At 39.9% G+C, this 57,243-nt stretch carries 62 protein-coding genes, 1 tRNA gene, 1 other RNA gene and 4 pseudogenes (1 of these 68 only partly in view); 17 read left to right on the top strand and 51 right to left on the bottom strand.

Translation table 11 applies throughout. From position 1 onward, the window contains the following. The 26 genes and pseudogenes from SST111_RS07495 to SST111_RS07365 all read right to left on the bottom strand — a co-directional run. A protein-coding gene (locus SST111_RS07495; protein ID WP_099810522.1) for a transglutaminase domain-containing protein crosses the window boundary here: on the bottom strand, positions 1–841 show its 5' portion. Its footprint begins 389 nt before the window's first position; 841 of the gene's 1,230 nt are visible here — the first part of the coding sequence; its start codon is at positions 839–841; the stop codon falls past the left edge of the window. A gap of 100 nt (positions 842–941) precedes the next feature. Then, complete coding sequence (locus tag SST111_RS07490) at positions 942–2,321, bottom strand: sensor histidine kinase (RefSeq protein ID WP_099810521.1); 1,380 nt, start codon at positions 2,319–2,321, stop codon at positions 942–944. Then, on the bottom strand, positions 2,314–2,985 hold the full coding sequence (locus SST111_RS07485; RefSeq protein ID WP_029186691.1) for a response regulator transcription factor: 672 nt from the start codon (positions 2,983–2,985) through the stop codon (positions 2,314–2,316). The genes SST111_RS07490 and SST111_RS07485 overlap by 8 nt, the downstream gene beginning before the upstream one ends. 191 nt (positions 2,986–3,176) lie before the next feature. Beyond that, positions 3,177–3,650 carry a hypothetical protein gene (locus tag SST111_RS07480; RefSeq protein WP_099810520.1) on the bottom strand — a complete coding sequence of 158 codons (474 nt, stop codon included), beginning with the start codon at positions 3,648–3,650 and terminating at the stop codon, positions 3,177–3,179. A 165-nt stretch (positions 3,651–3,815) separates the two neighbouring features. Continuing rightward, on the bottom strand, positions 3,816–4,472 hold the full coding sequence (gene phoU, locus SST111_RS07475) for a phosphate signaling complex protein PhoU (protein WP_099810519.1): 657 nt from the start codon (positions 4,470–4,472) through the stop codon (positions 3,816–3,818). Positions 4,473–4,498: 26 nt separating this feature from the next. Next, entirely contained in the window at positions 4,499–5,257 is a 759-nt protein-coding gene (pstB, locus tag SST111_RS07470) for a phosphate ABC transporter ATP-binding protein PstB (RefSeq protein ID WP_099810518.1), read from the bottom strand. Between the two features lie 11 nt (positions 5,258–5,268). After that, on the bottom strand, positions 5,269–6,072 hold the full coding sequence (gene pstB, locus SST111_RS07465) for a phosphate ABC transporter ATP-binding protein PstB (protein WP_029173634.1): 804 nt from the start codon (positions 6,070–6,072) through the stop codon (positions 5,269–5,271). A gap of 24 nt (positions 6,073–6,096) precedes the next feature. Beyond that, positions 6,097–6,984: a phosphate ABC transporter permease PstA gene (pstA, locus tag SST111_RS07460; RefSeq protein ID WP_044688965.1), complete on the bottom strand. Its 888-nt coding sequence runs from the start codon at positions 6,982–6,984 to the stop codon at positions 6,097–6,099. Next, positions 6,974–7,891, bottom strand: a complete 918-nt coding sequence (gene pstC, locus SST111_RS07455; RefSeq protein ID WP_099810517.1) for a phosphate ABC transporter permease subunit PstC — start codon at positions 7,889–7,891, stop codon at positions 6,974–6,976. Before pstC ends, pstA begins: the two co-directional genes overlap by 11 nt. Before the next feature lie 2 nt (positions 7,892–7,893). After that, positions 7,894–8,763, bottom strand: a complete 870-nt coding sequence (locus SST111_RS07450; protein ID WP_099810516.1) for a phosphate ABC transporter substrate-binding protein PstS family protein — start codon at positions 8,761–8,763, stop codon at positions 7,894–7,896. A gap of 137 nt (positions 8,764–8,900) precedes the next feature. Beyond that, complete coding sequence (locus SST111_RS07445; RefSeq protein WP_099810515.1) at positions 8,901–10,202, bottom strand: RsmF rRNA methyltransferase first C-terminal domain-containing protein; 1,302 nt, start codon at positions 10,200–10,202, stop codon at positions 8,901–8,903. After that, a complete protein-coding gene (locus SST111_RS07440) occupies positions 10,202–10,960 on the bottom strand; it encodes an inositol monophosphatase family protein (RefSeq protein WP_029174705.1) in 759 nt (252 codons plus the stop codon). Before SST111_RS07440 ends, SST111_RS07445 begins: the two co-directional genes overlap by 1 nt. Continuing rightward, a complete protein-coding gene (locus SST111_RS07435; RefSeq protein WP_024379624.1) occupies positions 10,950–11,228 on the bottom strand; it encodes a UPF0223 family protein in 279 nt (92 codons plus the stop codon). The genes SST111_RS07440 and SST111_RS07435 overlap by 11 nt, the downstream gene beginning before the upstream one ends. Before the next feature lie 14 nt (positions 11,229–11,242). After that, positions 11,243–11,644, bottom strand: coding sequence for a Spx/MgsR family RNA polymerase-binding regulatory protein (locus tag SST111_RS07430; protein WP_009909989.1), 402 nt, complete (start codon positions 11,642–11,644; stop codon positions 11,243–11,245). A 73-nt stretch (positions 11,645–11,717) separates the two neighbouring features. Then, entirely contained in the window at positions 11,718–12,455 is a 738-nt protein-coding gene (locus tag SST111_RS07425) for a potassium channel family protein (protein ID WP_099810514.1), read from the bottom strand. Continuing rightward, positions 12,448–13,371 carry a bifunctional riboflavin kinase/FAD synthetase gene (locus SST111_RS07420; protein ID WP_099810513.1) on the bottom strand — a complete coding sequence of 308 codons (924 nt, stop codon included), beginning with the start codon at positions 13,369–13,371 and terminating at the stop codon, positions 12,448–12,450. The genes SST111_RS07425 and SST111_RS07420 overlap by 8 nt, the downstream gene beginning before the upstream one ends. A 34-nt stretch (positions 13,372–13,405) precedes the next feature. Continuing rightward, positions 13,406–14,281 carry a tRNA pseudouridine(55) synthase TruB gene (gene truB, locus SST111_RS07415; RefSeq protein ID WP_180274040.1) on the bottom strand — a complete coding sequence of 292 codons (876 nt, stop codon included), beginning with the start codon at positions 14,279–14,281 and terminating at the stop codon, positions 13,406–13,408. A 52-nt stretch (positions 14,282–14,333) separates the two neighbouring features. After that, positions 14,334–14,765 carry a hypothetical protein gene (locus tag SST111_RS12435; protein WP_257211820.1) on the bottom strand — a complete coding sequence of 144 codons (432 nt, stop codon included), beginning with the start codon at positions 14,763–14,765 and terminating at the stop codon, positions 14,334–14,336. 33 nt (positions 14,766–14,798) lie between these two features. After that, the gene (locus SST111_RS07400) at positions 14,799–16,124 is read right to left on the bottom strand and encodes a DUF438 domain-containing protein (RefSeq protein ID WP_099810511.1); all 1,326 of its coding nucleotides are present in this window, start codon (positions 16,122–16,124) and stop codon (positions 14,799–14,801) included. Further along, positions 16,124–16,354: a DUF1858 domain-containing protein gene (locus tag SST111_RS07395; protein WP_099810510.1), complete on the bottom strand. Its 231-nt coding sequence runs from the start codon at positions 16,352–16,354 to the stop codon at positions 16,124–16,126. The genes SST111_RS07400 and SST111_RS07395 overlap by 1 nt, the downstream gene beginning before the upstream one ends. Further along, a complete protein-coding gene (locus tag SST111_RS07390) occupies positions 16,354–16,962 on the bottom strand; it encodes an alpha/beta fold hydrolase (protein ID WP_099810509.1) in 609 nt (202 codons plus the stop codon). Before SST111_RS07390 ends, SST111_RS07395 begins: the two co-directional genes overlap by 1 nt. Then, a pseudogene (locus SST111_RS07385) lies at positions 16,959–17,168 on the bottom strand (aminoglycoside adenylyltransferase domain-containing protein); the annotation flags it as partial. The gene SST111_RS07390 and the pseudogene SST111_RS07385, both read right to left, overlap by 4 nt. 12 nt (positions 17,169–17,180) lie before the next feature. Continuing rightward, complete coding sequence (locus tag SST111_RS07380) at positions 17,181–17,732, bottom strand: nucleotidyltransferase domain-containing protein (RefSeq protein ID WP_099810507.1); 552 nt, start codon at positions 17,730–17,732, stop codon at positions 17,181–17,183. Beyond that, positions 17,719–18,978: a DUF2130 domain-containing protein gene (locus SST111_RS07375; protein ID WP_099810506.1), complete on the bottom strand. Its 1,260-nt coding sequence runs from the start codon at positions 18,976–18,978 to the stop codon at positions 17,719–17,721. Before SST111_RS07375 ends, SST111_RS07380 begins: the two co-directional genes overlap by 14 nt. Positions 18,979–18,984: 6 nt before the next feature. Then, positions 18,985–19,242, bottom strand: a pseudogene (locus tag SST111_RS12580) (hypothetical protein). 17 nt (positions 19,243–19,259) lie between these two features. Beyond that, a complete protein-coding gene (locus tag SST111_RS07365) occupies positions 19,260–19,730 on the bottom strand; it encodes an SRPBCC domain-containing protein (protein ID WP_099810505.1) in 471 nt (156 codons plus the stop codon). 405 nt (positions 19,731–20,135) lie between these two features. Here SST111_RS07365 and SST111_RS07360 point away from each other — a divergent pair, with 405 nt between their 5' ends. The 3 genes from SST111_RS07360 (at position 20,136) to SST111_RS07350 (ending at position 22,699) form a co-directional block, all read left to right on the top strand. Continuing rightward, on the top strand, positions 20,136–20,951 hold the full coding sequence (locus tag SST111_RS07360; RefSeq protein WP_099810504.1) for a Cof-type HAD-IIB family hydrolase: 816 nt from the start codon (positions 20,136–20,138) through the stop codon (positions 20,949–20,951). A gap of 9 nt (positions 20,952–20,960) precedes the next feature. Further along, positions 20,961–22,181, top strand: a complete 1,221-nt coding sequence (gene pepT / locus SST111_RS07355; RefSeq protein WP_099810503.1) for a peptidase T — start codon at positions 20,961–20,963, stop codon at positions 22,179–22,181. A gap of 119 nt (positions 22,182–22,300) precedes the next feature. Beyond that, the gene (locus SST111_RS07350; protein WP_002940890.1) at positions 22,301–22,699 is read left to right on the top strand and encodes a DUF5684 domain-containing protein; all 399 of its coding nucleotides are present in this window, start codon (positions 22,301–22,303) and stop codon (positions 22,697–22,699) included. Between the two features lie 35 nt (positions 22,700–22,734). Here the strand turns inward: SST111_RS07350 and SST111_RS07345 are convergent, their stop codons facing one another. Further along, complete coding sequence (locus SST111_RS07345) at positions 22,735–23,649, bottom strand: AEC family transporter (protein WP_024388988.1); 915 nt, start codon at positions 23,647–23,649, stop codon at positions 22,735–22,737. 130 nt (positions 23,650–23,779) lie between these two features. On the opposite strand from SST111_RS07345, the gene SST111_RS07340 reads away from it, so the two are divergent. The 4 genes from SST111_RS07340 to SST111_RS07325 are packed head-to-tail and all read left to right on the top strand — an operon-like array spanning position 23,780 to position 26,637. Beyond that, the gene (locus SST111_RS07340; protein ID WP_002937690.1) at positions 23,780–24,097 is read left to right on the top strand and encodes a PadR family transcriptional regulator; all 318 of its coding nucleotides are present in this window, start codon (positions 23,780–23,782) and stop codon (positions 24,095–24,097) included. Next, on the top strand, positions 24,094–25,206 hold the full coding sequence (locus tag SST111_RS07335; RefSeq protein ID WP_099810502.1) for a DUF4097 family beta strand repeat-containing protein: 1,113 nt from the start codon (positions 24,094–24,096) through the stop codon (positions 25,204–25,206). Before SST111_RS07340 ends, SST111_RS07335 begins: the two co-directional genes overlap by 4 nt. 11 nt (positions 25,207–25,217) lie before the next feature. Beyond that, positions 25,218–25,796, top strand: a complete 579-nt coding sequence (locus SST111_RS07330; protein WP_099810501.1) for a DUF1700 domain-containing protein — start codon at positions 25,218–25,220, stop codon at positions 25,794–25,796. Then, a complete protein-coding gene (locus SST111_RS07325; RefSeq protein ID WP_099810500.1) occupies positions 25,783–26,637 on the top strand; it encodes a DUF4097 family beta strand repeat-containing protein in 855 nt (284 codons plus the stop codon). Before SST111_RS07330 ends, SST111_RS07325 begins: the two co-directional genes overlap by 14 nt. Before the next feature lie 35 nt (positions 26,638–26,672). Here SST111_RS07325 and SST111_RS07320 read toward each other — a convergent pair whose 3' ends face one another. Together SST111_RS07320 and SST111_RS07315 are read right to left on the bottom strand one after the other, a co-directional pair. After that, positions 26,673–27,032 (bottom strand): DUF1304 domain-containing protein, encoded by a 360-nt coding sequence (locus SST111_RS07320; RefSeq protein WP_002940920.1) that lies wholly within the window; start codon positions 27,030–27,032, stop codon positions 26,673–26,675. Between the two features lie 11 nt (positions 27,033–27,043). Beyond that, on the bottom strand, positions 27,044–27,481 hold the full coding sequence (locus SST111_RS07315; protein WP_099810499.1) for a MarR family winged helix-turn-helix transcriptional regulator: 438 nt from the start codon (positions 27,479–27,481) through the stop codon (positions 27,044–27,046). 162 nt (positions 27,482–27,643) lie between these two features. Here SST111_RS07315 and SST111_RS07310 point away from each other — a divergent pair, with 162 nt between their 5' ends. The 3 genes from SST111_RS07310 to SST111_RS07300 are packed head-to-tail and all read left to right on the top strand — an operon-like array spanning position 27,644 to position 30,105. Next, positions 27,644–28,402 carry a threonine/serine exporter family protein gene (locus SST111_RS07310; RefSeq protein ID WP_029175378.1) on the top strand — a complete coding sequence of 253 codons (759 nt, stop codon included), beginning with the start codon at positions 27,644–27,646 and terminating at the stop codon, positions 28,400–28,402. Between the two features lie 3 nt (positions 28,403–28,405). Further along, positions 28,406–28,858: a threonine/serine exporter family protein gene (locus SST111_RS07305; protein ID WP_024375655.1), complete on the top strand. Its 453-nt coding sequence runs from the start codon at positions 28,406–28,408 to the stop codon at positions 28,856–28,858. A 56-nt stretch (positions 28,859–28,914) separates the two neighbouring features. After that, complete coding sequence (locus SST111_RS07300) at positions 28,915–30,105, top strand: cation diffusion facilitator family transporter (RefSeq protein WP_044767933.1); 1,191 nt, start codon at positions 28,915–28,917, stop codon at positions 30,103–30,105. Between the two features lie 78 nt (positions 30,106–30,183). On the opposite strand, the gene SST111_RS12210 is transcribed toward SST111_RS07300, so the two are convergent. The 9 genes from SST111_RS12210 to SST111_RS07260 form a co-directional block, all read right to left on the bottom strand. Beyond that, positions 30,184–30,351 (bottom strand): hypothetical protein, encoded by a 168-nt coding sequence (locus tag SST111_RS12210; RefSeq protein WP_153309255.1) that lies wholly within the window; start codon positions 30,349–30,351, stop codon positions 30,184–30,186. A 12-nt stretch (positions 30,352–30,363) separates the two neighbouring features. Next, complete coding sequence (locus SST111_RS07295; RefSeq protein WP_024399010.1) at positions 30,364–31,017, bottom strand: ABC-2 transporter permease; 654 nt, start codon at positions 31,015–31,017, stop codon at positions 30,364–30,366. Continuing rightward, on the bottom strand, positions 30,998–31,858 hold the full coding sequence (locus tag SST111_RS07290) for an ATP-binding cassette domain-containing protein (protein ID WP_099810498.1): 861 nt from the start codon (positions 31,856–31,858) through the stop codon (positions 30,998–31,000). Before SST111_RS07290 ends, SST111_RS07295 begins: the two co-directional genes overlap by 20 nt. A 379-nt stretch (positions 31,859–32,237) precedes the next feature. Continuing rightward, positions 32,238–33,068 carry an amino acid ABC transporter substrate-binding protein gene (locus SST111_RS07285; RefSeq protein WP_024375821.1) on the bottom strand — a complete coding sequence of 277 codons (831 nt, stop codon included), beginning with the start codon at positions 33,066–33,068 and terminating at the stop codon, positions 32,238–32,240. A 26-nt stretch (positions 33,069–33,094) separates the two neighbouring features. Continuing rightward, positions 33,095–33,727 carry an amino acid ABC transporter ATP-binding protein gene (locus SST111_RS07280; protein ID WP_009909533.1) on the bottom strand — a complete coding sequence of 211 codons (633 nt, stop codon included), beginning with the start codon at positions 33,725–33,727 and terminating at the stop codon, positions 33,095–33,097. Positions 33,728–33,736: 9 nt separating this feature from the next. Further along, on the bottom strand, positions 33,737–34,378 hold the full coding sequence (locus SST111_RS07275) for an amino acid ABC transporter permease (RefSeq protein WP_002940990.1): 642 nt from the start codon (positions 34,376–34,378) through the stop codon (positions 33,737–33,739). Between the two features lie 147 nt (positions 34,379–34,525). Then, positions 34,526–36,337, bottom strand: coding sequence for a glutamine--fructose-6-phosphate transaminase (isomerizing) (glmS, locus tag SST111_RS07270; RefSeq protein WP_099810497.1), 1,812 nt, complete (start codon positions 36,335–36,337; stop codon positions 34,526–34,528). A gap of 188 nt (positions 36,338–36,525) precedes the next feature. Beyond that, positions 36,526–37,068 (bottom strand): signal peptidase I, encoded by a 543-nt coding sequence (lepB, locus tag SST111_RS07265; RefSeq protein ID WP_024376400.1) that lies wholly within the window; start codon positions 37,066–37,068, stop codon positions 36,526–36,528. Positions 37,069–37,110: 42 nt separating this feature from the next. Beyond that, entirely contained in the window at positions 37,111–37,728 is a 618-nt protein-coding gene (locus tag SST111_RS07260) for a GDSL-type esterase/lipase family protein (RefSeq protein WP_002935518.1), read from the bottom strand. Positions 37,729–37,811: 83 nt separating this feature from the next. On the opposite strand from SST111_RS07260, the gene SST111_RS07255 reads away from it, so the two are divergent. Further along, positions 37,812–38,921 (top strand): NAD(P)/FAD-dependent oxidoreductase, encoded by a 1,110-nt coding sequence (locus SST111_RS07255; RefSeq protein ID WP_014638276.1) that lies wholly within the window; start codon positions 37,812–37,814, stop codon positions 38,919–38,921. A gap of 217 nt (positions 38,922–39,138) precedes the next feature. On the opposite strand, the pseudogene tnpA (SST111_RS07245) reads toward SST111_RS07255, so the two are convergent. The 4 genes and pseudogenes from tnpA (SST111_RS07245) to SST111_RS07230 all read right to left on the bottom strand — a co-directional run bounded on the left by tnpA (SST111_RS07245) (position 39,139) and on the right by SST111_RS07230 (position 45,629). Then, positions 39,139–39,631: pseudogene (tnpA, locus tag SST111_RS07245) on the bottom strand (IS200/IS605 family transposase). Positions 39,632–39,851: 220 nt separating this feature from the next. Further along, entirely contained in the window at positions 39,852–41,357 is a 1,506-nt protein-coding gene (gene pyk / locus SST111_RS07240; RefSeq protein WP_024379423.1) for a pyruvate kinase, read from the bottom strand. Positions 41,358–41,423: 66 nt separating this feature from the next. Further along, on the bottom strand, positions 41,424–42,434 hold the full coding sequence (gene pfkA / locus SST111_RS07235) for a 6-phosphofructokinase (protein WP_002940961.1): 1,011 nt from the start codon (positions 42,432–42,434) through the stop codon (positions 41,424–41,426). An 84-nt stretch (positions 42,435–42,518) separates the two neighbouring features. Then, on the bottom strand, positions 42,519–45,629 hold the full coding sequence (locus tag SST111_RS07230; protein ID WP_099810496.1) for a DNA polymerase III subunit alpha: 3,111 nt from the start codon (positions 45,627–45,629) through the stop codon (positions 42,519–42,521). A gap of 151 nt (positions 45,630–45,780) precedes the next feature. On the opposite strand from SST111_RS07230, the gene SST111_RS07225 reads away from it, so the two are divergent. The 3 genes from SST111_RS07225 to SST111_RS07215 are packed head-to-tail and all read left to right on the top strand — an operon-like array spanning position 45,781 to position 47,654. Further along, positions 45,781–46,155: a GntR family transcriptional regulator gene (locus SST111_RS07225; protein WP_014638280.1), complete on the top strand. Its 375-nt coding sequence runs from the start codon at positions 45,781–45,783 to the stop codon at positions 46,153–46,155. Beyond that, a complete protein-coding gene (locus SST111_RS07220) occupies positions 46,148–46,855 on the top strand; it encodes an ABC transporter ATP-binding protein (RefSeq protein ID WP_024377436.1) in 708 nt (235 codons plus the stop codon). The genes SST111_RS07225 and SST111_RS07220 overlap by 8 nt, the downstream gene beginning before the upstream one ends. Positions 46,856–46,871: 16 nt before the next feature. After that, on the top strand, positions 46,872–47,654 hold the full coding sequence (locus SST111_RS07215; RefSeq protein WP_099810495.1) for an ABC transporter permease: 783 nt from the start codon (positions 46,872–46,874) through the stop codon (positions 47,652–47,654). Positions 47,655–47,701: 47 nt separating this feature from the next. On the opposite strand, the gene add is transcribed toward SST111_RS07215, so the two are convergent. From add to ssrA, 3 genes are all read right to left on the bottom strand, one after another. Continuing rightward, positions 47,702–48,709 carry an adenosine deaminase gene (gene add / locus SST111_RS07210; protein ID WP_099810494.1) on the bottom strand — a complete coding sequence of 336 codons (1,008 nt, stop codon included), beginning with the start codon at positions 48,707–48,709 and terminating at the stop codon, positions 47,702–47,704. Positions 48,710–48,858: 149 nt separating this feature from the next. Beyond that, a tRNA-Ser gene (locus SST111_RS07205) sits at positions 48,859–48,946 on the bottom strand. 2 nt (positions 48,947–48,948) lie between these two features. After that, positions 48,949–49,296, bottom strand: a transfer-messenger RNA (tmRNA) gene (ssrA, locus tag SST111_RS07200). A gap of 109 nt (positions 49,297–49,405) precedes the next feature. Here ssrA and SST111_RS07195 point away from each other — a divergent pair. Beyond that, positions 49,406–49,999: a TVP38/TMEM64 family protein gene (locus SST111_RS07195; RefSeq protein ID WP_002935545.1), complete on the top strand. Its 594-nt coding sequence runs from the start codon at positions 49,406–49,408 to the stop codon at positions 49,997–49,999. A gap of 143 nt (positions 50,000–50,142) precedes the next feature. Here the strand turns inward: SST111_RS07195 and tnpA (SST111_RS07185) are convergent. The 4 genes and pseudogenes from tnpA (SST111_RS07185) to dnaG form a co-directional block, all read right to left on the bottom strand. Beyond that, a pseudogene (gene tnpA, locus SST111_RS07185) lies at positions 50,143–50,674 on the bottom strand (IS200/IS605 family transposase). Positions 50,675–51,300: 626 nt separating this feature from the next. Next, on the bottom strand, positions 51,301–51,624 hold the full coding sequence (locus SST111_RS07180; RefSeq protein ID WP_099810493.1) for a metal-sulfur cluster assembly factor: 324 nt from the start codon (positions 51,622–51,624) through the stop codon (positions 51,301–51,303). 399 nt (positions 51,625–52,023) lie between these two features. After that, a complete protein-coding gene (gene rpoD, locus SST111_RS07175) occupies positions 52,024–53,142 on the bottom strand; it encodes an RNA polymerase sigma factor RpoD (RefSeq protein ID WP_024377441.1) in 1,119 nt (372 codons plus the stop codon). Between the two features lie 2 nt (positions 53,143–53,144). Beyond that, positions 53,145–54,935, bottom strand: coding sequence for a DNA primase (gene dnaG / locus SST111_RS07170; RefSeq protein ID WP_099810492.1), 1,791 nt, complete (start codon positions 54,933–54,935; stop codon positions 53,145–53,147). Between the two features lie 181 nt (positions 54,936–55,116). On the opposite strand from dnaG, the gene mscL reads away from it, so the two are divergent. Next, on the top strand, positions 55,117–55,500 hold the full coding sequence (gene mscL / locus SST111_RS07165; RefSeq protein WP_024378005.1) for a large conductance mechanosensitive channel protein MscL: 384 nt from the start codon (positions 55,117–55,119) through the stop codon (positions 55,498–55,500). Between the two features lie 79 nt (positions 55,501–55,579). On the opposite strand, the gene galE is transcribed toward mscL, so the two are convergent. Further along, complete coding sequence (gene galE / locus SST111_RS07160) at positions 55,580–56,593, bottom strand: UDP-glucose 4-epimerase GalE (RefSeq protein WP_099810491.1); 1,014 nt, start codon at positions 56,591–56,593, stop codon at positions 55,580–55,582. Positions 56,594–56,697: 104 nt separating this feature from the next. Next, entirely contained in the window at positions 56,698–56,874 is a 177-nt protein-coding gene (rpsU, locus tag SST111_RS07155) for a 30S ribosomal protein S21 (RefSeq protein WP_000048054.1), read from the bottom strand. Between the two features lie 202 nt (positions 56,875–57,076). Here rpsU and SST111_RS07150 point away from each other — a divergent pair. Further along, a partial coding sequence (locus SST111_RS07150; protein ID WP_018376841.1) for a helix-turn-helix domain-containing protein occupies positions 57,077–57,243 on the top strand: 167 nt, incomplete at its 3' end.

Here is a 57,243-nt window from a genome sequence, read left to right as displayed (position 1 = left end):
CGTATGAAATATCTGTATGCGCTTCTCCACTTATAGCTTGATCAAAAACTGGATCTCCCCAAGTCGTATCAACACCATAGTATTGTCCATTTATCTTGACTAGATTCCAAGCATGCCCAAACTCACCGTTTTGCCCATTTTTTGCAATCCCTGTGACATAGATACAATCAATGCCTACTTTTTTACATAGATATTGGAAGGTGCGACTATAGCCAGCACAAACGGATTTCTTATCTAATAGCACACTGGTAATTCCTTGGCTTCTCCACGTGACAGAGTTGGTTTGTAGGGCTTCAAGGTCGTATTCCGTTTGCTTTATAATTACCTCGTAAAAATATTTAACCTTCTCATAGTCCGACCCTGTTGGTGCCTGAGCAAGTATCTTATTCACTTCCTCTTCTATTTTATTTCGTGTAGGAGATAAATCAGTCGGATACGCTGGCTCTTCTAAATCCAATATATCAACTCCGCCACTCATTGCCGCTTCATCTGTTAGCCAGTAAAATTCTGGATAATCATGAGCGACAGAAAAATAGACGCGCGAATATATTTCATCGTTAACAGAATCAATATCAATCACTTGCATCCGCTTGCTGAGTCCATTAACAAATTGGAGATAGACACGACGTTCCTTATCAGTATCCAATTGTTGGTAGTAGAAATTTCCTTGAACCTCTTCTTTTAATGCTGTTAATTCTGCTTCTAGTTGCTTTTTTTCTTTAGAAAATTCAATTTTAGTTGCTTCCAAACGTTCACTCAGCTCTTGTCCTCCTCCTGAACAAGCAGAAAGGACTGTCGCCGACAATAATATGGTTAAAACGCCACGAGAAACTTTCCTCATATTTACCTCCATTCTTGTTTAAGTATAACATAATTAGGAGGCTTCTGACGAACTACACAAAAAAATTAGACTAGAATTTTCCTAGCCTAATAATATTGTTTTATTTAGGTAATCCTACCTCAAAAATAGTTCCTTTCGGTTGGTTATCTCTAACAGAGATTTTCCCACCTAGTGTCTTGATAATTTGCTGAGCCAGCGATAATCCTAGACCGAAACCACCTTTTTGACGTGTTCTGGCCTTATTAACTCGATAAAAGCGATCAAAGATTTTCTTCTTATCGGCATCGCTGATTCCCAAACCATTGTCGGCAACTGTGAAGTAGACAGATTTATCCTTGATATTAGCTGTAATTTGAATTCTGCCATCATCGTCGGTGTACTTCATGGCATTGTCAAATAAAATGGTAAGCAACTGTTTAATCAGGACCTTGTCTGTTCGAATCGGCTGATGAATCAAATTATTAACTGTTAGTGTTTTTCCATTTTCTTCGGCAATCATAAGGTAATTAGCAAAGATTTCATCAAAATAGTTGGGTTGGACATCGATCATATCGACTTTTAAGCCATCATCACGACGAGCCAAATTGAGCAGGTTCGTTGTCAATAATCGCATATTTCGGACTTCTTCTAAACTAGATCCGATGCTTTCACTACTCTCTAAAATCGTCGCTTCGGGATGGCGAAATAGGCTCTCCAAGCGATTTTGGAGAACAGCCAACGGCGTACGCAACTCATGACTAGCATTTTCAACAAAGTCTTTTTGCTTTTGATAGCTAATTAGAATTGGACGCATGCTAAGATTTGATAGGTAAATACTGGCTAAGATAGAAATGAACCAAGCTGAAACCATAACAATAGCAACTGTCGATTCATAGGTCTCAATGGAGGATTTTATTTGGCTGACATTCACTAAAATTGTCGCATATTTTATATCATAGGACGAATAATAACCTAGTTCATCTGTAGCCAGCTCAATCGTCACATAGCGATAATCTTCAGACATACCGAAGCTTGATTCAACCGTTGCTTCCTTAATCTCGCCCAATTTTTCCTTATCTAACGGTAGGTCGGCCAAACCAGTAAAAGTATCCGGATTGACCATTTCTCCACTTTTACTATAGAGTAAGACATGAGTATTGATACCTAATTTCAGCTGTTCTACATCTCTAGTATTTTTTTGATTTTTAGGAACAGGCATGCTATCTGAGCTAGAGCTCGTCGTTTCTTCACTAGTTGGGCTATCTTGAAGTATAAAGACAGAGTTAGGCTCATAGGTTCTTGCGATTGCAAAACCAACAGCCATCGCTGGCTCTTCCTTAATCCGTTTCAAGGTATTATCTGAATTTTGATACATAGTTGAACGCATTAATTGAAAAATGATAGCTGTCATCAAGCCAAAAATCAGGGTAAATACTGCAAAATAACGGATAAAGAAGGAAAATTTATCCGTATACACTAATTTTCTGATTCGCTTAGGCATTTTTTAGAATGTACCCGACACTACGCAGGGTTTGAAGATTTTCCCCAAAGGTCGTTCCTTTCAACTTTTTCCTAATTTTAGAAACATATACTTCTACTACTGAAATAGTAGTGTCACTGTCAAATCCCCAAATACGGTCAAAAATTTGAGTTTTTGGTAAGATAACATTTTGATTTTGCAAGAAGTAGACTAGTAGATCGAATTCTTTTCCTAGCAATTCAACTTCTTCGCCATTTACAGTTGTGGAGTTTGTCGATAAGTCAACAGTCACGTCTCCAAAAATTAGTGTGTTTTCATTAAACTTGCCCGCTCGTTTTAATAGAGCTTGAATTCGCATCTTCAATTCTTCTAAATAAAACGGTTTTGTCAAGTAGTCATCAGCTCCCAATTCAAAACCATGGCCTTTATCCTCTAGACTTTCCTTGGCTGTTGTAATCAGAACAGGGGTCGTAACACCTTTTTCACGTAACTCTTTCAAAACTTGGAAGCCATCTTTTTCAGGCAACATCAAATCCAAAAGAATCAAATCATAAACGCCTGTTTCCGCCTCATAAACGCCCTCTTCGCCATCAAAAACCTGCATAACATCCGCAAAATCATCTAAGAAATCGAAAACAGAATTTGATAGGCTTAAATCATCTTCCACTAACAATATTTTAATCATCATATACTCCTTACGTTTCGGTTTAATAAACAAACCAAAGACCTGGACACAGGGCATGGTCTTTAATAGAAATGGTTAGATAAAGTCCCACGTGACCATCTAAAAATGAATGATCGGGTAGGCTTTATCTGACTATTTATTGATACGTGTTCATTATATCATGGAACAAGTAGAAACCAAAATCTCAATGTTTATTGATTAGAAGAACTACTATCCCCTGAAATTTGATCTTTAATTTCTTGATTCTTCTCTTTTAAAGCATTCACTTCATCAGAAGAAGTACTCGAGTTTGACTGGGTTGCTCCACTTGTTGCATCAGGAGGGGTTGTACCTTGGCTAGGGTCTCCTTGACCTGGTGGCATGCCTTGGCTAGCTCCACCTTGGCCTGGTGGCATACCTTGGCTAGTTCCACCCTGACCTGGTGGCATGTCTTGGGGAGCTCCACCTTGACCTGGTGGCATACCTTGGGTATTCGCAGATGCGGCTACCTGTCCATTCGTTATTGCAGAATTATTTTGCGCCAAACTTGCCTGACTTTGTGTTGAAACTCCTGTTGAGCTTTTCGAAATACTCATTCCCCCTGCAAAGCCCAAGGTAGCAGCCGAAATAGCAACTGCAGCTAGTACTGTTTTTGACTGTGACTTAAATTGATTAATAAATGACATGAAATTCCTCTTTTCAATGGAATATTATCAGAATGAGGCCCACTAAATAACTCCTCTTTACCTGATGATAATAGTATAGTATTAAAAACTTAAACCAAGCTAAAGAAGTTCAGCATTTTTATAAAGGTTTATTACATAAAAAAGAAGCCCTCTCGGACTTCTGAATTACAACTCTGTAATATCACCTGTGCGTAGATAAACAACCCACTCACAAATATTTTTAGCATAATCACCGACACGTTCCAAGTAGGTTAAAACTTGGTAATAGTCGCGACCAGCAACCAAGGATTCTGGATTCTTTTTGATTTCTTCTGTTGTTAATTCTTGGATACTTGAATAAAACTCATTAACAACCTCATCACGAGCAGCTACTTCATATGCGACTTCCAAATCCGCATCACCAAGATAAAGCTCCAAAGTTTCTTCAACAAGTTTTCGAACTTCGCGGCCCATCTTCTTCACTTCATCTTCAACTACTGGAATACGGACTTCGCCTTTCATACGAATAGCAGCTTTTGCGATTGAAACTGCGTGGTCTCCCATACGTTCTAAGTCACTTGTTGCTTTCAAGACAGTGATTACACGACGTAAATCTGTAGAAACTGGTTGTTGCAAAGCAATAATTTCTAAAGATTTCTTTTCGAGTTTAATTTCAAAATCATTGATTTTTTTATCTGCTTCGATCACTTCTTTCGCCAATTCACGATCATGAGTTGTAAAGGCACGAACAGCATTATTAATTTGAGCCAAAACTTCATTTCCCATCGCGTAAAATTGGTTGTGGAGTTTTCCTAATTCTTCTTCAAACTGCGCTCTTAACATATAAACCTCTTTTCTTTTTAACAGGATTAACCAAACTTACCTGTAATATAATCTTCTGTCTCTTTGTTTGCAGGGTTCATGAACATTTCTTTTGTAGAATTGTATTCGATTAAATCTCCATCTAAGAAGAAACCAGTTCTATCTGAAATACGAGACGCTTGCTGCATTGAACGTGTTACCAATACCATGGTGTACTTATCCTTCAAACCATACAAGGTATCTTCAATCTTACCAGCTGAGATAGGGTCAAGTGCTGATGTTGGCTCATCCAACAAGATAATTTTAGGACTAGTAGCCAAGACACGCGCTACACAGACACGTTGCTGCTGACCACCTGAAAGTCCAACTGCTGAGTCATGCAAGCGATCTTTGACCTCGTTCCAAATAGATGCACCAATCAAGGAACGCTCAACTGCTTCGTCCAAGACCTGCTTATCCTTGATACCGTTAATACGTAAACCATAAACGACATTCTCGTAGATAGACATCGGGAATGGGTTCGGTTGTTGGAAAACCATACCGATTTCCTTACGAAGATCTACCGTATCTGTTCGAGGACTGTAAATATTTTTCCCATTGTAATCAATAGCACCAGTCAAGGTCACTTCTGGGTTCAAATCGCCCATGCGGTTAATAGCACGCAAGAGAGTTGACTTACCAGAACCTGACGGACCAATCAAGGCTGTAATTTCATTTGGATAGAAATCAATTGAAACACTATTCAAGGCCTTTTTCTTATTGTAGTAAACAGATAAATCTTTTACTTGTAAAATAGGTGATGTCATAGTTTTCCTTTCTATCCAAAGTGACCAGAAACGTAGTCATTGGTTGACTTGAGTTTTGCATTTTGGAAGATATTCGCTGTCTTGTCGTACTCAATCAAGTCGCCAAGATAGAAGAAAGCTGTATAATCACTTGCACGAGCCGCTTGTTGCATGTTGTGCGTAACGATGATAATGGTGTAGTCTTTCTTCAACTCAAACATGGTTTCTTCCAATTGCATGGTTGCTATTGGGTCCAAGGCTGAAGCAGGTTCATCCATGAGCAAGATTTGTGGTTTCACAGAAATCGCACGTGCTATACACAAACGTTGCTGTTGTCCACCTGACAAGGTAAAGGCTGACTTATGCAAATCATCTTTCACCTGATCCCAGAGGGCTGCTTGTTTAAGAGAAGTTTCAACGATCTCATCCAAAACTTTTTTATCTTTCACACCTGCACGCTCATGGGCAAAGGTGATGTTGCGATAAATTGATTTTGCAAATGGGTTGGGACGTTGAAATACCATTCCGATATGCTTACGAATTTCGTAAACGTTCATGTCTGGTCTATTGATGTCGATTCCTTCATAAAGAATTTGACCGGTTACCTTAGCAATATCAATAGTATCATTCATACGATTAAGACTGCGAAGATAGGTTGATTTCCCACACCCTGATGGTCCAATCAAGGCTGTAATTTTATTTTTTTCGAACTGCATATCAATGCCCTTGATTGCTTCATTTTTACCATAGTAAACATGAACATCTTTTGTCGAAAGGGCGATATTCTCCTCTGGAAAAGTAATGATATGGCGTTCATTCCAGTTGTAATCTGCCATTTTTTCTCCTTATAAGTCAGACTTCTAGGCTGCTGAAGTCATTTTCGCATGAAGTTTCTTACCGATATAACGGGCAGAAAGGTTGAAAATCAAGATGAAGACCAAGAGGATGGCTGCTGAACCAGCTGACACTTGAGTTGCATCTGGAATTGTACCTTCGCTGTTTACCTTCCAGATGTGAACCGCAAGGGTTTCTGATTGACGGAAGATAGAAATCGGACTAGTAATGCTCAATGGATTCCAGTTTGACCAGTCAAGAGCTGGAGCTGACTGACCAGCCGTGTAGATAAGAGCTGCTGCCTCACCGAAGATACGACCAGATGCCAAGACGATACCTGTTACAATCCCTGGAAGTGCTTCTGGAATAACAACATGGAGAACAGTTTCCCAACGTGATAGACCAAGAGCCAATCCTGCTTCACGTTGTGTATGGTGAACGTGACGAAGGCTGTCCTCTACGTTACGTGTCATCTGTGGTAAGTTGAAGACTGTAAGAGCCAAGGCACCTGATAAGATAGAAAAACCGTACTCAAACTGAACAACGAAAATCAAGTAACCAAACAAACCAACGACAACGGACGGTAGGGATGATAAAATCTCAATACAGGTACGGATAAAGTTAGTCAATGGACCTTTTTTAGCATATTCAGCCAGATAAATACCTGCACCGGTTGACAAGGGAACAGAAATTAAGAGCGTTACAACCAATAGGAAGAATGAGTTGTAGAGCTGAATTCCAATACCACCACCAGCTTTGTAAGACGAAGATTTACTTGTCAAAAAATCCCAGCTTACATGTGGCAGACCACGTAGCAAGATGTAAAGAATCAGTGATGTCAAGATAACGACAATCACACCAGCGATGGAGTAAAGAATACCAGTCGCCAATTTATCAAATTTTTTAGCGTGCATAGTTTTTCTTACCCTCTCTCGTAATAAATTTCATAATCATGTTAAAGATAAGGCTCATCAAGAGCAAGACTAGGGCCAAGGACCATAGGACGTTGTTCTGAACAGTTCCCATAACCGTATTACCGATACCCATTGTCAAAACAGAAGTCAAAGTCGCTGCTGGCGTTGTCAAGGAAGTCGGGATAATCGCAGAGTTCCCCACTACCATCTGAATAGCCAAGGCTTCACCAAAGGCACGCGCCATACCAAAGATAACGGCCGTAAAAATACCTGGCTTAGCCGCGTTCAAAATAACACGCCAAATCGTCTGCCAGCGAGTTGCACCCATTGCCAAACTTGCTTCGCGGTAGTGACGAGGTACTGCACGCAAACTGTCAACCGTCATAAAGGTTACTGTTGGCAAAATCATAACGAAAAGTACAAATACACCCGACAAGATACCAAAACCTGTTCCACCGAAGATTGAACGTACAAATGGCACAACTACTTGCAAACCAATGAAACCATATACAACCGATGGAATACCAACCAAAAGTTCGATAACCGGTTGTAAGATTTTTGCACCACGTTTTGGTGATATTTCTGTCATGAAGACCGCTGCACCGATTGCGATAGGGGTCGCAACAACAGCTGACAGAATCGTAACAATGAAAGAACCTGAAATCATTGGCAGGGCACCAAATATTTTCGAGCTTGGTTCCCACTTGCTTCCAAATAAGAAATCAGTGATGCTCACACCGTCAACAAAGAAAGTCGATAATCCACGCTGCGCAACGAAAATCAAAATCATTGCAACAATAAAGACAATCAATGATAGACAAAGGAATGTAATTACCTTACCAAACTTCTCTAATCGAGAGTTTTTAGATGGAGACGATAACTCTTTTGCTAGTTGTTCGTTTTTCATGCTTACTCCTTCTCAGACACCGTGCCATCAGCACTTTTCACAACTTTCATATCGTTGATAGAAATGTATCCCATACTTTCAACGACACCATTTTGAACTTCATCTGACATCATGTAATCTAAAAATTCTTCTGTCAAATCAGTCGCTTTTCCCATCGTATACATATGCTCATAGGACCAAATTGGCCAATCATTTGTTGCTACATTTTCAGCAGTTGGTTCAAAACCGTTTAACTTAATTGTTTTAACGGAATCATCTAGATAAGCAAATGATAGGTAGGAAATTGCACCTGGTGTCTGAGCAACAATAGATTTTACCATACCGTTAGAATCTTGTTCTTGACTCTGAGCTGCGGTTTGTCCATCCATGATAACACTATCAAAGGTCGCACGTGAACCTGAACTAGCTGCACGGTTGATGATTGAAATCTCCAAATCCTTACCACCCAGTTCTTTCCAGTTGGTAATCTCACCAGTGAAAATCTTACGAAGATCTTCTGTGGTAATATTATCAACTGTGACTTTTTCATTAACAATCACAGCAAGACCTGCAACGGCAACTTGATGGTCTACCAATTTGCTGGCATCAATCCCCTCTTTTTCCTCAGCAAATACGTCAGAGTTACCAATCTGAACAGCTCCAGACTGAACTTGTGACAAGCCAGTACCTGATCCACCGCCCTGAACGTTGACGGATTTACCGATATTGACACTACCAAATTCATCTGCTGCTGCCTCAACAAGCGGTTGAAGCGCTGTCGAACCTACGGCTGTAATAGACTCTCCTCGATCGATCCAAGAAGAACAACCTGAAAGAGCCATACTACTCAAAAGAAACAAAGCTGCAATTCCAAGCTTCTGCTTTTTTTTCATTTCGTTTTTTCCTTTACATTTTTCAGTGGAATCTCCTAAAATTAACTCTGTGTTTTACATAGAATTTACAAGTTATTTCCACTCATCCACTATATCATATAAAAAGACAAGTTGCAAAAAAAATCTGCTGATTTATTTTAAAATCTCAACCCTTTTGGAAAGCCGTTTTTAAGCGTTCCAGATACAATTTTTGCGAAACCAAGACCGTTCCCCTGAACTGCTACCTGATACCAGCCATTAGCTAAATCCTTGGACACAGCTATTGTATGTCCAGCAGTATAGGACGAGAATTCTTCTGAGCTGATTTCCACTCGATTTTTAACCTCCGAACTATGGAGTGCTAGACCTAAAGCAAAACTTGGTTCAAATCTTTTTTTCTTATACGTCCCCAAGTGAAGACCATTTCGAGCAATCTTTACTTTTGACAAATCAGGAAGGCCGTGTGGCAGTAGGTAGAGATTGTCCCCAAAAACCTGCAGTAAACCATCCAATTGAACCCTTAAATGCTTCTGTTCAAATTCTTTCCAGAGAGCTTGCTGTTCTTTATTCAAATTGGATTTTCCTGGTTTTAATTTTTTCTGACTGGATTCTCCTAGAAATCTAAATTTGGCAACGAACTGACCTTCTCCTGCAAAATGGTGGGGATACATACGAGCAACTTCTGGATAACCGACTCCTTCTACCATTCCATTGATTTTAGGAATGTCTATTAGTTCCAAATCATACTGTTCTAAGAGCCACGTCACTACTTCTTCATTTTCCTCTGGTGACCAAGTGCAAGTAGAATAAATCAATTGACCACCTGGAGCCAACATGTTCAAGGCCGATTCTAAAATTTCACGCTGTAAGCTTGCACATTGTGCTGGATAATGTTTGGACCAATATTGAATCGCATCGGGGTCTTTTCGAAACATCCCTTCACCTGAACAGGGAGCGTCTAGGACAATCATATCGAAATATCCTGGAAAGACCTTTTCCAAGCGGTCTGCTGATTCATTTGTTACAACAACATTTCTCGCTCCGAAACGCTCAATATTTTCAGCCAATATTTTTGCTCGTTTGTTAGAAATTTCATTACTAACCAAGAGCCCCGTATTTTCTAAGTATGAAAGCAAGTGAGTAGACTTTCCTCCTGGCGCTGCTGCCAAGTCCAAGACTTTCATCCCTTTTTCCGGGGCTGCAATCTGACCGACAACCTGTGCAGCTGGCTCTTGTGAGTAGACTAAGCCAGTTACATGTTCTGGAGACTTCCCTGAAATCTTACCATAGTATGACCAAGTCATATTAGGGATTGGTTGCTCAAAGTCCAATTGGCTTTCTTTAAGAGGATTTGTGCGAAATCCTGAGATTGCGTCTTGTTCAAAACTCTCAAAAAATGCTTGGGCTTCACTACCAAGCAAATGATTATATTTATCTATAAAATCCTGTGGTAATTGCATTAGAATATATACCCCTTCACTTCCTCAAGATGGGATTCTGATACTAGCATGACAAACTCTCGCTTATCATAGGCCAGACTCGGACCATCAAAACTTAACATGACTAAGCCTAAAGAGGAACCAATAATACTGGCTGCTGCGTAGTCCCATGGACACAGATAAGAAGCATAGGCAAATAATCTTCCTTCCAGAACGTGGGCGAAACCAATTCCAGCACTTCCTACAGATCTTGTACCTAAACTTTGATTTGCTAATTCTGCCACTCCATGTGCATTGGCTGCATACAACTTTGCATTGATTCCTATCAAACTCTGGCGAAGAGGGCGCAGCTCTGGTTTCTTTAAGCGTTCTTGATTGCAATAAACAGGGAATGAATCTCCTCCATGGAAAAGTTTGTCTCGCATGACATCATAAATGATACCAAACTTTCCTACTCCATTTTCAAAATAGGCAATCATAATGGCAAAATCAGTTTTCTGAGCAATAAAATTTGTGGTGCCATCAATTGGATCAATAACCCAAACATTTCCCTCATGAATAGAAGAAACGTCTCCACCTTCCTCACCTAAAATCCCATCACCTTGATAGCGAGATTGAATCTGTTGAGTCAGCATTTCTTGCACTTGTTTATCAAGGTGTGTTACCAAGTCTGTAAAGTCACCTTTTTCTTCAATCTGAAGATCATCATGTAAATGCTGTCGGAGAAAATTTCCAGCTTCCAGGACAATCATTTGGGCAAAGTGATACTTAGTTTCCAAAACGAATAACTCCTTTCCCTTTATCTCGAGCAGCCTTAACAACTCGATAGGTTGAATAACCAGAAACTGCTTCAAAGTCACGATCAATTTGACGTTCCTGTCCCTTACTTTTAACAACATCTTTGAAGCTTTTATAACTAGCTAATATAGCTACCGCATCTGCTCCTTTTTCATAAGCTGCCTCCACCTGATTCAAAAAAGAAAGCACGGAGGAAATCTCCTCTGTGCTCCACGAAAAATCAAGTGGATATGAATAATTTTTGTTCATATCAGTTATCTTTCTTATCCTATTTCTGCTCTCAATGTAGCATTTTTTAGTTCTTGTTTGCGATACTTCCGCGGAAGAAATGCACGAATTTCATCTTCGTTAAAACCAATCTGCATCCGTTTTTCGTCCAAAATAATCGGACGTCGTAAAAGACTCGGATAGGTTTCAATTAACCCAATAAGCTGCTTCACAGAAAGCTCATCAACATCAATATCTAGTTTCTGAAAAACTTTTGAACGGGTAGAAATCAAGTCATCTGTCCCATTTTCTGTCAATGCTAAAATGTTCTTTAATTCCTCAGCAGTTAGAGGGCTAGTCATAATATTGTGCTCAATAAAAGGGACTTCGTGACTTGTCAGCCAAGCACGAGCTTTACGACAACTGGTACAACTCGGTGACAAAAATAAAGTAATCATGTCTTCCATCCCCTCTAAAAACATTTTTCTTCTTATAGTATACTCTAACTTAAAAGAGTTTTCAATAGTAAATCTAATCTCTTCCCTGTAATTTTTCCAAAGATTCTATTTTTTTCTCTAAGCGTAGCAATATTTCGTGTTGTTCATCAATTTTTGCCATCAAGGTATCCAACTTCGTTTCACGCTCTGTTTCAGAGAAAAAACGAGTTATTGTAGAGGTAACCATACCAAAAGTACAAATACCAACCAACATCAAGAGGATGGCTATAATTTTAGAAATCGTATCTTGGGGGACAATATCTCCGTACCCTACAGTTGTCATCGTTACAATGGACCACCAAAGTGCATCAAAGAATGATTTCCCTTCAATCACTGATAGTAAGACACTTGCAACTAGAACCGCTGAGATATTTAACATCAACACTTTGGATAAACTGTTGGTATGCAATAGCTTGTTGATTGTATCCCAAAATCGATTAGACAGGGCAAATATTCTCGTTACTTTGACTAATCTGAAGAGTCGTGCAAGTCTTCCCAAGCGAAGAAAACTGAAGAATAAATCGAATGGAATAATAGCAATTAATTCTAAGATATGGTCCTGTACATATTCAAGTATGTCATCCGCATAATAAAGCTGAGCAAAATAATCGCAGACAAAAACAAACCATAAGAGCAAGTCTAGTACCCGATACCCACTAGAATTAGCAATATTAGCATCCATCAACTCAAGTACGATAAGAAATACATAGACTACAGCTATGTAGGTCATAGCCTTCTCATAAAAAGGATGACGAATCAATCGTTTAAGCATATTTCTCCCATTGCAAGGCAAATTCCTCATCAGATTTCATCTGCTCCATCAAACCTTCAATCCCATCAAATTTAACCATATCTCGAATTTTTTCAAGCCAAAAAATAGTTATTTTTTCTCCGTAGATAAAGCGGTCAAACCCAAAAATATGAGCTTCTATCCGCATCTCCGTTCCATCAAAGGTCACATTTTTCCCAACGCTTGTCATAGCTCGATAGCGTTTTCCATCTACTTCAACATCAGCGACATAGACTCCCTCAGATGGTAAATGGACACGGTCAAAAGGAGCCAGATTTGCAGTCGGATAACCAATAGTGCGCCCTCTGGCATCTCCATGAACAACAATACCTTCTGTCATAAATGGATAACCTAAAAGTTGATTAGCTAGAGAGACATCCCCTGACTGGATAGCTTGGCGAATGCGAGTTGAAGAAACTTTCTCTCCGCCCAGGCTCACTTCACTTACAATTTCTACCTGACCATCAAATAACTCTGTCAAATCTTTGACATCTGCTCTGCAATTTCCAAAATGATAATCGAAACCTGCCACTAAGACTTGTGCGTTCAACCCCTTGATGTAGCGTTCTAAAAACTGCTGAGGAGTATTGCTTGCAAACTCACTGGTAAAATCTGTCAAAACCAGCTGGTCTACACCGTATTGCTCCAACAAGTGGTAACGCTGATCTTGACTGGTCAAATGCAGTAAAAGTTCTGGGCTAAAGCGAGAAAAAGCCAATCGAGGTGACTCTGGAAAGGTCAGAACAGTTACTGTCAATCCTTTTTCATCTGCAACTTGTCTAGCACGGTCTAAGAGGGCCTTATGCCCCAAATGAATCCCATCAAAGTAGCCTAGTACTAAAACCGTCGGCTCCTCTTGATTCAATTCACTATAATCTTTAATTGTTCTAATGTTCATGTTTTCTATTTTATCACAGTTATTGAGAAATTTCTTAGACCAAAACCTTGCTCGGTTTATACAGCTGGTCGCGTTTTTCAAAAATAGCAATCAACTGACCATCATAAAAGCCTGCTAAGCGCTCTGCTTCTGCATCCAATTCTACAAATCGACCAAATGTAGCATCTTGCACCTGCTCTTCTTTCAATTCTACAACAGGTAAATCTCCGATACCACGTTCAATAGGTTGGAGAAATGAAAAATTATTTTCAGCTACCAGCGAAGAAATTTCTTCCAAAGTTAAGGCATCCGCTAGGTCCATTCCTGCTGAACCAGTTCGTTCCAACTTAGACATGTGGCTGGCGTAGCCTAACTTAGCCCCTAAGTCAACAGAAAGAGTACGGACGTAGGTGCCCTTTCCACAACGAACTCGGAAGGTAAATCGTGCACAATCATCTGCCAATTCAATAGGACTTGTACGTTCAAAACTATATATATCAATTTGGCGTTGGGGACGTTCGACTTCTTCACCCGCCCGTGCGTACTCATAGAGCTTGCGGCCATTTACTTTGACGGCGGAATACATAGGCGGAATCTGGGTAATGGTCCCGACAAAACTAGCCATAGCCTCATCAACTACCTGCTCTGCTATGTCCAAAACCGGTGTCCGCTCGACCGTATCGCCCGATGCATCTTCGGTCGTGGTCAAGTAGCCGAGGGTAATCTCCCCCTCGTAAATCTTACCCTCTTCCTGCATATACTCAATCATGCGAGTGGCCTTGCCGACTGCAATTGGCAGAACCCCAGTCACATCTGGATCTAGCGTCCCACCGTGTCCAATCTTCTTCTCCTGCAGAATCTTTCGGAGTTTAAAAACTGCATCATGCGAGGTCATCCCCGCCTCTTTTTTTAAATTAATAATTCCTGAAATCATGTTCTCATTATAACACAAAGGACCGCTCTTGTGGGCGGTCTGGTAACAATCACTCATCGTAAAAACGATAGCTACCAAAAGTTGTTCCAATCAACTGTTCAATCTCCTTATGAACACGTCTCATGGTTTCAGAAAGTACTGCATCACGCGGAACTGCTTCATCAATCCCTTCCTCAGCCTCTTCATCATAGCCATACGAAAATACCAATGGGGCATCATGATACCCTTTATCACCTAATTTTAGTGTAGGCCACTCCAACAGCTTAATTTCTTTCAAAAATTCTCTAAATTTTTTTGCCTTGCTGATACGAATAGGGATATATTCCAGTTCATTTTCAACTTTTCCTTCTTTATCAACATGCTGTATCAAATAGTCGTGTTCATTTAGACTAACTGCTACTTCTACACTTCTTCCCTCAATATAATCTGCTCTGAAGATAATTAAATCTATATTCTCATATATGCGTTCAAATTGTTTCATTTTCTTTCCTTTCACAATTACATACAAGATTTTCTAAATATCCCGATGAAAATCGCTGTCAATTTCAAAAAATGGTTGGATATTTTGGACGTATTCCAAGACGCCCTGAAACTCTCCCTGGTCATCACGCACGGCCTTATAGACCACATAGACAAACTTGCCCATACTCTCGGACTTGAACCACATGGTCACCTGGTCTTTTTGCCCTGTGCGGAGCAATTCAAAAATCTTCTTGACCTTGTCTAAGATTTTGGGTGGATGGCAGAGCTCCACATGCCGTCCTATCTGGCTTGGCGTCCGCTTGAAAATCATGTCTTCTACAGGGTGGCTGTCATTATAATATTGGAAAATATCGTCCTTGTTGACAAAAGTGAGTTCCAGCGGTAAATGGTTGAGAATGAGATTGGCCTGCTCGACAGACAAGTAGCCATTACCAAAGGTCTGAGGACTGGTCCTGTCCTGAACAGATTCTGATTTCTTTTTCGGTGTGAAGGTAATGGTAAACTGGCCTTCTGGCGTATCGATAATCTGCTGGTTTGGTCCAGCTGGCTGCGGAGTAAGACTGTCAGCTGCCTGCTTTGCTATTTCCCCAAAAGTCTCCCGATGAGGTACCCACTTGACTGTCGGCTTGACGATGGCGTAGCCGTAGGCGTCGCTGTCCTCTGCCACTTGGAGCCAGTCGTCCTGGGTGAAAATCTCCAGCAAAATCATGAGGAGAATAGCTTCCTCCTTGAAAATCATCTCCTCGAATTCCTTGGCGAAGCTTTCAAAGTGAGTACGTGTCGCAGCTAGGTCGCCTCCTTCAAGAGCCTTGCGGGCCGTCTTAAAGAGGTCGCGAATCTCGTCGTCCACGCCCCACATGACCTTAGGCGGTGCATCGTGACCGTAGCGTTCCATGATTGGAAAAAAGATCTTTTCCTTGCGGGTATAGTGGTTTTCAAACTGACCGAGGAGGCCAAACTGGCGTGTCAAACCTTGCTGGAGCTGATCTTGTAGTTCCGCATCTTCTGTCTGCTCATACTGGTCAAGGATACGGCGGATGCGTAGGAGAGCCGCCCGCAATGCTAGGTTTTCCTGCTTGAAGACATAGACTGGGTGTCCTTCCTGGTCCATATCCGCCACCTCCACATCTGCAATGGCTCCTTTGAAAAGATTGGCGTGGATATTGCAGAGGCTCATGACGTCTTCAAAAGTGATGCCTGTGTCGCTGGACATGAGTTCATGCTCCATCATGGAGATTTCCAGGGCAGAAACTCCCGTGAAATGCTGATTAAACTGGTCCTGAACAGACTCTGGGCTAGCACCATTGTGCAGGTCCAAGAGAATATTCTTCAAAATATCAATCCGTTGTTCCGTCATTATTCTCCTCCTATTACCTCATAGCCGTTGCATTCCAAGACCTGTTGAATACGGTCTAGTGGAATTTTGGTCATCTTGGAGCCTGTTTTAAGACTGGTCACCTTACCAACGGTGTTGAGCATGGCTGGATTAGCCAAGGGCTTGAAACCAAGCTCCACCAGAATCTCCTTGACTTCTGGGTGCTGGTGGATAATCTCTGCAACAGGCAGATTTAGGTCGATGGTGTTCATTAAAAATTCCTCTTAAAAAATTGCTTGATGGCTTGAGCCAATTCCGCTGGTTTATGAACATTTAATTCATGTCCTCCGCCCTCTATGATAACCAGCTCAGCCTGTAGTATTAATTTGTTCAGTTCATGTGCAGGTTTCAGATTGGGTTTGTCCGTTGAGCCACAGATTAGCAAGGTGGGCCGACTGAGTTGACTAATTTCTTTCCTTAAATCAAGGCGACGCATACTTTTCTGCAATGCTAATAACTGTGCCTTATCTAGCCCCTGCTTACGATAAAAGGGCTTGGGAAGCAAGGACATAATCACGATTTGAAGACCAAACAACCAATTCCCCTCTAAGCGATACTGGGCCCCTGAAACAACCAGCCCTCGGCACTTAGGCAAGTGATTGGCTAGTGACAAAGCCAATACACCACCTAAAGATAGGCCAAAGAGTACAAAAGATTCCCTTTCCTGTTGCAGTCTTTCCAGTAAAAGACTGCAAAGGCGTTCAAAATTCTTTGCCTTGGGCAATTCCAACACATCAACCTCAAAATCGGTCAAAGAGTTTTTCAAGTCATCGTAACTGGCCACAGTCTGACCTAGACCATGTAAAATAATGAGTTTCATCTGATTTTCTCCCGTATTTGCCTCATCTGCTCTTCAACAAATCGTTTTGCTAACTGCTTATCAATTACTGCCTCTAATCGTTCTCCATTGTAAACTGCTAGAGTATCTTCTAGCAGAGTTTGGTAAATAGGATGACAAACTGTAAGTTCCCACACCCCACCTTCTCTTTTGGATAGAATGATATTTTCATCAAGGTAGGCAAGAGTTCGACAGAGATTTTATACCACGTCAACAGATTGTTCCAAGACCTTATTGTCATAATCTTGAATGTCAAACCAAATACTGTTCAAGTAATCATCTCGCCTTGGCTCTTCAAACAGTTGTTGTATAGCTGGACCATACAAAACAACTCCTCTATGCCAGATAACCATAATATGTGCAGTTAAATCTTCATCTCTTCCACGAATATTATAACAATATTTTTCTATGTTTTCATGTATAGCTTGAATATGCATATTTGAAAAATGTAATTCGTAAGGGACAGGATAATTACATGATTTAAGACTATCTTTCAATATAACACTCATCTCCAATCCTTTAGGAGGGGATTTGGGTAATAAGGCATATAGAGATTGAATAATTCCTATTTTCTCTGTCTGTGTTAAGGAATGTTCAACAACTACTAGAAAATCTACATCGCTGGTTTCCCAAGTAAAACTATTCAATGCAAGCGAACCATGCAGATAGATACCAACTAGATTTTTTCCTAATTCATTTTGAAATATGATAGAAATTTCATTCAGTAATTCATGAATATCATTCTCTCGCATCTTTCAACGCCTCAAACTTAGCTTTCATGGTTGGGTTATTGCGGGTTAGTTTTTTGACGGAGACATCGTCTAGTTTATTATTGGCTAGACGAAGCTGGTTTTCGCTGGTGGTCAGGGCTGCCTTGACAGCTTCCATTCGCTTGATTGCCTTGTCGATTTCATCAATAGCCTTTTGGAAATTGTTGCTGGCCGATTGATAGTTTTTTGCAAAAGCATTCTTGAAAATTTCCAAATCTTCTTCAAAATGAGTAATATCGATATTCTGCTCCTTAACCAAGGCTAACTCCTGCTTGTATTGCAGACTATTAAGCGCAGCATTTCGTAAAATTCCGATTAATTGGATAAAGAACTGTGGTCGGATAACATACATCTTCTCATATTCATGACTAACATCCACAATCCCTGTATTGTAATAGTCATTGTCCGCCTCTAGCATGCTGACTAATACAGCATATTCGCATTTTTTCTCCCGACGGTCCTTATCCAACTCCTTAAAGAAATCAGCATTTTTATGCTTGATCTTGGTCGTATCTGCCTCGTTTTTCATTTCGAACATGATGGAAATAAATTCCAAGCCCGACTCGTCAAAATCACGGAAGATGAAATCTCCTTTTGAACCGGACGCTGATACTTCGTTGTCCTTCGCAAATTTGGCACGTGGAAAAGCATAGGAACGAACCTTGTTAAACTCCGCCTCAGCAAACTGCTCCAAGCTCTCTCCAATTGCCTTAGTAGACTGCTGGACCTTGAAATTTTTGTAAAATTCCACCTGCTCATCCGCCGCCTTGAGCCGTACTTCGTACTCCTGACGAGTGGTCGCCAGGGCTAACTCTTGCTTTTGTTCCTGCAAAACCAAAGCATTTTGTGCCGCATCCCGCTCTTTTTCCACCTGAGCTACCGCCTGCTGCAACTCCAAGTCCTTGGCAAGACCGATTTGCCCCAACTGAGCCTTAAGCTCTTGGATTTCTTGGTCTTTTTGGGAAATAGCAGAGCTGATTTCCAGTTCCGTCTGACTAGCAAATTTATCAAGTTTTGCGGTCAGTTCCAGAATCTCCTTGTCCTTATCACTCAATCTAGCCTGCAAATCATTTTCAGCCTTCTGGCTTAATAATTCTCGTTCCCGCTCCAATCGTTCATGGATTTCCTTGTCAAACTCCGCACCACGCACCTGGGCTAAAAGCTGACTATATTCTGTTTCATTGACCTGAAAGGCCGTCCCACAATGGGGGCAAGTAATTTGATGCATATGCTCTCACTTTCTTCTTTTCAAATAAGATATTAATTTATGTAAAACCGTAGCTACTCCCAGCGCCAATAAAAAATAAAAGAAACGAACCGCATTTCTAGCATCTGGAAGTGATAGAGCCCAAAGGACAAAAATCGTTATGGCAGTCGGCCATCTCCATCCTCAGGTCATCTTCCGTTTGATAAACCATTCCATCCAATCTTCATTAGAATTTAATCGTGTTTCGTAATATTCTTCTTTCAGTTGTTCCCACCACTTTTTCATAACAGCCTCCTTTCAAATCACAAACCTTCTAATTCAAGCTCCAGAAAAGTCCTCCACTTTTCCTGCAAGGGTTGACGTACAGGCGACTCCTGACCTTCTAAGACTTTTTTGATACATTCATTTTGCACCAACCATCCTGTCATGTCTTTTTGAGCATTGGCAAATTCATTACCAAAATCTTCTGGAATTCGTTCTTCAAAAGTAATCAAGGTCTGATTTTCTAGCTGAGACAGTGTAAATGAAACTGTTGCTGAATCCCACGTGTAGGCAATTTTCTCATTTTTTCGGTATTCCAGTAAATCCATGGTTTCATGGAAGTCTTCCATTTCAAATACCAACTTGTCGCCCTCCACCCTCAACTGCGGAAACCAGCGGACAAAACCACTATCTGTCGCCAACAAGTCCCAAGCTTCTGCCAAACTAGCTGGAACAGGGTAGGAAATAGTTAACAGATACATCTCGGACTCTTTCTGAACACTAATCTTCATACCATAACTCCTCTTCTATTCCCCTATTATACCAAAAAATACTGGTCCATAACCGATATTTCCATTGTCTCTATTCATTAAGCATAATCAAGCATGAGTGCTATTCATTCCAAAGGATCGAAAAACGGTATCTTGAAATCTGAATTATTTTTTATAACATCTTTCATAGACAGTCCTTACCTTTGTTTACCTGGCTCATACTCCATGTTTTGTATCCCCTAGCAATGTTAGACTTTCCTGCCACATAATGAACATTGTCATTTTTGAAACAATTCTATTTTTTACACTCTCATTTCATCTATCCGCCACCCAATTTATTTTACAATATAGAACAGAGTTTAGTATTTCAATCACTCCTCTCTCGTTTTGTGCTATACTAGATGTAGTGAAAACAAGGAGGTAACTATGATTAAACTAATCGCTCTTGACATGGACGGAACCCTCTTAAACGAGAATAAAGAGTTGATGCAGCCACAAATTGATGCTATTCATCAGGCTGTTGAAGCGGGCGTCAAGATTGTTCTTTGTACTGGTCGGCCCTTGGCTGGTGTTAAGCCTTTTGTAGAGCAGCTCGGCTTTGACACCGAGGAAGAATTTATCATTGTCAATAACGGCTGTTCAACCCATTCGACAAAGGATTGGAGCCTGATTGACTGGGAAGAACTATCTATCTCTGATATTGATTATCTTTCCACTTTTATTGAAAATGATGATGTGCAAATCTCTCTCTTTGACGAGGAAGATTACTTCGTTCTGGCAGAAAAAGCCAATGCACGTGTCAACCTAGATGCTGGTTTGGTAGGAATGATACCCCAGCCCATCGATTTGTCAGAAGCTAGATCTGGCAAACACCGTTTCTTTGAAGCCATGTTCGTCGGTGAAAAAGAGCATATTGATGCCTTTGAAAATCAACACAATCCTGTACTCAGCCAAGGCTATTCCACCGTTCGTTCACAGGACTATCTCTTGGAAATTTTGCCAAACGGTGCAAGCAAAGCCACGGGTTTGAAAAAATTGGCAGACCGCCTCGGTATCCTTCCTGAAGAAATCATGGCTATGGGAGATGCCAACAACGACCTGGAAATGATTGCATTTGCTGGACTTGGTATTGCCATGGGCAACGCTAACGAGCAGGTCAAGGCGATTGCTCAGGACATCACAGATACCAATGAAAACAACGGCGTTGCCAAAGCCATTGAAAAACATATTTTGAACAAATAAGGAGACACTATGAAATACCCAACACTCTTAGACCGCTTTTTAGTCTATGTTAAAGAAAACACCCGCTCTGACGAAAACTCAACAACTACTCCATCTACTTATAACCAAGTCGAGTTTGCACAGAATATCCTTCTGCCTGAAATGAAACGCATCGGCTTACAGAATGTCCACTACCTGCCAAATGGTTTTGCTGTGGGAACACTACCTGCCAACGACCCAAATTTGACGCGTAAGATTGGCTTCATCGCCCACATGGATACAGCGGATTTCAACGCAGAAGGTGTGAATCCTCAGATCATCGAAAACTACGACGGCAATCCCATTGCCTTGGGAACTTCTGGCTATGAATTGCATCCAAAAGACTTCCCACAACTTGCCAACTACCAGGGTCAAACACTGATTACTACAGACGGTACCACCTTGCTAGGCTCTGATGATAAGTCAGGAATTGCAGAAATCATGACAGCGATTGAATTCCTAGTCCAAAATCCTGACATCAAGCACTGCGAAATCCGTGTCGGCTTTGGTCCTGACGAAGAAATCGGTGTCGGTGCAGACAAGTTTGATGTGGAAGATTTTGATGTTGACTTTGCCTACACTATGGACGGTGGACCGCTGGGCGAACTCCAGTACGAAACCTTCTCAGCAGCGGGTGCTAAGATTGACTTCCTTGGACGCAATGTCCACCCAGGTTCAGCAAAAGACCAGATGATTAATGCCTTCCAGATGGCTATTGATTTCCACAATGCCCTTCCTGAAGCAGACCGTCCTGAAAAAACTGAAGGTTACGAAGGTTTCTTCCACTTGATGAACATGGAAGGAAGTGTCGATACTGCTTCTACCACCTACATCATCCGTGACTTTGAGGAAGCAGATTTCCAAGCCCGCAAACAACTCATGCTGGACATCGCTGAAAAGATGAATGCCAACTTTGACACTCCACGTGTCATTGTCAACCTGCATGACCAGTACTACAATATGAAAAAAATCATCGAAAAAGATATGACTCCAATTAACATTGCTAAGGACGTCATGGAAAATCTAGGTATCAAGCCACTGATTGAGCCTGTTCGCGGAGGAACAGACGGCTCTAAGATTTCCTTCATGGGCATTCCAACGCCAAATATCTTCGCAGGTGGCGAAAACATGCACGGTCGCTTCGAGTTTGTCAGCTTGCAAACCATGGAAAAAGCTGTTGATGTGATTTTAGGTATTGTAGCTTACAAATAAGAAAGAAAAGTAGGTTTTCTGAAAAAATCTACTTTTTTCGAAAATTGTCCGATATAACTATTGTATTATTGAACTAATACTGTTATAATAGAACCATCAAAAAGAAATGGAGTTTTATTATGACAGAAGAAACATTAGCACAGGGAATTCTCATTGGCATTTGGGGTACAACACTACTATTTTCATTTATTTGGTATATTCTTGTTGCTATTTCCAACTACATCCTCTTCAAAAAAGCAGGCTATGCTGGTTGGAAATCATTGATTCCAATCTACAATCTCTATATCCAACAATGCATCGCCTTCGGCTATGAAAAAAGATGGTTCATTCTATTCTTACTGATTCCACTAGCAGGACCATTATATGGCATCTATCTCGTTTACAATTTTGGTCGTAGCTTCGGTTTATCAGCTGTACAAGCTATCTTCTATGTTCTTCTTACACCTATCTTTAACCTCTACATCGCCTTTAATGATGGAAGTCGTTACCAAGGTCCACAAGAATTCTTTATTGATTAATGTACAATCAAGCCCCCGCACACGCGGAGGCTTTTTTAAACGAATAGAAAAATAAGAAGAACCATCATGACTAGGCTGACCAAAATAGATAAGGAGTTAACATTGGCAGGTTCAGCTGATCGACTACCTAACTTTAATGCATAAATTGGGGACATGACTGAAATCGGAGAAACGAGACAGACCAGCAACATGATTTTCATCGTTTTATCAATAGGTAGAAGAAAATAAATGACTCCTGCTATTAGAATATTCGCACCCAGCCTCAAAGAGAGAAGATAGGCCAATCGACTAATTTCTTGCCAATTCAATTTTAAATCAAGCAAGATTCCCAACATGAGCATGGCTAAAAAAGGATTGGCGTTACTGGCTATCGTCAGCGCAGAGATAAGTTCGCGTGGAAGTTTGATAGAGCAGACTGCTAACGATAGGCTAACTAGATAGACTACTAGTGGAACTGAGCGTGAAAGATTCTTTATAAAAGTTGCAACGGTCATTCTTTCCTGCTCTTCATCCACACCAGCTGCGATACTGTAATTCCCACCTAGAACCATGATTGCATTCCCCGCATCAAATACGATGACGCTTAGTAGACTAGATAGCGGAAAAAAAGCTTGCACAAATGGGAGTGTAAAGGTTCCGATATTATAGCCTGATAACTGCATAAGACCGACGGAAGTCTGTTGACCAGACTTCTTCGCTTCCCAGTATCCCACCATATCCAAAAAAAGATTACAAAGAATTCCTAATATGAAGGGAACGTATAAATCTATAGATACTTGGGCTGTCGCTGAAGCTACAAGGAGAGAAGCTGGTAGCGTAATATTCATCACTAAGCTAGAAAAGATTCTTGCATCTTCCCTTCGAACAATCCCTTTGACTTTTAATGTATAACCTAAACCGATAACAAAGATAAAACCGAGAGCACGGGCTAATAATTCAAGTTCATTCATGAAACTAGTATAGCATATAGAAAAGAATTTTGATGATATATAAAAATTTTATATAATCGCTTGATTTTACTAAATAATAGGTATATAATTTATATATAAAATAATTACATAAAGATAAAGAGGTGAGTTTATGTACTACCCCGTATCCTCTATCTTGATAGAATTTCTGGTATTAGCCATCGTGGAAAAGCAGGATTCCTACGGCTATGAAATCAGCCAAACCATCAAGATAGTTGCTGATATAAAGGAATCCACACTCTACCCTATTTTGAAAAAATTGGAAAAGGCTGGCTATGTCACCACCTATACCCAAGAATTTCAAGGGAGAAAGCGGAAATACTATACCATCACTCCTGCTGGACGTGAACACCTCCCCTTCCTGCAGGGTGAATGGAATAGCTACAAAGACCATATTGACGGAATTATAGAAGGGAGCTTACGAAAATGACACGCGCAGATTATTTGAACCAACTGGAACAAGCATTATTTCAACTTCATCCAAGTGCCAGACAGGAGGCTCTGGACTACTTCAATGAATATTTTGACGAAAAGGATAACGATGAGGAAGCTATTATAGAGCTAGGAACACCTGATGAAGCAGCAAAAGAAATCATTGCCAATCTACCTGAAGATGCCCTAATCACCGAGAAAGACCAAGCAAGTCTACATTCATCTAAACCATTTGATTTCAACTTTGATTTTGACTTTCAATTTGACTGGGAGAATTTTTTCAACAATTTCAAACATTCAGCCTATCAAGCTAGGGAAAGAATTGAATTGACGGCGAAGATTGTAGAATTACCTGATTTTTCAAATCTACAGATTATTCTCGAAGACCAAGCGCTTAGTGTGCAAAGCTATGAAGGTGATAAGGTAGTATTACACAATCCATTTTCTGAAGAAATGTCCTATCAGGCTTTTGACTATCAACTAGTTCAAGATAGTTTGTACCTATCTAGCAAGCCACTCCCAGACCACCTCTACTTTTCCAACCAGCAAACCAGCTCTGCTATTCTCAAAATCCCTAAAAGACTCCTGCCCCTTACTAGTCTCAATCTGAAAACGAGAGATAGTAGTCTGACGATGGCAGATGTGCAGGCGAGCGAACAGCTGGTCATCAATGCAGAAGATAGCAGCATCAGCATGACGAAAGTGAGCTGTCCAAGCTCTGCTCTACGGTTAGAAGACGCTACACTAACTATCTCAGATGGACAGATGAGCGAGTTAAAATTGGAAGCCAGCGATGCTGTTATCACTCTCTCAAGCATGAGCCTTTCAGATGCAAGGATAACATTAGAAGACTGTGTCTGGAAGTTGAAGGATTTTGTCCTTGAAAAGAGCCTTAACTGCCAGGCTGAAGATTCTGTCTTAACCTATAAACCAAGTACAGACATCAGTTTGGACATCTGGGAGGAAGATTCTAGCCTTAAACTTCCAAAAGATAAGGCGTTTACAATGATGAAAGAGGGTGACATCACTCATCTCAGCTATAGGCAAGAAAATAGCCCTGCTCAGTTGGTTATTCATTGTCATGACTGCCAGCTTAGCATAGGATAAAGGAGGTTCCCATGAAGCGCAAGGAATATTTACAGAAACTCGAAAAACATCTCAAACACCTGCCAAAAGAAGATTTTCAGGATACCTTAGACTATTTCAATGAGTTTTTCGATGAGAAAGAAAACGACGAGCAAGCCATTAAAGAATTAGGCAGTCCAAAAGAAGCAGCCCGTGAAATTCTAGCCAATCTATATGATAAAGAGAAGATTGAGGATAAGCCAAATACCCGCAATATGGTCTGGCTGACCATCCTCTCTATCCTTGCCGCACCAATCGGCATCCCCCTAGCCATCAGCTTGATTGCCCTCTTCATCACCCTTCTCCTGCTCATCTTCAGTGTCTTCCTACTTCTTATCTCACTCTGGATTGTCCTCCTCAGCCTGGCGATAGCCCAGCTACTCCTCGCCTTTGACCTCTTCACACTATCATGGTCTACCTCCCTGCTCTTCACAGGCCTGGCCCTCATCTGCTTGGCCCTCACTCTATTGGGTAGTAAATTCACTCTAGACCTTGGAAGCAAAACCTTCTTGCTTGTTTTACATTGGATACAAAGAAAAATCCGCAAAGGAGGCTACTATGAAACAGCTTAAACCATTTACGAAAATCAGTCTGAGCCTGCTAGGTCTTGGAGCCGTTCTAAGCCTCATTGGCTACCTGGCTGGCGGTTGGACAAATATGAAAACTGTTGCAGAAAACTATTTTCAGCCCCAAACAGCCAGTTTTAGTAACATTAGGGCTATAGAAGTTAATGAAAGACTGTCCATTATGCCCTCGCCTGACAACCAATTCCACCTCCACTACTATCGAAATCAGCATAAAGATATCGACCTCCTCAGTCACCAAGTCCAAGATGGAAAATTAACTATTTCTAGTGCTTTTCAAGGCATCGTTACTTATGATGGTTTACTCGAACCTATCTTACATCTTGTCAATGACCAGAATGTTGCCTACTACCAACCTGTCTTACAGGTCCCTAAAAATAGCACAATCGAAACACTCTCAGGGAGCATTCAAGGGGATGTCTATCTGGATAAAGTGACTATTCAAAATCTTGAACTCACTGCAGAAGATGGGGATATGTTGATTGAAAACAGTCAACTCAGCTTTGCTCATTTGTCACACCTCAATGGAGAAGTAGCAATCAATCAGTCCACATTAACAAGTCCAGCGGACATCACCGATACTACCGGAAGTATTCTAACTGTTGAGGATGGTGATTTTAAAGCAGAAAACCTAAAACTAGAGGGAAAGCATGGCATCAGTAATTACGATGGTTCAATCGACATTTCTCTTCATTCCAAAACAAAAACTGACATCCATATAGATGCCAGTCAAAATAATCTGGGAATTGACCTTCCAACCTATTCCAATCCCCAAGCCACTAATTACCTCTATATCTCTACACTAGATGGAGAACTGAATATTCAGTAATTGCAAAAAGCCCTCCTCACGGAAGGCTTTTTAACCTATTTAAACAACAAAATAGAAATTAATGCCAAGATAGCTGGTCCACCTTGGGTTAAGATGATTTTTGGACTAGAAGTCGCTGCTCCGTAGCCTGCTGCTCCAATAACAAACAAGACAAAAATAGTTGTCACTTCAAGGTTGCCTGTGAAAATTCCATAGATAAGGAAGACGGCCAACAAACCATTATAGATTCCCTGGTTTTTAAATAGGGTTGTCACAGACTTACGTTGTAATTCTTCCTTCTCCATATTGAATACGCGACTAGTAGAGCCTGAATGGGTCGCAAAGGTTTCCAAATACATGATATATAGGTGCTCAATAGCTACGATACTAGCTAGAATAGTGGTAAAAATAGACATAACGTCTCCTCTCAAAAAATTATATATATAGGTAGATTTTGCAAGCCAATCAACAGTTTATCAAGAGTGGCTAGGAATTGCTCGCTCTCCTCAACAGTTAGAATCTGATTCATCGAAGTTTTGATAGCTTGGTGGTGGGCAGAAGGATTCGTGATTAGCGCTTCCCTAGCCTGCTCAGTTGGCCAGACAAGTACTTCTCTCTGATTTTCAGGATTTCGCTTGCGAATGATATAGCCGCTCTCCTCCAACAATTTGAGATGACGCGTAACCGCTGCGCGGTCTATCTGAAGCCTCTCCTGCAAAGCCAACTGATGCAGGGGTGCATCTTTTAGTAATGTTTGCAATATTGAATAGCGTGTCAAACTGATTCCCAACTGCTTTTCAAAAAGATGGGAAATCGTCTCATCTGCCACTTTCAATCTGTATAACAAATCTTCCATTTCTTGCATTATCTACCTCTTTTGATTGATTAATCAATCATTGATAAGTCAATTATACTACAATCCGAACAATTTTCAACTATTTTGCCTATCTATTAAAAAAAATATATTGCCTACACCTATATTTTGTTATAATTAAGAAAATAACTAGCAGAGGGATGGGACTTACTTATGGAAAACACTCCTAGACTAAACTTGGTCATAGACGTGCTCATGCTCGCTGGTGCGATTTTGGCACAAAGCGGTGCAGAAATTCACCGAGTTGAAGATACCATGATTCGGATTGCACATTCACAAGGAATTGAACAGGCCAATGTCCTTGCCATCCCTGCTGCTATCTTTTTCTCCATCGACCATACGAATATTTCGCGTATGAAACGCATTGTCAATTCAAATTACGACATGCAGAAAGTTTGTGACGTCAACCAAATCTCCCGTTCCCTAGCCAATGAAGAAATCAGCCTAGAAGAAGCATGGAGCCAATTAAATGCAATCAAACAACAAAAGCCACCTTATAACAATATCCAAATAACCTTAGCTGCCGTAGTAGCCGCACCATTTTTTACCATCATGTTCGGAGGTTCTCTTTTAGATGCAGCAGGTGCTGTCCTCGCAACAGCTTTAGCTTTCCCTATCTCACTAATTGTCGATCGCTATATTGGCATTGATTTTGTCACCACCTTCGTTGGCGCCTTTGTCTTCTCACTCACCTCTTATTTATTAAGCGCAACCACTACTCTCCCCATTAATCCTAACCTGATTAATGCAGGGGCAGTCATGCCTTTTGTACCAGGGATTGCTTTTACAAATGCTGTAAGAGACCTCATGACCAATCATATCAATACAGGGATGACCAAATTTTTCCAAACAGCGCTTATTATCTTATCGCTCGGTGCAGGTACAACTGTGGCCTTTATGCTTGTGAGGTAATCTATGACACCAGTTCACTTCTTATTACAGGCACTCGCCTCTTATATCGCTATCGCAGCCTTCTTAATTGTTCTCAATGTTCAAAGAAAAATGCTGGTCCCTGGTGGACTCCTAGGCATGCTTGTTTGGCTTATTTATCTTTTACTATTGGAACCAACAAATGTCTTGATTGCTACCTTTTTCGCGGCAATTATCGGATCCTGTATCAGTCAAATCATGAGTATTTGGTTAAAAACACCCTCCGTCATCTTTTCATTGGCTATACTTGCACCGCTTGTTCCAGGCTATCGAGCCTACATGACCACGACTTATTTCGTTTCTGGAGACCACGCTCAAGCCCTAACCAATATCACTACCGTCTTAACTTTAGCCTTAGTCATTCCCATCGGTATGGCCAGCGGAACAATATTATTGCGCCTTTATAAGGTTCTTCGAACCGGCAAAAAAGCAGCCTAACCCCTTGAAAATAAGGGGCCTTTTTGTTAAAATGAAAACTTATCAAAGGAGATGCTATGAACCAAAACGTAACCAATCTAAAACTTGCTGAACGCGGTGCTTTGCTATCTATCGGTGCCTATATTATCTTATCAGGTATCAAACTCGTTGCAGGACAACTCTTTCATTCAGATGCCTTACGAGCAGATGCCTTCAATAATATTTCTGATATTATCGGTAATATCGCTGTACTTGTTGGACTAAAAATGGCACAGAAACCAGCTGATACCGATCATAAATTTGGACACTGGAAAATGGAAGACTTGGCAAGCTTGATTACATCCTTCATCATGTTTGTCGTTGGTTTCCAAGTACTCTATGATACCCTCCAAAAACTAATCAGCAATTCTTCTATCGAAGTAGACATTATGGGGGCCATTGTCGGAATTTTTTCTGCACTAGTTATGTTAGCTGTTTATTTATATAATAACCGCTTGGCAAAAAAAGTACGTTCCAAGGCCTTAGAAGCAGCTGCCAAGGATAATCTATCCGATGCAGTCACTTCCATAGGAACTTCTATCGCGATCTTTGCTGCGGCTTTCAACTTCCCTATTGTCGATAAAATTGCAGCCATCATCATTACCTTCTTTATCCTAAAAACTGCCTACGATATTTTTATGGAAAGCTTCTTTACACTATCTGATGGATTTGATGAAAACTTATTGAAAAAGTACGAGGAAGATATTCTCAAACTCCCAAAAATCGTTTCTGTCAAATCACAACGTGGTCGGACTTATGGAGCCAATATCTACCTTGATGTTGTTTTAGAAATGAATCCAGACTTATCCGTTTATGAAAGTCATGAAGTGACTGAGCAGGTTGAGCAACTCCTAACACTCAAACATGGAGTTTTTGATGTGGATATTCACGTAGAACCATCTGAAATTCCACACGATGAGATGTATGAGCATGTGTACGACAAACTCTTCCGTTTTGAAACAGAGATACAAGCACATGCTAATGGGTATGAAGAATTGATTGACGACCAGTATCTCTTAATTGATGCCAAAGGCCGCTATCGAAATAAAACTCAGATGCTTGTCGACCACCCCATCCAAACCACGTATTTATCCAATTACCAAATGACCTCCATTAGCCAAAAATCAAAATTAGTTACGTTTGAAATTGGTGATTATGTTCATACGTCACTTTGGCGCCGTCATGAAAATTGGACGGTTGTATTTCATCAAATATCCAAAAAAGCCTAGTCATTGCGACAAGGCTTTTCGTTTGGATACATAAAAAGAGCACATGGCTCTTTTGCTTTACCTACTAAGCACTGTCATTCAACCTTTATTTTTTCCAATATTATCTATGATTTTCGATAAAAGGAGAGGTAGTATAGCTATAAAAACTTGCCCTCTTTCTCCCCACACAAATAAAACGACTGCAAGAATAGCTGAAAAGATTGCTAAACCTATAGATATTAGACGATATATTTTCTTATTATTCATAGTACTACTCCTTTACTTCATAAATATTTTACAATAGATTTTAGTTGAAAGTGTAAAAGAAATCCCAATCATGATACTAGCAAAAATTATGATACTTATGACTATAAGTAACTGATTTACTGAACTAATCCAGTTAATAAAAATCATGCCGAAAGTCGTTTTCTGAAGACCATACACCAATCCCATAACTAACGATAGTACCAATATATTGACAATCGTATTTCCAAAAGCACCAAAGGCATATACGGAAGGAAGTAATAAGGCAACATACATAATTCCAAAGAATATTCCAAGCAAAGCCATAATAAAATGTAGATTAAGACTGTATTGATTAAACATGATATGGGCAGCAACACTTAAACTCAATACTATGGAACTTGCAAAAAAAATAAAAGAAATACAAAAGAGATACCGTGCTAAAATTACCTTAGATTTTGAAATTGGGAAGACTCCTACAAATTGATTCCAACCATTCTCACTATCTGATACCACAAAAGTTGTGGGAAGAGAAGCTAAACTTATTGGTAACACTATTAGTAAAAAAATTGTCCCCGATTCTCTTGCAAAGATTGTAATTAAGAATAAGGCTAAGCAGATAAGAATTCTATTGATTATCTTTACTTTATTTAAAATAAGTTGCGCATCTTTATATAGTAGTCCTTTCATTTATTTGTTCTCCTTTGACTAAAAATAGTAAAATTTCCCAAAGCGTTGCATAATGACTCTCGCCTTTATTCTTGTCAGATACAACCACTAAATATCGAACACTAGTACCCTCTTCTAATTTATAATAAATGTCTCCTTGCTGCATGTTATCCTTTATTTCTGTTTTAATCATAAATCGGTTCAGTAAACTTGCTCTATCTCCCTCTAGCAGAATCTCCCCGTTATGGATAAAAATAAAATAATCTGCTGCCTGTTCTAAGTCACTCAAAATATGTGAAGATAAAACTACGGTCATATTCTCTTTTTTAACACACTCTTCTAAAATAGATAAAATCTCTCGCCTAATAATAGGATCCAAGCCACTTGTGGCCTCATCTGCAATTAATAGTCTAGGGCGGTGAGCAAGAGCAGCCGCAAAATTAAGTTTTACCACCATCCCTCTGGAAAATTCTATAATCTGTTTTTGAGACGGTAAATTAAACTTTTGAATAAAAGTATAAAATAACTTTTCATCCCAACTAGGATAAATCATGCTCATCATTCTTTCAACTTGCTCCACAGAAAATGAAACTGGAAAAAAGTTTTGTTCTAAAATAACCCCTATTTTCGATTTAATGTCTTGTTCATGCTCTGGATAAGTTTGTTCAAAAATCCTTATACAATCCTTTTCAATCTGTAGTTGATTTAAAATCAAATTCAGTAAAGTAGATCTACCAGAGCCATTTTCACCAATCAGTCCAATAACCTTACCTTCTGGAATCTCTAAGTTACGGACTCGCAATTGAAAATTTCCATACTGCTTTGTTAAATTTTTTATATTAACTATTGATTTGGTACTCATGATAACACCTCATTTAAATTATAACATCATGTATAAAATCGTTAAGCCATTCCCTAGAAAAATAAGAATCGACAATAAAATATTAACTTTATTTGGTATAGTCGAATGAATTAGCTTTCAGACAAGGAACTGAGGCGCAGGCTATACTAAAGTATGGCAAGACGAAAGTGACGATGTATCAAAGATATAGTAGAGTGAATTAGAAATAGGACATGCCTAAGTTTGTCAATTTGAGAACTCTAAAGTTATTTTAGGAGTGGGTTATTAACACTATAACTCAAAATTGTCCTTTTCCTAATTCAAACTACTATAATTCAAATGACTATACCTTAAATTTGGTTTTTAAGAAAAAGAGCACATGGCTCTTTTTCTTATATTATTAGTTTTTTACTGCATCGGTTGCAACATCCTCACCAAACCATTTTTGGGAGATTTCTTGGAATTTACCTTCTTTATATAATTCAGCAAACGCCTTATTAATGTTTTCTACGAGCGTCGTATCTGATTTACGAGCACCGACTGCAAAGGCTTCATTTTCAAAACCTGCATCAATGATGTTGTAATCTGAGATAATTCCCTCTTGTTGCAAGTAATAATTTGCATACACACGGTCAATCAAAAGGCCATCAATACGATCGTTTTTCAAGTCAATCAAGGCTTCATTGAAGGTCGCATACTGACTTGCATCGTTATTTTGAACAATATCTTTCAAAATAGCTGGTTGTGATTCAAATACTGAATAACCAGATGAACCTGCTTGTGCACCTAAAATCTTATCCTTCATATCAGATACTTGGCTAATATTGGAAGATTTTTTGGTTACAAGAACTTGTTGGTTATCCATGTAGGGATTTGTGAAAAGAACTTTTTCCTTACGCTCATCTGTAATAGAATAACCATTCCAAATTAAATCAATATTCCCGTTATTCAATTCAGTTTCTTTCAAGTCCCAGTCAATTGGTTGCCATTTTACAGTAATTCCATATTTTTCAAAGACTGCATTAGCCAAGTCAATATCGAAACCTGTGTAAGAACCATCTGTCTGTTCAAATCCCATTGGGACAAAGGTCTTATCAAAGCCAATCGTAACGGATTTTTCAGACTCGTAGGCGGTCCAATTATCAGACTTAGTAGCCGAATCATTGGAGCCACAAGCAGCAAGAGTCAAAGAAGTTACAAGAGCAAGAGCTCCAAGCATCATTTTTTTAATATTCATCATCATATTTGTTCCTTTTCTTAGTGTTTCGGTTCAATTTTGATGATTTCATCTGCGATATTCTCAGCAAACTGCATATCATGGGTGACCACAATTTGCGTGATTCCAGTAGCCCTATTTTCAAGAATCAGTTTCTCAACTTCTTTTCTTAATTCAGGGTCTAGGGCCGAAGTTGGTTCATCATAGCCGATAATCTCAGGATCAATCATCATCGCACGCGCCAAGGCCACACGTTGTTTCTGTCCGCCCGATAATGAAAATGGGTAGGCAGTTGCGTGGTTAGCAAGTCCAAGAGTATCCAAGAGTTTAAGGGCCTTGTCTTCCGCCTCTGAACGCGACATATTTTGCGTTTTCATAGGAGAGAGAACCAAGTTTTCCAATACGGATAGGTGCGGGAAAAGCTGGAAGTCCTGGAAGACAAAGCCCAGCAAATGTCGTTTTCCCAACTCCTCTAACGGCAGTTCTTGACCATTATACATCAAAGTTCCTGAATCAATAGTCTCTAAACCAGCCAACATTCGTAAAAGAGTTGTCTTACCTCCACCAGATTGACCAACGATGGCAACAATTTTCCCTTCTGGAATGACCAAATCATAGTTGGAGAAAATCTGTTTATCTTCAAAGCGTTTTGACAAATTGCGTAACTCTAACATGACTTCCTCCTATCTATAATAATCAAATTTCTTTTCTACTTGTTTAGAAATCAGTGTTACCGCACCGATCATCAATAGGTAGATTGCACCTGCGATAAACATAGGTGCCAAGCTGGCATCACGATTGGCAGCAGTACGACTAGCCAACAACAAATCGCTAACCCCAAGTGCATAGACCAAAGAAGTATCCTTTACCAAAGTCATGACTTCATTGAAAACACTTGGCAGGACAATTTTCACAACCTGCGGTAAGACAATGTAGCGAATGGTCTGAACAGGGGTAAATTTCAATACCTTAGCAGCTTCGTACTGACCTTTTGGAATAGCTTCAATACCACCACGGAAAATTTCAGAGAAATAGGCCGCATAGTTGAGCGTAAAGGCCAGAATTACAGCAGGCATTCGGTCAAATGTAATACCCACACTTGGTAAAACGTAATAAACAAAAATTAATTGTAAAAGCAAGGGGGTTCCTCGCATAATTAATACATAGAAATGCAATAACCATTGTAAGGGTTTAAATTTAATCTGCATTAAAAAAGCGAAAACAGCTCCTAATGGCAAGGATAATATCAATACTAGAAAAAATACTTGCAAGGAGACTGCAGCACCATTTAGTAGACTGGGCAGAACTTCCAAAACATAATCCATAGAATTCTCCTAAAAGAGTGATTAGGTAATAGTATATCAGAAAATATCTTGTATTTCAAAGGATTTTTCAGAATTTTTATAAAATTTAATGCAATTTCCGAATATTTTTCTGAAAAAACGGATTTGGCTACCCAAATCCGTTCATATTTATTCAACTGTTACAGATTTCGCCAAGTTACGTGGTTTATCAACATCCAAACCGCGTTGCAATGTCGCATAGTAAGCAATCAACTGTGTCGGAACCACCATAGCAATCGCTGACAAGAATGGATGAACAGTTGTAACAGTGATGTCATCTTCTTCCTTAGCTACTGCTTCATCTACAATTGTCAAGACATTGGCACCACGCGCCACCACTTCCTGAATATTTCCTCGAGTATGGCTTGCAAGGTGTGGATGGTTTGAAATCAAGGCCAAGACAGGAACACCGTCTTCAATCAATGAAATGGTACCGTGTTTCAATTCACCGGCCGCAAAGCCTTCACATTGGATGTATGAAATCTCTTTCAATTTCAAACTTGCTTCCATAGAAACGTAGTAGTCACTGCCACGACCGATATAGAATGCGTTGCGAGTGGTTGATAAGAGTTTTTCAACTTTTTCAGCAATCACTTCTTTTTCTGACAAGCTGGCCTCGATAGATTGAGCTACGATGGACAATTCATGCACCAAGTCAAATTCTTTCGCGTAGGCATTGCCATTTGCATCACCGACAGCCTTAGCCAAGATTGCCAAAGTCGCAATCTGTGCAGTGTAAGCTTTTGTAGAAGCTACCGCAATTTCTGGTCCTGCATGGAGCAACATGGTGTAAGTTGCCTCACGTGATAGGGTCGAACCAGGAACGTTGGTTACAGTCAAACTTGGAATGCCCATTTCATTAGCTTTAACCAATACTTGACGGCTGTCAGCAGTTTCACCTGACTGGCTAATCATGACAAAGAGTGGCTTTTTGCTCAAAAGTGGCATATTGTAGCCCCACTCAGATGAAATTCCCAACTCTACTGGTGTATCTGTCAATTTTTCCAAGAAGTCTTTTGAGGCAAATCCTGCGTGATAGGAAGTTCCAGCAGCCAAGATATAGATACGGTCAGCTTCTTGTACTGCCTTAATAATATCCGCGTCAACTGTTACCTGACCAGTTTCATTTGTATAGGCGCTAATCAATTTACGCATAACAGTTGGCTGCTCATCAATTTCCTTGAGCATGTAGTATGGATAAGTTCCCTTACCAATATCTGACAAATCAAGCTCAGCTGTATAGCTGCCACGTTCAATCTCATTTCCATCATAGTCCATGACTTCAACACTATCTTTTTTCACGATAACCAATTCCTTATCGTGAATTTCCATGTATTCACTTGTCTCACGAATCATAGCCATGGCATCTGAGCAGACCATGTTATAGCCATCACCAAGACCAATCAAAAGTGGAGATTTATTTTTGGCAACATAGATTGTATCTGCATCCGTAGCATCAATCAAGGCAAAGGCATATGAACCTTGGATAATCTTCAATGCTTTTTTGAAGGCTTCTAGAGTTGACAAACCTTCTTCTGCAAATTGACCAATCAAGTGTACAGCAATTTCTGTATCTGTCTGCCCTTTCAAGTCATGACCTACAAGATACTCTTCCTTGATTTCTGCGTAGTTTTCAATCACACCGTTGTGAACTAGGATATGTCCAGCAGTTTGAGAAGTGTGAGGGTGAGCATTGTTCTCAGTTGGTTTACCATGAGTTGCCCAGCGAGTATGACCGATTCCTGTTGTTCCTTCGGTCTTATCACCAACTTTTGCAGACAATTCTGCAATGCGACCTACTGCTTTTACCAAGTGAGCCTGCTCACCACCCGTCACAAAAATACCTGCTGAATCATAACCACGGTATTCTAATTTTTCAAGTCCTTGAATCAAAATATCAGTTGCGTTTGTATTTCCTACAACACCAACGATTCCACACATACATATCACCTACGATGTTTGTTAACATCGGCTTTCATTTCTTTAAAAATTGGTCTAGTCTAATTTATATCTAAAAAGACCAGTGAAATCAGTATATAACAAGTTTTTATCCTTGTCAACATTTTAATTGGTCTAGTCTAATTTCAAAATACAGTTCCAGTCATCTCAACACAATAAAAAAGCTGATTCTACTGAACCAGCCCTGTCTTAATAAAACCAAATTCTGAAAGTGGACTAATCCGAAAAGTCAGTCTACCAACAATATCCTCACTAGAAATCAAACCAAAACTACGACTATCCTGTTGATTCGTTCGTACATCATTCAACACCAAATAGTGCCCCTCTGGAATGACGTTGTACTTTCCATTTGTCAAGGTTTCCAATGTAAAGTCATCTGTATAACTTTCTTGTGAATGAGGTGTTTTTAAATAGTTCTCTGTAACGATAATATCATTACGATAGAGAACATCGTCCATATAGGTAACCGTCTCGTTTTCCAAGGCAATCACACGACTTACATACTCTTTTCCCTCATGGTTATACAAAATAAAATCTCCATGAATCGGGCGGACATTTCGCACCGTCATGATAAAGTCATTTTCCTTCAAATAACTATTTGCCATCTCAGGGGTAATCGTGACCGGCTCAAGTAACCAAAATCGTAGGCCAATGATTCCCAAAATCAATAAGACCAATAAACTGATTTGTTTTATTAAATCTCTTTTTACCATAATCTCTCCATTTCACTAGTATTATACCACAATTTAGAGCCATTAGTGTCTGAGATGCTGGTAAATCTCTTCAGCAATAACTTGATTTCCTAGCGGTGTCAAATGAAGACCATCGCTATAGTATTCAAGATGTCCCTCCGTCACAGTGTAAAGGTTAATAACTGGTAAACCAAGTTCGTTTCCGATAGCTGGGATAATTTTTTGTAATTCATCTTCAATAATTTGATTATTCAATCCAAAACGACTGGTTGGTACGTAAGGTGGGATGACTAAATAAACATCCGGCTGGCTTGGTAAATCCATATACTGCTCTGCCATTTCCCTATACTCTCGAATAAACCTCTCCCTATTCCAATATGGTCCTCGGCTATCGTTACTACCAATCATGATGATGACAATATCTGCTTCACTCTCAAGTGAAAGTTGGGCATTCTTCTCTTTAAAGTAAGGAAAATCTGCAGTTGACTGAAGTGAACGCCCACTCAATCCATAATTTGAAACTTGATAGTGATGCCCAAGTTTCTCAGCTAGAATACAAGGATAGGCATCTTTTTCACGATTCTCCAAGCCATATCCATAAGTCAAACTATCTCCGACTGTTGCAACTTTTACGGCCCCACTTCCAACGGTTAGGACCTCAGGATACATTATATCTGACACACGAACTCCTCAATTTTTCTTATTTTCCATTGTATCATGTTAAAAAAATAAATAAACTTCTAAATTTGTGATATAATTAACTTATGAAAAAACAAGTTATTATTATAGGCGGAGGAATTGTTGGCTCTACTGCAGCCTTTTATCTCTCCCAAGAAGAACAAGTCAATCTTACTCTCATTGATTCAGGTGTCGGAACAGCCACACGAGCTGCCGCAGGTATCATCTGCCCATGGATGGCTCAGAAAAAAAATAAAGACTGGTATAAGCTGACTTCCGATGGCGCTGTTTTCTACCGTCAATTGGTAGCCGATTTGGAAAAATCGGGTGCTACTGAAATTCCATTCAAACAGACTGGAACCATCGGCCTAAAAAGTAAGCCTGAACTACTTGATAAAATCCAAAAAATTGCCGAGGAACGTCGCGTAGATACTCCGACTATTGGCGAAATTACTCCGCTTATAGGCTCGGAAATTAACCAGTACCTACCACTACTTAAACCAGACTATTTTGGTATCCATTTAGAAGGTGGCGGTCGTATTGATGGTGGGCGTTTGATTGATATTCTTCAGGAACAATTTTTGAAAAATGGCGGTACACGTATCTACGGACAAGCAAAACTGCTCGACAACCATACTGTCGAAGTAGATAATCAAGTGCTTACTGCTGACCATATTATCTTAGCCACAGGAGCCTGGTTGCCACATATTCTTGAACCTCTTGGTTATCAAGTGGATGTTCGACCACAAAAAGGACAATTGTTCGAATTAGATACAGAATTCGATACCGACAATTGGCCAGTTTGTATGCCTTACGGAGAGATTGACATCCTACCATTTGAAAATGGAAAAATCATTATTGGTGCAACTCATGAAGATGATATGGGCTACGATTTAGAACTAGACCCTGAAAAAATCCAAGCCATGCATGATAAAATAGCCGAATTCATGCCTGATTTGGCAAACTATCCTGTAGCCAGAACTCGCATTGGAACGCGCGCCTATACTTCAACTTATTCACCATTCTACGGAAATATTGAGGATATGCCTAATGTCTGGGTAGCTAGTGGTCTAGGCTCCACCGGTCTGACAAATGGCCCAATTATCGGTTGGCAAATTGCTAAAGAAATTCTCAACCAAGAAACAAACTTTGACCGTACACCATATTCTCCAAATAGATATATTCTCAAAAAATAAGATACGATACGTTTAGATTCTACTAACTCTTTAAATGTAGATACTAAGACTAGTTGTTATCTAACCAATAAATAAATCATGACCACCCGTCAAACGGGTGGTTTGAACAAGGGCTATAAGCCCACATCACCAGCCAGCGCCCAAAGACGCTGGCTTTCACTTTGTTCAAGCCTCACTGCTTTTGACTCGTCACTAGCCTCTTAAAGAGGCATTCGTACTACTTGCCATTATCCCTAAAGGGATCTTCATACTCTTTTACACTTAACTTATCAAGTGCTATATCATGTTTAACTCGCTTTCTAGATTTTAAGCTCGTGAAGAAATCATCCACTGGATAATTTCTTTATTCTTGTATATATTTCTTAATTGTGGCTTCATTAAGTCCAACTTACACTCTTCAACAATTCCCCAAATTGTTGAAGCTCTCTGCCCAGAAATGACGATTACCAAATTTATAGAGAGATTGGCGTGTTTATCAAACATCATTAGAGCACTCTTACCTTTTAAATATCCCATAAAACTTGATACACTTAATCGCGGAGGAATACTGACTAACATATGAACATGATCCGGCATCAGATGTCCTTCGATAATTTCAACACCTTTATAAGTACACAAACGTCGAAATATTTCTCCCAAACTACTTCGATATTGATTATAGATGATTTTTCGTCTATACTTAGGTGTGAAGACAATGTGGTAGAACACAACCACTTTGTATGTGATAAACTATGTTCCTGAGTGCCTTACTTTTCTCCTTTCGCTTTACAATTGGCTTGAACACCTTTATTGTATCGCGTTTGGAGTTTTTTTGGTATAACCTTCGTCGCGCACCCGCATAGCGGGTGGTTTATTGTCACGCACCTTACGGAGCGTGACGGACTAAAAGTCACATAATCACGACAAAAAGGTCCAAAAGGACCTTTTTGATTATTTTACTGTACGAACACGCATAGTGTTTGTTGAACCTGCAACACCTACAGGCACACCAGCAACGATAACAATATCATCTCCTGCTTCAACAAGACCTTGTTCTTTGGCAATGCGTTCAGCCAAATCAAACATATCGTCAGTTGAATCTGGACGGTTTGTTACAACCGGGATAACACCCCAGTTAAGCATCAATGATTTTTGTACTTTCTCAGTAAATGTTACTGCCAAGATGTCAGCATCTGGACGGTATTTAGAGATTGAACGAGCTGAGTAACCAGTTTCAGTAACTGTTACAACCAACTTGATGTTCATTGAGTGACAAGCATCTTTTACTGCAGATGCAATAACTTCTGTTTTAGATGCACGGTTAAAGTGATCAGAGTTCAAACGACCGTATTCGTTAAGAAGAGTTTGTGCGTTTTTAGCAATAGTTGCCATTGTACGAACTGATTCAACTGGATATTTACCGTTTGCAGACTCACCTGAAAGCATTGTTGCGTCAGTACCGTCGATAACTGCGTTGAATACGTCAGATACTTCAGAACGAGTTGCACGTGGTTTTTCAGTCATTGTTTCCAACATGTTTGTTGCTGTGATAACTGCTTTACCAGCTGCATTCACTTTAGTGATAATCATTTTTTGGTAAACTGGAACCATTTCGAATGGTACTTCGATACCCATGTCACCACGAGCAATCATGATACCATCTGAAGCTTCAATGATTTCATCAATATTGTCGATACCTTGTTGGTTTTCGATTTTTGAGAACAATTGAACGTGCTCATTACCAGTTTCTTTAAGAATGTTACGAACTTCTTCAACATCTTTTGCTGAACGAACGAATGAAATTGCGATGAAGTTCAAACCTTGTTCCAAACCGAAACGGATATCAGCGTTGTCGCGGTCAGCAAGAGCTGGGAAAGGAATTTTTGTATAAGGAATGTTTACACCTTTTTGTTTAGCGATAACACCGTCGTTTTCAACTTCAACAACAAATTCACGTTTTTCAGCATCTTTTTCGATGACTTTAAGACCTAGTTTACCATCGTCAACAAGAACTTGTTTACCAACTTCAACATCGTCAAATACATCCAAACCACCAGCAACGTTCAATGCAATAACATCGCGAGTTGACTTAATGCCTTGTTTAGTTGCTACGCGGATTTTTTCACCAGTTGTGTATGAAAACTCTTTTGCATCACCTTCAAACAATTCTGTACGGATTTCTGGACCTTTTGTATCCAACAAGAAACCAACTTTTTTACCAGCAATTTCTTCCGCACGGCGCACAGTTGCCATACGCTCACCTTGTTCTTGGTGGTCACCGTGTGAGAAGTTGAAACGGAATACGTTTGCACCTTCGGTAATCAATTGAGCAATTTTCTGTGCTGATGCTTCTACATCAAGGCTTTCACCCCAGTAACCATCATCACCGAATTTTTTTCCACCACGGATTTCTACCGCAGGACCAAGGGTTGCAACGATTTTTACACGTTTATTCATCTTAACAAAACTCCTTTTTATTTAATGGTCTTATGACCCTTAATAACACTTTAATGAAATGTCAAATTAGATTGACAAGTTACGGTTCAATTCAGCCAGATCCAAATCTGCTTTATGTGGATTGTTCACGACAATCTTACCTTCTGCAGTCAAGCTGAATAATGCTCCTTCTTCCGCAGTACCAAGAATTGGATTTTCAACCATTTGCTCGTTACGGATACCTACTGCAAGACCTCCACGGCCTTCTTTAAGCAATTTAACGGCATGAGCACCCATGCGAGAAGCGAGTACGCGATCACGCGCTGTTGGAGAACCACCACGTTGGATATGACCAAGTTCTGTCACACGAAGATCACTTGTATCGCCTGCTGCTTTCAATTCTTCAGCAAACTGTGCAGCTGGCATAACACCTTCAGCTAAAACAATGATGCTATGTTTCTTACCATTGTCGTAGCCCGCTTTAATACGGTCAACAATATCGTTGATATTGAAGTCTTCTTCTGGAACAACGATAACATCTGCTCCAGAAGCAATACCAGCCCAAAGAGCGATGTCTCCCGCATGACGTCCCATTACTTCAACAACGAAAGTACGACGGTGACTTGATGAAGTATCACGGATTTTATCAATCGCATCCATAGCAGTTGTTACAGCTGTATCAAAACCGATTGTAAAATCTGTACCTACGATGTCATTATCAATTGTACCAGGTACACCAATAGCTGGGAAACCATGCTCCGTCAAGCGCATTGCTCCGTGGTAAGAACCATCACCACCGATAACAACTACACCTTCGATACCATGTTTTTTCAATTGCTCAATCCCTTTAAGTTGCCCTTCTAATTTGGCAAATTCTGGATAACGAGCTGAACCAAGGAATGTTCCTCCACGTGAAATAATATCACCTACAGAACGTGCAGACAATTCATGGATATCACCCGCAACCATACCTGCGTAACCTTCGTTGATTCCATAAACTTCCATTCCTTCTGAAATTGCTTGGCGAACAACTGCACGAATAGCAGCGTTCATACCAGGGGCATCACCACCACTGGTCAAAACAGCAATACGTTTCATTCGTTAATGCTCCTTTAACTTTTCATTTTAACTGCCCTATTATAACATACTTAACCTAAACTTGCTTGACTTTTTGCTATTTTTTTATCGAAAAATCGTTTTCATAACAAATTCACTTAACTCTTCTTCTAATTGAGGCGTTTTCATAACCATGTGGTGCTCAGCCTGAATTGTCTGATTACTATCTTGATAATGAAGTACTACTGGAATGCTTCCTCTATATTTATCCAAAATACGAGCAACAGCATAATCGTGTTCTCGATTTTCCAGAAGAATCCAAAATTTCTCCAAACTGACAGGCTCTAATTTTTCTAGAACTAATTGCAACTGTCCATCGCGCTCTTGCACTCTACCTGTGATGTATCCCATTCCCCCTTCTTCCAAAATAGAAGCGTATTGGCGATAAGAGTCTGGGAAAAGAGTTACTTCAAGCGTCCTCTTGGTATCTGTCACTCGAAGAAACGCCATCTGCTCCCCAGTCTTTTTGGTACGAATCAATCGAATAGCTTGAATCTGCACAAGAACGGTCACTCGATTACCAACCGCTAAATCAGCCAAATCTGTAAAACTACGCTTAGACTCTCGACAAATATTGACTAACGGATGCGGACTAATACCAACACCTAGCAATTCTTGCTCTAGCATAAATTTTTCGCTGTCGCTGTAATCTTCCACATCTGTCCAACTATAACTCTCCTCTGCAAAAAATGTACCAATTGCCTCTGCAAAGACAAAGAGATTGTCTAGATTTTCAATAATCTTTTTACGATTGGCGTCAAAATCATCAAATAAACCAATCTGAATAAGAGGGATTAGTAAATCTTTTTTCTTGAAATTATCTGGCAAGCGCAAAATAAAATCTTCTACAGACTTATAGGGACGATGATCCAATATCCATAAAGCTAAATCTTTAGGCAAACCTTTTAGTGTTTTTAATCCTAGGTAAACCTTACTTTGATCAAACTTATCGTGATAAGGAATATTGTTAATCGTTAGTCGGGCTACCTCAAAGTCAAACTGCATCGCATCTTCAATATAAGCACTGCTAGAATGATTGAGCATGACATCAAAAAAGACATCCGTATAGTGACTCTTGAAATAGGCCATTTGAAAGGCTAAGGCTGAATAAGCATAGGCGTGGCTACGGTTAAAACCATAACCAGCGAACTTAGCCATCATGCCAAATATTTCCCTTGCATTCTCTTCAGCATGTCCGTTTTTCAGTGCTCCCTGTAAAAATTCCGCTTCCATTGCCTGCATTTCCTGGGCATTCTTTTTAGACATCGCCCTGCGGAGTAAATCCGCCTTGCCAAGCGTAAATCCTGCATAGACCTGTGCAATCTGCATGACCTGTTCCTGATAAAGCATGATACCATAAGTCGGTTGTAAAATAGGAGCAATGGTTGGGTCCAACAAATCAACTGTCTCTTGTCCATGTTTGCGTTTTACAAAGTTATCCGAATAATCACTAGCCCCCGGTCTATTCAAACTCGTTGTTGCAACTATATCTTCAAATCGACCAGGTTTGACCCTTCGAAGCAGGCTAATCGCACCAGGCTGTTCAAATTGAAAAATTCCCTTAGTCCGACCAGCAGCAAAAAGTTCCAAGGTTTTCTTGTCTTCTAAATCTATCTTGGCAATATCAATTTCCTGCTGATAACGTTCACGTACTCCTTCTGCCATTTTTTGCACAAAGGTCAGATTTCGTAAGCCAAGGAAATCCATTTTCAACAGACCATTCGCCTCAACAGCATGTGCATCATATTGGGTTACCAGCATGTCATCCCCTATTTTAAGAGGGATGGTATCTGTCAAGTCCTCATCACTCATCACTATCCCTGCTGCATGGATAGAAGTCTGTCGGGGTTGCCCTTCAATTTGTTGAGCAATCGCAAAAGCTTTTTGGTACTCTATCTTACTATTGATAATCTGACGAAAAGCGGCATTTCGCTGATAGGCAGAAGTAAGACTATCCCTAAATGAAATTTTCTTGGTAATATTACTTAACTCATATTCAGGTGTTCCGAAACGCTTAAATACATCACGAATGGCCTGCTTAGCTCCAAAAGTCGAGTAGGTTACAATTTGCGCAGCATGGGTTGAACCATAACGATCTCGTACATAACGAATAAAATCTGCTCGATGAATATCTGGAATATCAATATCAATATCGGGCATTGAATAACGTTCAGCATTGAGAAAGCGTTCAAAGAGAAGATTATGCTTAACAGGATCAATGCCTGTGATATTTAAGGCGTAGGCAACTAGGCTTCCAACAGCTGAACCGCGCCCCATTCCCATGTAGTACCCTTGGCTACGTCCAAAACGAAGTAGGTCCCATACAATCAAGAAATAATCATCAAATCCCATTTGATGAATAATGGATAATTCCTTTTCCAAGCGTTCCTTATACAGTGAATTAGTCAAGCCCATCTCTTCTAATCCTTGATAGGAGCGCTCGTATAATTCTTCCACTGCAGGTCTGTCACGATTAAAACGAGGTAACTTCAAGTCAGTATTTAATTGGTAGGAAATACCTACAACCAAGTCACGCAGATTGTCTACCGCCTGAGGAAAACGACTAGAAAATAGACTGGTTAAACTATCCGCAGATAAAAGAATTTGTCGCTTATCCAAATCCGCCACTTGATTGAGCGGCACATTGTCCCGAATGGCATGAAGGACCTGCAAGCTCTCCATCTGGTTCTCCTCGAAAAAACGAACCGTATGAATTGGGAGTATTGCTTGCTTAAAGTCTTGAACTGGTGTATCAACCGTCACTCCGATATAATAGTTAACACCTAACTCAAGGTGCTCAATGCCAGAAAAATAAGGAACAACCACTGCTATGTCGACTAAATACTGGCGAATATCTTCAAAGTTATCCTGTCCAGTCATTTTTCCAGTCGATATTTTCAAGAGATTTCGATAGCCCTTGGTGGTCAAGGCAATCAACTGAGTTGTCACTTCTCGCTCCTGCCCCTCCAACTGCCAGTCCAATTCACAGCCGATGATTGGCTGTATTCCTGCCTTCTGACAAGTTTCCATAAAACTGTAAGCCGCATATAGACTATTCTTATCCATCATCCCCAAGGCTTGGTAGCCCAGCGACTTAGCTCTTCTTACATATTCTTCAATGGTCACCATGCTATCCATAAAGGTATAGACGGTTTTTGTATCTAGTTGTGCCAGCATGGTCTTCTCCTTTTTATTTCTTCTATTATATCAAATATTTATCCAAAAATATTTTTTAAAAATTCAAAACATTTTTCTTGCTAATTTATATAGTTTGTTGTATTATTAAGATAAGACATAAACACGGTGTCATCCTAGAAAGGAAATGATTATGGCTTGGAAATTTGATAATAACATCCCCATCTATATTCAAATCAGCAATACTATTAAATTGCAGATTGTGACTAATCAATTAAAATCTGGAGATAAACTTCCCACTGTTCGTGACTTAGCCGAAATTGCTGGCGTCAATCCAAATACCGTTCAGCGCGCTTTGTCTGATTTAGAAACGGAAGGCTTTGTTTATTCGGTTCGCACAACAGGTCGTTTTGTAACAGATAATCAAGAATTGATTACACAAACTCGCCTACATTTAGCACAAAAAGAACTCGAGAATTTTGTGAACAATATGTTAGATTTGGGTTTCAAACACGACGACCTCACTGGCCAGTTAGATGATTATTTGAAAGGAGTCACTTATGAATAACGCATATACTTTGGTTGAGCTACAACAAGTTTCAAAATCTTATGGTGGAGCTGTCGCCCTAAATAATGTCAATTTGAAGTTGACTGCTGGAAAAATCATAGGACTTTTGGGACCAAATGGTTCAGGTAAAACGACCATGATTAAATTGATCAACGGTCTGTTGCAACCAGAATATGGTCAAGTATTAATCAATGGTCGTACCCCATCGCCAGAAACCAAGGCAATTGTATCTTATCTCCCAGATACGACCTATCTTGATGAAAGCATGAAGGTTTCTGATGCTATCACCTTCTTTACAGATTTCTATGCGGACTTTGACAAGGAACGCGCCCTTCACCTCTTGCAAGATCTGGGGATTGACTTGAACAGCCGCATGAAACACCTGTCAAAAGGGAACAAGGAAAAGGTTCAGCTGATCTTGGTAATGAGCCGTCAGGCACAACTCTATGTCTTGGATGAGCCAATTGGTGGTGTTGACCCTGCTGCTCGTGATTATATTTTAAAAACCATCGTCAACAACTATTCGCCTACTGCCTCTGTGATCATCTCCACTCATTTGATTTCAGATGTTGAACAAATTTTGGACGAAGTAATTTTCCTTCAATATGGTAGTGTTATTCGCCATGAAAACGTGGATGACCTCCGTATCGAAAGTGGCGAGTCCATTGACGAACTCTTCCGCCAAGACTTTAAGGCTTAGTTAGAAGGAGATTGCTATGTTTAAGAAATTAGTCAAATATGAATTTCAATCCGTTGGGAAATGGTATGTAGGAATTTATGCTGGGGCATTGGTCCTGTCTGCAATACTTGGATTCTGGTTACAAGCTTTGACAATCCGAACACAAGCTGGAACCACAGAACCTAGCGGTGCTGAAATGGTTCTTTTCGCTACATCCTTCATGACCATCGGTATCCTGATTGCTGCCCTCGGTTTATCCACCTTTTTCATGGTTATTAACCGATTTAGAAAAAATGTCTATGGTCGTCAGGGCTATTTGACCATGACCTTGCCAGTTTCAAGCCACCATATTATTCTAAGTAAACTCTTGGCATCTTTGGTTTGGTACTTTTTAGCAGGAGTTAACATTGTTCTTTCAATCGGGATTATTTTAGCAGTCCTCATGCTCGGAAGTGGAGAATTTGTTATCCCTGAACTCCAAACCCTCATTCAAGAATTAGACTGGTCGGTAGTTTTTGCTCATTTATTTTATTCACTTATCGAGTCAACAATGGGAATCTTGCTGATCTACTTCTCCATTTCTGTTGGTCAACTATTTAAAGACCATCGACTCCTATTTGCCATTTTGACCTATATTGGCATTTCAATTGTAGTTGGTGTGTTTGGGACTCTCGTTTTTACCAATTATCTAGAGAACCTTTATAATGCCGCGCTACCATTATACCCAAATCCTATCTTGGCCTTGATCAATATCATTCTGGCCTTTGCCTACTATTTTGGTACACACTTTATCATGACTAAGAAATTAAATCTGCAATAAGAAAAAGCTCTTTGCCGGTCGTTCTGACATGGCCTAGAGCTTTCTTTTTACAAATTATACTTTTGGGCTAGGACATCTAGTAAATTTGCCTTTTCTACTTCACTGGCAAAGCTTGCTTGAATAGCATTTCTGTTGAATTGATAAAATTCTTCCTTGGTCGTTCCAAAATACTCTACAAATAGCTGATATTCTTTATTTAGGTTTGTATTGGAAACCGTTCGATTATCAGTATTGATGGTAATCTTTGCTCCCGCTTGAACCAGCTGTTCATAGGGGAAGTCTGCTAGAGTTTGGGCAGCTCCGGTCTGGAGATTTGAAGTCAGGCACATCTCAAGCGTTGCTCCGCTATTGACAAAAGCCTGAATAGCCTCAGCGTGACCGCTAAGAGCCGTTCCATGTCCAATCCGCTTGATACCCAAGGCCAGAGCTTGGGCTACATTGGTCACGCAACCACACTCACCAGCATGGAAGGTCATGGGGTAACCCAGAGATCGAGTGTAGTCAATCCACTCAGCCAACTCATGAGTTGGGTAGTCTGCCTCGTTTCCAGCAAAATCAAAGCCAACCAATCCTTTGGGTGCCAAATCAGCAATAGCAGAAAAGATTTCTCTGGTCTGCCTTGGATCAGTTTGTTTCAAGCCACAGACCAAGAGCTTGGCAACTATACCAAATTCCTTCTGAGCCTTTTCCATCCCACGCAAGACGGCATTCACAGCTTCCAGAATAGTCAAACCCTTGTCAGTCGATAATTCTGGTGCAAAGCGAAGTTCAATATAGAGGACTCCATCCTCTGATGCTTGACGTAGAACATCGGAGGTTGCTATTTCCAGCGCTTCCTCAGTTTGTAGAAGAGGTCGAACAAAGTCAAAGGTTTTCAAATAGGTCATCAGGCTATCCACCTTGCCCTCTATACTGACCAATTTTCTGAGTTCCTCATCCTTGTCTGGAATGGAAATTTCTGCCAGTTGGGCAAGTTGTCGGATTGCCGATAAAGATAAGGAACCATCCAAATGGCAATGCAATTCTGTCTTGGCTAATTCTTGTACATTCAACATCAACACTTCCTCTTTCGTAAGTATATTGTTAACTATCATATCACATTTTTGATAAATTACAAGATAATTTTCGCAAAAAATGAACATTATTCTTATTAGATAGTTTCAAGTGCAAGAAAAAAAGAACGATTTTCATCGTTCTTGCCATACGGAAGACATGGGATTCGAACCCACGCACGCTGTTACACGCCTACCGCGTTTCCAACACGGCCTCTTGAGCCTCTTGAGTAATCTTCCATATATGGAGCTGGTGGGAGTCGAACCCACGTCCAAACACCTGCTAACTTATTCGTCTACAACCATAGGTTATGTCTTGCTTTAACTTGAACTCGATACATAACTCAAACCTAGACCAAGCGAGTCAGTAAATCTCTTTTGGAACTGCCTGACTCAATCCCAACGTAGCTTGCTATTTTAAGACCAATCAGCAAACACAAGCAATTCGCGAATGGTCACGCAGGCAGGTTATTAAGCTGCTAATGCGTAAGTGTTTGTATTTTTTGCAGTTATATTTAACTGGCATTTTTACATCTGCCGATGAGTTGCAGAACAAGCCTCATAATGCCTGTCGAATCCGTAACAACCCCGTAGGATTTGATACAAGAACTATTATAGCAGAATTTTTTATAAATAGCAAAATTATTTTACATTTTCCTTACAATTTAAAAAAATTTTGAAATATGGTAAAATGAAAGTATGTATAAATTTTGGCAAAAAACCATTCAAGTATTAAGTATTTTGACCCTTATCGGGACTGCTATTTTTCTGTTTTGGCTCTATAAGATTGGCATTTTGAACGATCAAAATGTCTTAAGCGATTTAATCAAAAGCCAAGGTGCTTTAGGTAGCCTCTCCTTTTTAGCTATTCAGATTATTCAAGTTGTATTTCCGATTATTCCAGGCGGTGTTACGACTGTTGTAGGTTTCCTCGTATTTCATTTTTGGTGGGGATTCTTTCTCAATTATCTTGGAATTTCAATCGGTAGTATCATCCTTTTCTGGTTGGCTCGTCGCTATGGAAAGAAATTTTGTCTCCTCTTCATGTCTGAAGATACATTTTACAAATATGAAAGCAAAATTGATAATAAACGTAGTTATGAAATTTTCTTTATTCTTTGCATGCTTTCTCCCATTTCTCCAGCTGACATAGTGGTGATGATTACTGGATTAACAAGCATGAGCTATCGGAAATTTATTATGATTACTTTACTTTGTCGCCCTTTCTCAGTTGTGGCCTATAGCTTCTTTTGGATCTATGGCAGCCAATGGTTGCAGCAATTGTTAGGATAAGTCATAACCACCCGTGAAAACGGGTGGTTTGAACAAGGGCTATAAGCCCACATCACCAGCCAGCGCCTAAAGACGCTGGCTTTCACTTTGTTCAAGCCTCACTGCTTTTGACTCGTCACTAGCCTCTTAAAGAGGCATTCGTACTACTTGCCATTATCCCTAAAGGAATCTTCATACTCTTTTACACTCAATTTATCAAGTGCTAGATCATGTTTAACTCGCTTTCTAGATTTTAAGCTCGTGAAGAAATCATCCACTGGATAATTTCTTTATTCTTGTATATATTTCTTAATTGTGGCTTCATTAAGTCCAACTTACACTCTTCAACAATTCCCCAAATTGTTGAAGCTCTCTGCCCAGAAATGACGATTACCAAATTTATAGAGAGATTGGCGTGTTTATCAAACATCATAAGAGCACTCTTGCCTTTTAAATAGCCCATAAAACTGGATACACTTAACCGCGGGGGAATATTGACTAACATATGAACATGATCCAGCATCAGATGACCTTCGATAATTTCAACACCTTTATAACTACACAATCGTCGAAATATCTCTCCAAGACTACTTCGATATTGATTATAGATAATTTTTCGTCTATACTTAGGGGTGAAGACAATGTGGTAGAACACAGCCACTTTGTATGTGATAAACTATGTGCCTTTTGCGCCATATTTTTCTCCTTTCGCTTTACAATTGGCTTGAACACCTTTATTGTATCGCGTTTGGAGTTTTTTTGGTATAACCTTCATCGCGCACCCGCATAGCGGGTGGTTTATTTGTCACGCACCTTATGGAGCGTAACGGACTAAAAGTCACATAACAAAGCAAAAAGAGCAGGGTGCATCCTGCTCTACAATCCAAATTGACGTTTTTTATTCTTCTCTTGAGTTTATGTGCCTACCGTTTCCTACTCTCCAGTGCAAATATATACGTACTTTATTGACCGTTTCACAAGATGACGTGTGCTTTCACCACACTGACAAAACTAGAAATTAGGAAAAACTTCCCAACATCAACTTATAAAATGTAGGCTTTTAACCCTATCAATAATGTGGCTTTCGCCACGCTTCGGCATTCGACCCGCCTGTCCGTAGGCTTTGGTTATGATCAATAGCAGAGCTACTCATCCCATATAGGTCTGATATTTGCTAGAATAGGTATGACTACTTTTCCTAGGCTTTTTCATTTTAACACGAATTTTCTTGTTTGACAAGTGGAAAATTGATATTTTTTCAACAAAATCATGAACAATTCTAAAAAAATGACTTCGAATATTCGAAATCATCTTTTTTGAAACTATTTTATTCCTAATGCAATTCGAGCGTAACGGCTCATTTTTTGAACTGTCCAGGCTGGCGACCAAACCAGTCTAACATCTACTTCTGTTACTTCAGGGACATCCTTCAGTACATCATGAATTTGATCGGTAATTAGATCAGCTAATGGACAACCCATGGTCGTCAAGGTCATATCAATTTCAGCCTTGCCCTCAATAAATCGGATTTCATAAATTAGCCCTAAATTGATAATATCAATACCTAGCTCAGGGTCAATCACATCTTCAAGAACATGAAAAATACGCTCCTGAATGTCTTTAATTTGATCTTCTGTGTACGTCATTTTTCTCTCTTTCTTTTTCACAACTTCAATACTAGAAAAGAAACAAACCAAGTTTGTGTCAAAACCTCCCCGAACTCTCGCTTGTTTCCAGTTTGCAGCGAGCGGTTCAACTCGCCAAAGTTGAGTGCTTTGAAAAGCTACTCAACTAACGGCAATTCCCAATAGAATTGCCTAGACGACTTACTAATTTCTCACATCATTATGGTCGAATGATGTGAGAAACGTCGATTATCTCCCCCAGAAAATTAGGCCTGCTCTCTTATTTCTGGGCAGGCTTCAACAGTCTGGGAGACTGTTGAAGGTTGGAGATAAAACAAACGAAGTTTGTGTCAAAACCTCCCCGAACTCTCGCTCGTTTCCTGTTTTCAGCGAGCGGTTGATTTTGTCTCCCAGACAAAATCAATCCTCTATAAAATCTCTGAGTGGTTTGCTGCGGGATGGGTGGCGGAGTTTACGGAGGGCTTTGGCTTCGATTTGGCGGATGCGTTCACGGGTTACGTTAAAGACTTTACCAACATCTTCAAGCGTGCGCATTTTACCATCATCTAAACCAAAACGAAGACGCAATACGTTTTCCTCACGGTCAGTAAGAGTATCCAATACCTCATCTAACTGTTCACGAAGAACGACACGAGTTGTGTAATCAACTGGATTTTCAATGACTTCGTCTTCGATAAAATCTCCAAGATGACTATCATCTTCTTCACCAATTGGGGTCTCAAGTGAAACAGGTTCTTGGGCAATCTTAAGGATTTCACGAACTTTCTCAGGCGTCATATCCATACGCTCAGCGATTTGTTCTGGCGTTGGATCTTGGCCCAATTCTTGCAAGAGATTGCGTTGTTCACGAACCAACTTGTTAATGGTTTCCACCATGTGAACAGGAATACGGATTGTACGTGCTTGGTCGGCAATGGCACGAGTGATAGCCTGACGAATCCACCAAGTTGCATAAGTTGAAAACTTGAAACCTTTAGAGTAGTCAAACTTATCAACGGCCTTCATCAAGCCCATGTTTCCTTCTTGGATAAGATCAAGAAACTGCATACCACGACCGACATAACGTTTTGCAATGGAAACAACCAAACGCAAGTTGGCTTCAGCCAAACGTTGTTTCGCTTCTGGGTCACCTGCTTCAACCGCCAATGCCAATTCTTGCTCTTCCTCGTTGGTCAAAAGAGGTACAACACCAATTTCTTTCAAATACATGCGAACTGGATCGTTCACTTTTGCAGAAGTGCTTCCAAGCAATTCTTCGTCAGATAATTCTGGTTCTTCCTCTACCTGCATAGCACGAGCTGATGGATTTCCATCCTTATCAACAATTGAAATCCCTGCATCCTGAATACGTTGGAGCAAATCATCAATCCCATCAGCATCAAGCGTAAATGGAATAACCAGTTGGTCATTGATTTCATCGTCTGTAGCTGAACCTTGTTTTTTATGGTTACGGATAAATTCGGCAACTTGTACATCAAAAGTAGTTACTTCTGTTTTTTTATCTTTTTTATTTGTCATATTTACTCCATTTGTCTTCTTCTATCGAGGAGTTTTTGCAACTCATCGAGGGCAATATCTGCATTTCCCACATGGGAATGTTCACGGATTTTCCGTGCTAGGTGCTGGTTCTCCTTCTTCAACAATTCCTTGTCTCGCCGAATTTCTAATTCTTCGATTTCGTGTGGAGATACTTCATTAGGTAAACGTTCTTCTTGCATACGATACCAAGCCTGTTGAGCGGAATCGTTCAACTGTGATAGTTCAAAACTGGTAATTTCCCCAGATTTTTTTAACATATCATAAATAGCTTGCAATTCTGGCGTCGCAAAATAAAAATCTTCTCGTAAACGGAACTCATTGAGAATATAAGGATGTTCAACCATCCGATAAAGTAAATGGTTTTCTGTTCGAATAAGACTCGTTATACGAGCAATCGTTTGGACTGGTGGCAAATAAGACTGACCAGTCTGTGATTGAAATACCTGTTGTGTTCTCTCCTGGCGCTGGTTCAGACGAACAGCATTTACTGCCTGTTCCACCTGATTATAATCAAAATCAGAAAGTAAATCCGCCACCTTATAAATATAAGAATTTTGAGCTGTAATGGATGATACTTTGGCAATAATTGGTGCAATCTTATCTACAAACTCAATCTGCATTTGTAGATTGTCAGGATTTTCAGGTTTCAAGTATTGAATCAAAAATTCTACATCGCTGATTCGTGACTTGGTTAAAACCTGTTGCAAGGCTTCTTCCGAATTTTTCTGCAAAAATTCATCTGGGTCCATATTATCTGGCAAACTCACGATTTCAACCTGAAAATCTTGTAGTTCGTCCAGCACCTTCATGGTAGCTGCCTGTCCAGCCTTATCCCCATCATAAGTCAGAACAATTTTCTTACAAAACTTAGCTAGATGTGCAACATGCTCTCTTGTCAAAGCTGTTCCCATGGAAGCCACTGCATTATCAATCCCTACACGATGAGCAGCAATAACATCTAGAAAACCTTCCATGAGATAGGTTTCACGTTGCTTCTTAATAACCGCTTTAGCCTTGTCCAAATGATACAATTCATAGCTTTTATTGAAAATCGCAGTACTACGAGAGTTTTTATACTTAGCTAATTGTTTATTGTTTCGATCTTCTTCGGTCCAAATCCGACCTGAAAAAGCTACAATTCGACCATATTCATCCGCCAAGGGGAAAATAATCCTCTCTTGAAAGGCGTCATAAATAATATTATTCTCACTTGGATTGAACAAACCCGAATTCAATAGACTTTCTTCGTCATATTGACCTGATAGTTTTTGGTAAAGAATATTCTGTTCGGCAGGAGCTAAGCCTAGCTGGAATGTTTTTATGACATCATCTGTCAAGCCACGTTGGTGTAGATAAGCTCTAGCTTCCTCACCCATTTTGGTTGTCATCAAAAGGGCATGATAAAACTTTGCGGCATCTCGATGGATATCATACAGTACCTGATGCGGACTAACCCTTTTCTCTTCTGGACGATAGGAAGGAGTTACATCTACTTGAAAACCTGCCTTCTCAGCTAAGATAGCTGCCGCATCTGCAAAAGAAACACCACGAACTTCTTCGACAAACTTGAATACATCTCCGGACTTACCACATCCAAAACAATGGTAGAACTGCTTATCTTCAATCACATTGAAAGACGGGGTTTTCTCCCCATGAAAAGGGCAAAGACCGACATAATTACGTCCGGCCTTAGTCAAAGCAACCGTTTCACCAATAACATCAACGATATTGAGAGCTTGTTTTATTTCAGTAATTTTATCCTTTGAAAGCACATTCCCTCCTCATATCATACTAGCTAATTTAAAAAGTGAACACTCTCCCCTTAGTTTAACATACTCTATTGTATACTAAATACGGGAAAATGTAAAATTTCTAAAACAAATTACTTGTAAAATAATTTTTAACGGTTATTATATATAGAGTAAAATATTTATGAAAGGACATATTTAGGATATGTTGAAAGATTTGAAAGCCTTTTTGTTCCGTGGAAACGTGATTGATTTGGCTGTCGGTGTGATTATTGCATCTGCATTTGGTGCAATCGTTAAATCATTGGTTGAAGATGTAATTACTCCATTGTTCTTGACGCCAGCTTTGAAAGCTGCTGGTGCAGAAAAAATCGCTGACTTATCATGGAACGGTGTAGCATACGGTAACTTCTTGAGTGCTGTTATCAACTTCTTGATTGTTGGTACTGTTCTCTTCTTCATCGTTAAGGCTGCGGAAAAAGCTCAAAGCTTGGCTAAGAAAGAAGAAGCTGCTGTTGAAGAAGCTACACCTGCTGGTCCAACTCAAGAAGAATTGCTTGCAGAAATCCGCGACTTGTTGAAAAAATAATCAATAAGATAGTGAAACAGGTACCTTGCCTGTTTTCTTCTTGTCAAAAAAGGGGAGCCAATCGGCTTCCCTTATTGTTTTATCCTTCATATCCATTTGGATTTTTAGACTGCCAGTTCCATGTGTCACGGCACATATCCTCAATCGTTTTCTCTGTTTTCCAATTGAGTTCAGCTAGAGCCTTGTCTGCATTAGCATAGCAGGTCGCCACATCACCCGGACGACGGTCAACGATTTTATAAGGTACCGGTACACCATTCACTTTTTCAAAAGCTTGAACAAGTTCTAAGACACTAGTTCCTTGACCTGAACCAAGATTGTAAGTATGTACACCTGTAGTAGTTGAAATTTTTTCAAGCGCCTTAATATGACCGAGCGCCAAATCAATCACATGGATATAATCACGCACTCCAGTACCATCAACTGTATCATAATCGTTACCAAAAACGCTGAGTTCCTCACGTTTACCAACTGCTACCTGTGCAATAAACGGCATCAAATTATTAGGAATACCAGCCGGATCTTCCCCAATCAAACCAGATTCATGGGCACCGATTGGGTTGAAATAACGGAGCAATGCAATACTCCACTCCTTATCTGCTACTTCCACATCACGCAAGATTTGTTCCAACATAACTTTGGTATAGCCGTACGGATTCGTTGCGCTAGTTGGCATAGTTTCAACCAAAGGCGATGGATTATTGAGGCCATAAACAGTCGCACTTGAGGAGAAGACAATTTTCTTAACACCAAATTCTGCCATGACTTCTACCAAAGCTAGGGTTGACATGATATTGTTTTCATAGTACATAATTGGCTTAGCCACTGATTCTCCTACTGCCTTGTAGCCAGCAAAGTGAATGGCTGCCTCAATGTTTTCATTTTCAAAAACTTGGCGCAAGGCTTCCTTATCTGCCACGTCCAACTCATAGAAAGTTGGGCGCTTGCCAGTGATGGTTTCAATGCGATCTAAAACTAAAATACTTGAGTTTGAAAGATTATCTACGATAACCACTTCTTTCCCCAACTTCAACAATTCGACAACCGTATGACTACCAATATAACCTGCACCACCAGTAACTAAGATACTCATCTCTTTACTCCTTTTCACTTGGACAAAAATTCTATATCCCTATTATATGTTACTTGTTGTAAAATGTAAACAAAAAACAGCCTTTCGGCCGTTTTCAAATTCAATTAGAATTTTTTACGCTTGCGAGCTGCTTCTGATTTACGTTTACGTTTTACAGATGGTTTTTCGTAGAATTCGCGTTTGCGTGTTTCTTGAAGAGTACCAGCTTTAGTAACCGCACGTTTGAAACGACGAAGAGCATCATCAAGTGATTCGTTCTTGCGTACTACTGTTTTTGACATTTTTTTCACTCCCCTCAATTTCAAATTACATACTATTATAACTGCAATTAAAAGGATTGTCAAGAACTTTTTTACATAATCACGACTTTTTCCCATTTTGCTAAATTCCCAAAGTAAGTTCTAGTCTGTCTTAAAAACTGGAAATTAGACTGAGACAAAGAAATAAGGTAGAACTTACTATGGGACAAGTTGGTAACTGACAATGAAAAACAAACACTTAACTCTCTCTGATCGCAATGATATTCAAATAGGAATTGAACAACTTAAGCCCTTCTCAGCTATCGCTGCTAAGCTGGGAAAAGACCCATCCACAATCTCAAAAGAAGTTCGGAGAAATAGGGTGATAAAAGAGAACTCTAGTACCTCCAA

This window comes from Streptococcus suis YS161, from assembly GCF_002760245.1.
Lineage (GTDB): Bacteria > Bacillota > Bacilli > Lactobacillales > Streptococcaceae > Streptococcus > Streptococcus suis_I.
The sequence above is the reverse complement of the archived record's forward strand: the minus strand, read 5'-3'. Positions and strand labels throughout refer to the sequence as shown.

Bases quoted from the DNA above. Each gene is read 5' to 3' on its own strand.
- SST111_RS07490 (WP_099810521.1), bottom strand. From the start codon at position 2,321: ATGCCTAAGCGAATCAGAAAATTAGTGTATACGGATAAATTTTCCTTC.
- SST111_RS07485 (WP_029186691.1), bottom strand. From the start codon at position 2,985: ATGATTAAAATATTGTTAGTGGAAGATGATTTAAGCCTATCAAATTCT.
- SST111_RS07480 (WP_099810520.1), bottom strand. From the start codon at position 3,650: ATGTCATTTATTAATCAATTTAAGTCACAGTCAAAAACAGTACTAGCT.
- phoU (WP_099810519.1), bottom strand. From the start codon at position 4,472: ATGTTAAGAGCGCAGTTTGAAGAAGAATTAGGAAAACTCCACAACCAA.
- pstB (WP_099810518.1), bottom strand. From the start codon at position 5,257: ATGACATCACCTATTTTACAAGTAAAAGATTTATCTGTTTACTACAAT.
- pstB (WP_029173634.1), bottom strand. From the start codon at position 6,072: ATGGCAGATTACAACTGGAATGAACGCCATATCATTACTTTTCCAGAG.
- pstA (WP_044688965.1), bottom strand. From the start codon at position 6,984: ATGCACGCTAAAAAATTTGATAAATTGGCGACTGGTATTCTTTACTCC.
- pstC (WP_099810517.1), bottom strand. From the start codon at position 7,891: ATGAAAAACGAACAACTAGCAAAAGAGTTATCGTCTCCATCTAAAAAC.
- SST111_RS07450 (WP_099810516.1), bottom strand. From the start codon at position 8,763: ATGAAAAAAAAGCAGAAGCTTGGAATTGCAGCTTTGTTTCTTTTGAGT.
- SST111_RS07445 (WP_099810515.1), bottom strand. From the start codon at position 10,202: ATGCAATTACCACAGGATTTTATAGATAAATATAATCATTTGCTTGGT.
- SST111_RS07435 (WP_024379624.1), bottom strand. From the start codon at position 11,228: ATGAACAAAAATTATTCATATCCACTTGATTTTTCGTGGAGCACAGAG.
- SST111_RS07430 (WP_009909989.1), bottom strand. From the start codon at position 11,644: ATGATTACTTTATTTTTGTCACCGAGTTGTACCAGTTGTCGTAAAGCT.
- SST111_RS07425 (WP_099810514.1), bottom strand. From the start codon at position 12,455: ATGCTTAAACGATTGATTCGTCATCCTTTTTATGAGAAGGCTATGACC.
- SST111_RS07420 (WP_099810513.1), bottom strand. From the start codon at position 13,371: ATGAACATTAGAACAATTAAAGATTATAGTGAATTGAATCAAGAGGAG.
- SST111_RS12435 (WP_257211820.1), bottom strand. From the start codon at position 14,765: ATGAAACAATTTGAACGCATATATGAGAATATAGATTTAATTATCTTC.
- SST111_RS07400 (WP_099810511.1), bottom strand. From the start codon at position 16,124: ATGACGGAACAACGGATTGATATTTTGAAGAATATTCTCTTGGACCTG.
- SST111_RS07395 (WP_099810510.1), bottom strand. From the start codon at position 16,354: ATGAACACCATCGACCTAAATCTGCCTGTTGCAGAGATTATCCACCAG.
- SST111_RS07390 (WP_099810509.1), bottom strand. From the start codon at position 16,962: ATGAAACTCATTATTTTACATGGTCTAGGTCAGACTGTGGCCAGTTAC.
- SST111_RS07380 (WP_099810507.1), bottom strand. From the start codon at position 17,732: ATGCGAGAGAATGATATTCATGAATTACTGAATGAAATTTCTATCATA.
- SST111_RS07375 (WP_099810506.1), bottom strand. From the start codon at position 18,978: ATGCATCAAATTACTTGCCCCCATTGTGGGACGGCCTTTCAGGTCAAT.
- SST111_RS07365 (WP_099810505.1), bottom strand. From the start codon at position 19,730: ATGAAGATTAGTGTTCAGAAAGAGTCCGAGATGTATCTGTTAACTATT.
- SST111_RS07360 (WP_099810504.1), top strand. From the start codon at position 20,136: ATGATTAAACTAATCGCTCTTGACATGGACGGAACCCTCTTAAACGAG.
- pepT (WP_099810503.1), top strand. From the start codon at position 20,961: ATGAAATACCCAACACTCTTAGACCGCTTTTTAGTCTATGTTAAAGAA.
- SST111_RS07350 (WP_002940890.1), top strand. From the start codon at position 22,301: ATGACAGAAGAAACATTAGCACAGGGAATTCTCATTGGCATTTGGGGT.
- SST111_RS07345 (WP_024388988.1), bottom strand. From the start codon at position 23,649: ATGAATGAACTTGAATTATTAGCCCGTGCTCTCGGTTTTATCTTTGTT.
- SST111_RS07340 (WP_002937690.1), top strand. From the start codon at position 23,780: ATGTACTACCCCGTATCCTCTATCTTGATAGAATTTCTGGTATTAGCC.
- SST111_RS07335 (WP_099810502.1), top strand. From the start codon at position 24,094: ATGACACGCGCAGATTATTTGAACCAACTGGAACAAGCATTATTTCAA.
- SST111_RS07330 (WP_099810501.1), top strand. From the start codon at position 25,218: ATGAAGCGCAAGGAATATTTACAGAAACTCGAAAAACATCTCAAACAC.
- SST111_RS07325 (WP_099810500.1), top strand. From the start codon at position 25,783: ATGAAACAGCTTAAACCATTTACGAAAATCAGTCTGAGCCTGCTAGGT.
- SST111_RS07320 (WP_002940920.1), bottom strand. From the start codon at position 27,032: ATGTCTATTTTTACCACTATTCTAGCTAGTATCGTAGCTATTGAGCAC.
- SST111_RS07315 (WP_099810499.1), bottom strand. From the start codon at position 27,481: ATGCAAGAAATGGAAGATTTGTTATACAGATTGAAAGTGGCAGATGAG.
- SST111_RS07310 (WP_029175378.1), top strand. From the start codon at position 27,644: ATGGAAAACACTCCTAGACTAAACTTGGTCATAGACGTGCTCATGCTC.
- SST111_RS07305 (WP_024375655.1), top strand. From the start codon at position 28,406: ATGACACCAGTTCACTTCTTATTACAGGCACTCGCCTCTTATATCGCT.
- SST111_RS07300 (WP_044767933.1), top strand. From the start codon at position 28,915: ATGAACCAAAACGTAACCAATCTAAAACTTGCTGAACGCGGTGCTTTG.
- SST111_RS12210 (WP_153309255.1), bottom strand. From the start codon at position 30,351: ATGAATAATAAGAAAATATATCGTCTAATATCTATAGGTTTAGCAATC.
- SST111_RS07295 (WP_024399010.1), bottom strand. From the start codon at position 31,017: ATGAAAGGACTACTATATAAAGATGCGCAACTTATTTTAAATAAAGTA.
- SST111_RS07290 (WP_099810498.1), bottom strand. From the start codon at position 31,858: ATGAGTACCAAATCAATAGTTAATATAAAAAATTTAACAAAGCAGTAT.
- SST111_RS07280 (WP_009909533.1), bottom strand. From the start codon at position 33,727: ATGTTAGAGTTACGCAATTTGTCAAAACGCTTTGAAGATAAACAGATT.
- SST111_RS07275 (WP_002940990.1), bottom strand. From the start codon at position 34,378: ATGGATTATGTTTTGGAAGTTCTGCCCAGTCTACTAAATGGTGCTGCA.
- glmS (WP_099810497.1), bottom strand. From the start codon at position 36,337: ATGTGTGGAATCGTTGGTGTTGTAGGAAATACAAACGCAACTGATATT.
- lepB (WP_024376400.1), bottom strand. From the start codon at position 37,068: ATGGTAAAAAGAGATTTAATAAAACAAATCAGTTTATTGGTCTTATTG.
- SST111_RS07255 (WP_014638276.1), top strand. From the start codon at position 37,812: ATGAAAAAACAAGTTATTATTATAGGCGGAGGAATTGTTGGCTCTACT.
- pyk (WP_024379423.1), bottom strand. From the start codon at position 41,357: ATGAATAAACGTGTAAAAATCGTTGCAACCCTTGGTCCTGCGGTAGAA.
- pfkA (WP_002940961.1), bottom strand. From the start codon at position 42,434: ATGAAACGTATTGCTGTTTTGACCAGTGGTGGTGATGCCCCTGGTATG.
- SST111_RS07230 (WP_099810496.1), bottom strand. From the start codon at position 45,629: ATGCTGGCACAACTAGATACAAAAACCGTCTATACCTTTATGGATAGC.
- SST111_RS07225 (WP_014638280.1), top strand. From the start codon at position 45,781: ATGGCTTGGAAATTTGATAATAACATCCCCATCTATATTCAAATCAGC.
- SST111_RS07220 (WP_024377436.1), top strand. From the start codon at position 46,148: ATGAATAACGCATATACTTTGGTTGAGCTACAACAAGTTTCAAAATCT.
- SST111_RS07215 (WP_099810495.1), top strand. From the start codon at position 46,872: ATGTTTAAGAAATTAGTCAAATATGAATTTCAATCCGTTGGGAAATGG.
- add (WP_099810494.1), bottom strand. From the start codon at position 48,709: ATGTTGAATGTACAAGAATTAGCCAAGACAGAATTGCATTGCCATTTG.
- SST111_RS07195 (WP_002935545.1), top strand. From the start codon at position 49,406: ATGTATAAATTTTGGCAAAAAACCATTCAAGTATTAAGTATTTTGACC.
- SST111_RS07180 (WP_099810493.1), bottom strand. From the start codon at position 51,624: ATGACGTACACAGAAGATCAAATTAAAGACATTCAGGAGCGTATTTTT.
- rpoD (WP_024377441.1), bottom strand. From the start codon at position 53,142: ATGACAAATAAAAAAGATAAAAAAACAGAAGTAACTACTTTTGATGTA.
- mscL (WP_024378005.1), top strand. From the start codon at position 55,117: ATGTTGAAAGATTTGAAAGCCTTTTTGTTCCGTGGAAACGTGATTGAT.
- galE (WP_099810491.1), bottom strand. From the start codon at position 56,593: ATGAGTATCTTAGTTACTGGTGGTGCAGGTTATATTGGTAGTCATACG.
- rpsU (WP_000048054.1), bottom strand. From the start codon at position 56,874: ATGTCAAAAACAGTAGTACGCAAGAACGAATCACTTGATGATGCTCTT.